The 56456-nt window shown below is 71.6% G+C and carries 53 protein-coding genes (1 of these 53 running past the window's edge); 31 read left to right on the top strand and 22 right to left on the bottom strand.

Translation table 11 applies throughout. The annotated features are described in order from the left end of the window. A protein-coding gene (locus tag AB0J46_RS38025; protein WP_364339244.1) for a family 78 glycoside hydrolase catalytic domain crosses the window boundary here: on the bottom strand, positions 1-2465 show its 5' portion. It extends 241 nt beyond the left edge of the window; only the first 2465 of its 2706 coding nucleotides appear in the window; it begins with the start codon at positions 2463-2465; the stop codon falls past the left edge of the window. Further along, positions 2462-3715 carry an MFS transporter gene (locus tag AB0J46_RS38020; RefSeq protein WP_364339242.1) on the bottom strand — a complete coding sequence of 418 codons (1254 nt, stop codon included), beginning with the start codon at positions 3713-3715 and terminating at the stop codon, positions 2462-2464. The genes AB0J46_RS38025 and AB0J46_RS38020 overlap by 4 nt, the downstream gene beginning before the upstream one ends. Before the next feature lie 126 nt (positions 3716-3841). On the opposite strand from AB0J46_RS38020, the gene AB0J46_RS38015 reads away from it, so the two are divergent. Then, positions 3842-4924 (top strand): LacI family DNA-binding transcriptional regulator, encoded by a 1083-nt coding sequence (locus AB0J46_RS38015; RefSeq protein ID WP_364339240.1) that lies wholly within the window; start codon positions 3842-3844, stop codon positions 4922-4924. Between the two features lie 165 nt (positions 4925-5089). Here the strand turns inward: AB0J46_RS38015 and AB0J46_RS38010 are convergent, their stop codons facing one another. Next, positions 5090-6067 carry a DUF5937 family protein gene (locus AB0J46_RS38010; protein ID WP_364339237.1) on the bottom strand — a complete coding sequence of 326 codons (978 nt, stop codon included), beginning with the start codon at positions 6065-6067 and terminating at the stop codon, positions 5090-5092. A 56-nt stretch (positions 6068-6123) separates the two neighbouring features. Between AB0J46_RS38010 and AB0J46_RS38005 the strand changes: the two genes are divergently transcribed. Next, positions 6124-7329 (top strand): MFS transporter, encoded by a 1206-nt coding sequence (locus AB0J46_RS38005; protein WP_364339235.1) that lies wholly within the window; start codon positions 6124-6126, stop codon positions 7327-7329. A 15-nt stretch (positions 7330-7344) separates the two neighbouring features. On the opposite strand, the gene AB0J46_RS38000 is transcribed toward AB0J46_RS38005, so the two are convergent. The 3 genes from AB0J46_RS38000 to AB0J46_RS37990 form a co-directional block, all read right to left on the bottom strand. Further along, positions 7345-7950, bottom strand: coding sequence for an ester cyclase (locus AB0J46_RS38000; RefSeq protein ID WP_364339233.1), 606 nt, complete (start codon positions 7948-7950; stop codon positions 7345-7347). A 94-nt stretch (positions 7951-8044) separates the two neighbouring features. Beyond that, positions 8045-8827 carry an SDR family oxidoreductase gene (locus AB0J46_RS37995; RefSeq protein ID WP_364339231.1) on the bottom strand — a complete coding sequence of 261 codons (783 nt, stop codon included), beginning with the start codon at positions 8825-8827 and terminating at the stop codon, positions 8045-8047. Positions 8828-8876: 49 nt separating this feature from the next. Then, positions 8877-9602: an SDR family oxidoreductase gene (locus tag AB0J46_RS37990; protein ID WP_364339229.1), complete on the bottom strand. Its 726-nt coding sequence runs from the start codon at positions 9600-9602 to the stop codon at positions 8877-8879. Positions 9603-9732: 130 nt separating this feature from the next. Between AB0J46_RS37990 and AB0J46_RS37985 the strand changes: the two genes are divergently transcribed. Further along, positions 9733-10689 carry a LysR family transcriptional regulator gene (locus tag AB0J46_RS37985; RefSeq protein WP_364339227.1) on the top strand — a complete coding sequence of 319 codons (957 nt, stop codon included), beginning with the start codon at positions 9733-9735 and terminating at the stop codon, positions 10687-10689. 65 nt (positions 10690-10754) lie between these two features. On the opposite strand, the gene AB0J46_RS37980 is transcribed toward AB0J46_RS37985, so the two are convergent. From AB0J46_RS37980 to AB0J46_RS37970, 3 genes are all read right to left on the bottom strand, one after another. Further along, a complete protein-coding gene (locus tag AB0J46_RS37980) occupies positions 10755-13850 on the bottom strand; it encodes a BTAD domain-containing putative transcriptional regulator (RefSeq protein WP_364339225.1) in 3096 nt (1031 codons plus the stop codon). Positions 13851-13987: 137 nt separating this feature from the next. Beyond that, the gene (locus AB0J46_RS37975; protein ID WP_364339222.1) at positions 13988-14518 is read right to left on the bottom strand and encodes a nucleotide disphospho-sugar-binding domain-containing protein; all 531 of its coding nucleotides are present in this window, start codon (positions 14516-14518) and stop codon (positions 13988-13990) included. Positions 14519-14529: 11 nt separating this feature from the next. Then, positions 14530-15627: an epoxide hydrolase family protein gene (locus AB0J46_RS37970; RefSeq protein WP_364339220.1), complete on the bottom strand. Its 1098-nt coding sequence runs from the start codon at positions 15625-15627 to the stop codon at positions 14530-14532. Between the two features lie 200 nt (positions 15628-15827). On the opposite strand from AB0J46_RS37970, the gene AB0J46_RS37965 reads away from it, so the two are divergent. From AB0J46_RS37965 to AB0J46_RS37955, 3 genes are all read left to right on the top strand, one after another. Next, positions 15828-16217, top strand: a complete 390-nt coding sequence (locus AB0J46_RS37965) for a RidA family protein (protein ID WP_364339218.1) — start codon at positions 15828-15830, stop codon at positions 16215-16217. Next, positions 16214-16834, top strand: coding sequence for a DsbA family oxidoreductase (locus tag AB0J46_RS37960; protein ID WP_364339216.1), 621 nt, complete (start codon positions 16214-16216; stop codon positions 16832-16834). The genes AB0J46_RS37965 and AB0J46_RS37960 overlap by 4 nt, the downstream gene beginning before the upstream one ends. A 119-nt stretch (positions 16835-16953) precedes the next feature. Further along, positions 16954-18096: an NADH:flavin oxidoreductase gene (locus AB0J46_RS37955; protein WP_364339214.1), complete on the top strand. Its 1143-nt coding sequence runs from the start codon at positions 16954-16956 to the stop codon at positions 18094-18096. A gap of 36 nt (positions 18097-18132) precedes the next feature. Here the strand turns inward: AB0J46_RS37955 and AB0J46_RS37950 are convergent, their stop codons facing one another. The 6 genes from AB0J46_RS37950 to AB0J46_RS37925 form a co-directional block, all read right to left on the bottom strand. Beyond that, complete coding sequence (locus tag AB0J46_RS37950; RefSeq protein WP_364339212.1) at positions 18133-18423, bottom strand: CGNR zinc finger domain-containing protein; 291 nt, start codon at positions 18421-18423, stop codon at positions 18133-18135. 135 nt (positions 18424-18558) lie between these two features. Then, positions 18559-22848, bottom strand: a complete 4290-nt coding sequence (locus tag AB0J46_RS37945; RefSeq protein WP_364339210.1) for a fibronectin type III domain-containing protein — start codon at positions 22846-22848, stop codon at positions 18559-18561. Next, the gene (locus AB0J46_RS37940) at positions 22845-25058 is read right to left on the bottom strand and encodes a geranylgeranyl reductase family protein (RefSeq protein WP_364339208.1); all 2214 of its coding nucleotides are present in this window, start codon (positions 25056-25058) and stop codon (positions 22845-22847) included. The genes AB0J46_RS37945 and AB0J46_RS37940 overlap by 4 nt, the downstream gene beginning before the upstream one ends. Positions 25059-25061: 3 nt before the next feature. After that, complete coding sequence (locus AB0J46_RS37935; protein WP_364339205.1) at positions 25062-25640, bottom strand: hypothetical protein; 579 nt, start codon at positions 25638-25640, stop codon at positions 25062-25064. A 31-nt stretch (positions 25641-25671) separates the two neighbouring features. Next, complete coding sequence (locus AB0J46_RS37930; protein WP_364339203.1) at positions 25672-26679, bottom strand: polyprenyl synthetase family protein; 1008 nt, start codon at positions 26677-26679, stop codon at positions 25672-25674. Further along, positions 26672-28174: a hypothetical protein gene (locus AB0J46_RS37925; RefSeq protein ID WP_364339201.1), complete on the bottom strand. Its 1503-nt coding sequence runs from the start codon at positions 28172-28174 to the stop codon at positions 26672-26674. The genes AB0J46_RS37930 and AB0J46_RS37925 overlap by 8 nt, the downstream gene beginning before the upstream one ends. Before the next feature lie 344 nt (positions 28175-28518). Between AB0J46_RS37925 and AB0J46_RS37920 the strand changes: the two genes are divergently transcribed. The 8 genes from AB0J46_RS37920 to AB0J46_RS37885 all read left to right on the top strand — a co-directional run bounded on the left by AB0J46_RS37920 (position 28519) and on the right by AB0J46_RS37885 (position 35438). Then, positions 28519-29175, top strand: a complete 657-nt coding sequence (locus AB0J46_RS37920) for a hypothetical protein (RefSeq protein WP_364339199.1) — start codon at positions 28519-28521, stop codon at positions 29173-29175. Between the two features lie 168 nt (positions 29176-29343). Further along, positions 29344-30357, top strand: coding sequence for a hypothetical protein (locus AB0J46_RS37915; protein WP_364339197.1), 1014 nt, complete (start codon positions 29344-29346; stop codon positions 30355-30357). 8 nt (positions 30358-30365) lie between these two features. Continuing rightward, entirely contained in the window at positions 30366-31631 is a 1266-nt protein-coding gene (locus AB0J46_RS37910; RefSeq protein ID WP_364339195.1) for a histidine kinase, read from the top strand. Further along, positions 31628-32278 carry a response regulator transcription factor gene (locus tag AB0J46_RS37905; RefSeq protein WP_364339193.1) on the top strand — a complete coding sequence of 217 codons (651 nt, stop codon included), beginning with the start codon at positions 31628-31630 and terminating at the stop codon, positions 32276-32278. The genes AB0J46_RS37910 and AB0J46_RS37905 overlap by 4 nt, the downstream gene beginning before the upstream one ends. 192 nt (positions 32279-32470) lie before the next feature. Further along, entirely contained in the window at positions 32471-33394 is a 924-nt protein-coding gene (locus tag AB0J46_RS37900) for an aminoglycoside phosphotransferase family protein (protein WP_364339191.1), read from the top strand. A 189-nt stretch (positions 33395-33583) separates the two neighbouring features. Further along, the gene (locus AB0J46_RS37895) at positions 33584-34813 is read left to right on the top strand and encodes a hypothetical protein (RefSeq protein WP_364339189.1); all 1230 of its coding nucleotides are present in this window, start codon (positions 33584-33586) and stop codon (positions 34811-34813) included. Continuing rightward, on the top strand, positions 34810-35223 hold the full coding sequence (locus AB0J46_RS37890) for a hypothetical protein (RefSeq protein WP_364339187.1): 414 nt from the start codon (positions 34810-34812) through the stop codon (positions 35221-35223). Before AB0J46_RS37895 ends, AB0J46_RS37890 begins: the two co-directional genes overlap by 4 nt. Next, positions 35220-35438: a cold shock domain-containing protein gene (locus AB0J46_RS37885; RefSeq protein WP_364339185.1), complete on the top strand. Its 219-nt coding sequence runs from the start codon at positions 35220-35222 to the stop codon at positions 35436-35438. The genes AB0J46_RS37890 and AB0J46_RS37885 overlap by 4 nt, the downstream gene beginning before the upstream one ends. Positions 35439-35567: 129 nt before the next feature. On the opposite strand, the gene AB0J46_RS37880 is transcribed toward AB0J46_RS37885, so the two are convergent. Together AB0J46_RS37880 and AB0J46_RS37875 are read right to left on the bottom strand one after the other, a co-directional pair. Next, positions 35568-35891, bottom strand: coding sequence for a hypothetical protein (locus AB0J46_RS37880; protein ID WP_364339183.1), 324 nt, complete (start codon positions 35889-35891; stop codon positions 35568-35570). 469 nt (positions 35892-36360) lie between these two features. Continuing rightward, positions 36361-36690 carry a hypothetical protein gene (locus tag AB0J46_RS37875; RefSeq protein WP_364339181.1) on the bottom strand — a complete coding sequence of 110 codons (330 nt, stop codon included), beginning with the start codon at positions 36688-36690 and terminating at the stop codon, positions 36361-36363. Positions 36691-36996: 306 nt separating this feature from the next. Between AB0J46_RS37875 and AB0J46_RS37870 the strand changes: the two genes are divergently transcribed. Together AB0J46_RS37870 and AB0J46_RS37865 are read left to right on the top strand one after the other, a co-directional pair. Continuing rightward, positions 36997-39765: a hypothetical protein gene (locus tag AB0J46_RS37870; RefSeq protein ID WP_364339179.1), complete on the top strand. Its 2769-nt coding sequence runs from the start codon at positions 36997-36999 to the stop codon at positions 39763-39765. A gap of 191 nt (positions 39766-39956) precedes the next feature. Next, entirely contained in the window at positions 39957-40979 is a 1023-nt protein-coding gene (locus AB0J46_RS37865) for a right-handed parallel beta-helix repeat-containing protein (protein WP_364339177.1), read from the top strand. 135 nt (positions 40980-41114) lie between these two features. Here the strand turns inward: AB0J46_RS37865 and AB0J46_RS37860 are convergent, their stop codons facing one another. Both AB0J46_RS37860 and AB0J46_RS37855 read right to left on the bottom strand, forming a co-directional pair. Then, entirely contained in the window at positions 41115-41471 is a 357-nt protein-coding gene (locus AB0J46_RS37860; RefSeq protein WP_364339175.1) for a DUF4440 domain-containing protein, read from the bottom strand. After that, entirely contained in the window at positions 41468-42313 is an 846-nt protein-coding gene (locus tag AB0J46_RS37855; protein ID WP_364339173.1) for an NmrA family NAD(P)-binding protein, read from the bottom strand. Before AB0J46_RS37855 ends, AB0J46_RS37860 begins: the two co-directional genes overlap by 4 nt. A 71-nt stretch (positions 42314-42384) precedes the next feature. Between AB0J46_RS37855 and AB0J46_RS37850 the strand changes: the two genes are divergently transcribed. Further along, positions 42385-43401, top strand: a complete 1017-nt coding sequence (locus tag AB0J46_RS37850) for an AraC family transcriptional regulator (RefSeq protein ID WP_364339171.1) — start codon at positions 42385-42387, stop codon at positions 43399-43401. A 33-nt stretch (positions 43402-43434) separates the two neighbouring features. Further along, the gene (locus tag AB0J46_RS37845; RefSeq protein WP_364339169.1) at positions 43435-44037 is read left to right on the top strand and encodes a hypothetical protein; all 603 of its coding nucleotides are present in this window, start codon (positions 43435-43437) and stop codon (positions 44035-44037) included. A gap of 83 nt (positions 44038-44120) precedes the next feature. Here AB0J46_RS37845 and AB0J46_RS37840 read toward each other — a convergent pair whose 3' ends face one another. Then, entirely contained in the window at positions 44121-44711 is a 591-nt protein-coding gene (locus AB0J46_RS37840) for a TetR/AcrR family transcriptional regulator (RefSeq protein ID WP_364339167.1), read from the bottom strand. A gap of 50 nt (positions 44712-44761) precedes the next feature. Here AB0J46_RS37840 and AB0J46_RS37835 point away from each other — a divergent pair, with 50 nt between their 5' ends. From AB0J46_RS37835 to AB0J46_RS37825, 3 genes are all read left to right on the top strand, one after another. Continuing rightward, a complete protein-coding gene (locus tag AB0J46_RS37835; RefSeq protein WP_364339165.1) occupies positions 44762-45196 on the top strand; it encodes a dihydrofolate reductase family protein in 435 nt (144 codons plus the stop codon). A 254-nt stretch (positions 45197-45450) separates the two neighbouring features. Then, positions 45451-45723: a hypothetical protein gene (locus AB0J46_RS37830; protein WP_364339164.1), complete on the top strand. Its 273-nt coding sequence runs from the start codon at positions 45451-45453 to the stop codon at positions 45721-45723. 30 nt (positions 45724-45753) lie between these two features. Beyond that, the gene (locus AB0J46_RS37825; protein ID WP_364339162.1) at positions 45754-45963 is read left to right on the top strand and encodes a DUF4287 domain-containing protein; all 210 of its coding nucleotides are present in this window, start codon (positions 45754-45756) and stop codon (positions 45961-45963) included. Positions 45964-46153: 190 nt separating this feature from the next. Here the strand turns inward: AB0J46_RS37825 and AB0J46_RS37820 are convergent, their stop codons facing one another. Further along, on the bottom strand, positions 46154-47602 hold the full coding sequence (locus AB0J46_RS37820; protein ID WP_364339160.1) for a HAMP domain-containing sensor histidine kinase: 1449 nt from the start codon (positions 47600-47602) through the stop codon (positions 46154-46156). Beyond that, entirely contained in the window at positions 47599-48330 is a 732-nt protein-coding gene (locus tag AB0J46_RS37815; protein ID WP_364339159.1) for a response regulator transcription factor, read from the bottom strand. The genes AB0J46_RS37820 and AB0J46_RS37815 overlap by 4 nt, the downstream gene beginning before the upstream one ends. A 158-nt stretch (positions 48331-48488) precedes the next feature. Here AB0J46_RS37815 and AB0J46_RS37810 point away from each other — a divergent pair, with 158 nt between their 5' ends. From AB0J46_RS37810 to AB0J46_RS37765, 10 genes are all read left to right on the top strand, one after another. Further along, the gene (locus AB0J46_RS37810; RefSeq protein WP_364339157.1) at positions 48489-49868 is read left to right on the top strand and encodes a ferredoxin reductase family protein; all 1380 of its coding nucleotides are present in this window, start codon (positions 48489-48491) and stop codon (positions 49866-49868) included. A 9-nt stretch (positions 49869-49877) separates the two neighbouring features. Next, positions 49878-50453 carry an FMN-binding protein gene (locus tag AB0J46_RS37805; protein ID WP_364339155.1) on the top strand — a complete coding sequence of 192 codons (576 nt, stop codon included), beginning with the start codon at positions 49878-49880 and terminating at the stop codon, positions 50451-50453. Next, positions 50453-51241: an FAD:protein FMN transferase gene (locus tag AB0J46_RS37800; RefSeq protein ID WP_364339313.1), complete on the top strand. Its 789-nt coding sequence runs from the start codon at positions 50453-50455 to the stop codon at positions 51239-51241. Before AB0J46_RS37805 ends, AB0J46_RS37800 begins: the two co-directional genes overlap by 1 nt. Before the next feature lie 52 nt (positions 51242-51293). After that, complete coding sequence (locus tag AB0J46_RS37795) at positions 51294-51653, top strand: cupin domain-containing protein (protein WP_364339153.1); 360 nt, start codon at positions 51294-51296, stop codon at positions 51651-51653. Continuing rightward, positions 51650-52507, top strand: a complete 858-nt coding sequence (locus AB0J46_RS37790) for an aldo/keto reductase (protein WP_364339151.1) — start codon at positions 51650-51652, stop codon at positions 52505-52507. The genes AB0J46_RS37795 and AB0J46_RS37790 overlap by 4 nt, the downstream gene beginning before the upstream one ends. 573 nt (positions 52508-53080) lie before the next feature. Next, the gene (locus AB0J46_RS37785; RefSeq protein WP_364339148.1) at positions 53081-53416 is read left to right on the top strand and encodes a metalloregulator ArsR/SmtB family transcription factor; all 336 of its coding nucleotides are present in this window, start codon (positions 53081-53083) and stop codon (positions 53414-53416) included. A gap of 9 nt (positions 53417-53425) precedes the next feature. Continuing rightward, entirely contained in the window at positions 53426-54406 is a 981-nt protein-coding gene (locus AB0J46_RS37780) for a GNAT family N-acetyltransferase (RefSeq protein WP_364339146.1), read from the top strand. 163 nt (positions 54407-54569) lie between these two features. Further along, on the top strand, positions 54570-54911 hold the full coding sequence (locus AB0J46_RS37775; RefSeq protein ID WP_229824702.1) for a metalloregulator ArsR/SmtB family transcription factor: 342 nt from the start codon (positions 54570-54572) through the stop codon (positions 54909-54911). 11 nt (positions 54912-54922) lie between these two features. Next, the gene (gene arsB, locus AB0J46_RS37770; protein ID WP_364339144.1) at positions 54923-55999 is read left to right on the top strand and encodes an ACR3 family arsenite efflux transporter; all 1077 of its coding nucleotides are present in this window, start codon (positions 54923-54925) and stop codon (positions 55997-55999) included. Beyond that, positions 55992-56396 (top strand): arsenate reductase ArsC, encoded by a 405-nt coding sequence (locus tag AB0J46_RS37765; RefSeq protein ID WP_364339142.1) that lies wholly within the window; start codon positions 55992-55994, stop codon positions 56394-56396. The genes arsB and AB0J46_RS37765 overlap by 8 nt, the downstream gene beginning before the upstream one ends. The last annotated feature ends 60 nt before the right edge of the window (positions 56397-56456 follow it).

The raw sequence follows: 56456 nt of genomic DNA, 5'->3' as shown, positions 1-56456 counted from the left end.
TTCCACTGATGACGGCCGGGGCCGGTCCGGAACGGTTCGCGCCCCGGCAGGTGCACGATCGCCTCGGTCCCCGGCGGGACCCGCGCTTCAAGGATGAGGGTGCCGCCACTGATCCGCCACGCCACGCCCGCATCGCCGTACGGAGTCTCCAGATCGGCCTCCGCCCAGGTCAGCCCATGTCCCGGCAGCGGGCGGACCTCGATCTGCCGGTAGCCGGGGGCGGCGGGCGCGAGGCCGGCCACCCGCCGGTGCAGCCAGTCGGCGACCGCGCCCAGCGCATAGTGGTTGAACGAGGTCATCTGGCCGGGGTTGATCGAGCCGTCGGGCAGCATGCTGTCCCAGCGTTCCCAGATCGTCGTCGCCCCCATCGTCACCGGGTAGAGCCACGACGGGCAGGAGCGTTCCAGGAGCAGCCGGAACGCCAGGTGCGGGTATCCCGCCTCGGTGAGCGCGTCCGTGATCAGCGGTGTGCCGACGAATCCGGTCGCCACCCGGAAGCCGTTGCCTCGCACCAGGTCGGCCAGTCTCGTTCCAGCCGCCTCCCGCTGCTCCGGCGTCGGCAGCAGGTCCCAGTGCAGGGCCATCGCATAGGCCGTGGGGGTGTCGCTGACCATCAGCCCGCGCTCCGTGACGTAGGCAGCCACGAACGCGCGCCTCACCTGCGCCGCCAGGTCTCGGTGGCGTCGCGCGTCGTCGGTCAGGCCGAGCACGGTGGCGGCCCTGGCCAGCAGGTCGGTGCTGCGGATGTAGTGCGCGGTGGCGACCAGGTCCTTGTCCGTGCGGGAGTCGCCGGGCGCGTCCGGCGGGGCGGCCGGGTCCAGCCAGTCGCCGAACTGGAACCGGCCGGCCCACAGGCCGTCCTCCCCCGCGAAGGCGCGCAGCCGTTCCACCCACGCCCGCATGCTCGGATACTGCTCGCGCAGCACCTCGGCGTCGCCGTAACGCTCGTAGAGCGTCCACGGCACGATCGTGGCCGCATCGCCCCACGCGGCGGCAGCGGGAAGGATGTTGTGGTGGACGTTCGGCACCACGAACGGCACGCAGCCGTCCTCGAACTGCTCCGCCGCCAGATCCCGCAGCCACGAGGACAGGAAGGACGAGCAGTCGGCCAGGAAGGCGGCCGCGGGCGCGAAGACCTGGATGTCGCCCGTCCAGCCGAGCCGCTCGTCCCGCTGGGGGCAGTCGGTCGGCACGTCGAGGAAGTTGCCACGCATGCTGCGCACCACGTTGTCATGGAGCTGCTGCACGTCGGGATCGGAGCAGCGGAAATGCCCGGTGGGGCGCAGGTCGGAACTGAGGACGACCGCTTCGACCGACTCGATCTCCTCAGGAGCCACGCCACGCAGCCCCGCGTACCTGAAGCCGTGGAAGGTCAGCGACGGCTCCAGCACCTCGGTCCGTCCACCGGCCAGCACGTAGCGGTCGGTGGCTTGGGCACTGCGCAGGGGTCGGATGCCCAGTTCACCGTCCTCCAGCACTTCGGCGTGCCGGACGACGACCTCCTGCCCGGCACGTCCGCGCACGCGCAGCCGTACCCAGCCCACCAGGTTCTCCCCGAAATCCACCAGCAGCTCCCCCGACGGGGCCGCGTACCGCCTGCCGCCCGGCACTGCGGCGACCGGCCGAACCGGCGGAGAGTCGCCGGGGAAGAGCTGGTCGAGCGGCTCGTCGAGCACCTCCACCGGTTCGCCCGGTCCGCGCCCGATCCGCAGGTCGGTGGTCTGCCCGTCGTAGAGGTCGTCAGCGAGGACGCCCGTGGTGTGCGCCCGCCAGCTCTCGTCGGTCACCACCAGGTGCGTGCTGCCGTCGGCGCACTCGATCTCCAGTTGCGCCAGCAGCGCGAGCCGGTCGCCGTACAGGGCTCGCTCGCCGCGCGAGTAGAGCCTGCCGCGGTACCAGCCGTTGCCGAGCAGCGCGGTGACCTCGTTCTCGCCCGGCCTGAGCAGGGCCGTCACGTCGTGGGTGCGGTAACGCAGCCGCCGGCCGTAACTGGTCCAGCCGGGCGCCAGTTCCTCGTCGGTGACGCGCTCGCCGTTGATCCGCGTCACGTGCAGCCCGAGCGCGGTGACATGCAGGCGGGCGCGGGTCACCGCCGCGGGCAGCTTCACGGTACGGCTCAGCAGCGGCGCGGCGGTGAGCACCCCGCCGAGGGTCCGCGGCGAGACGAAGCGCGCGCTCCAGTCCCCGGCGCCGAAGAGCGGCGTCTCGAAGGCCAGCGGCCGGCTCCAGTCGCCCCAGCGGCCCCGGCTGCCGACGCTGACGCGCAGCGCTCCGGCGGCGCGGGAGTCCAGTGGGGCGAACGGCCATCGCACGCCGAGCTGGTCGGCGCCCTCCGCCGTGTGGACGACGGGTCGCCCGCCGGCGAGGGTGAGCTCGATGCGGTAGGCGTCGAACGGCTCGGTGGTCCGCCAGGACAGACGCGGTCGCCGCGCCGGCATGCCGTGCAGCCGCAGGTCGACGCTCACCGGACCGCCACGGGATCGACGGCGGCCGACATGCGGCGGCGCAGCGGGAAGATCCACGTCCACGCGATCAGGGCGGCGATGAGCACGGCGGCGAGCAGCACCACCATCAGCGCCTGGGGGCTGGTGTCGGCGATCACCGGGGTGACCAGCGCGAAGCCCGCCGCCACGAAGCGGGTGAAGGCTATGGCGACGCCTTGCGCGGTGCCTCTGATCAGGGTGGGGAAGAACTCCTGCGACCACACCTTGAAGATGACCTCGCCGGCGAAGCTCGCGCCGATCGTGATGGCGAACTTCAGGATGATCAGCGTCACCGTGTTCAGCCCCACGATCAGCGGGATCGCCGTCCCGACCGCCATGATCGCGACACCGATCGTGTAGAGCAGCATCCGGGCGGGCCCGTCCACGTACTTCATGAAGATCAGGATGGTGAGGAATCCGAGCGGATAGGCCAGCATCCCCACGAGGGTGGCCGTCGACACCTGCGCCCCGGCCACTTCGGTGAACAGGAACGTCTGGAACTGGCCGAACGTGTTGGCGACCAGGTTGCCGACGGCGTAGAAGAGGCCGAGCCCGACGACGGCGCCGAGCAGCGGCCTGGACGTCAGCACGCGCCAGGAGTCGCCGCGCACGCCCTCGGCCGGACCGGTCTGCTGCCGGTCGCGCTCGCGTACCCACTCCTCCGACTCACGCAGCCTCCGGCGCAGCACGAGCACCACCAAGGCCACGACGATCACGTGCAGGTAGATGATCCGCGCGCCGATCGCTCCGGTCCCTGAGACCAGGAACGCGATGAGGTAGGCAGCGAATCCGCCACAACTCCAGAGCACCTGCGAGAAGGCGACAAGCCTGGCACGCCGGCCTTCCGGCGCCTCCTCGGCCACCAGCGCCAAGGAGGTCGGGATGTCGGCGCCCATCGCCAGACCCGTGACGGCCACACCGACGAAGATCATCCACGGCTGGACGGCGAAGGCCAGCAACAGGAGACCGGCGACGAAGACGACCAGGTCGTAGGTGAACACCCTGCGCCTGCCCAGCAGATCCCCGAGCCGTCCGCCGAACACGGCTCCAAGGGCCAGGCCCAGCGTCAGGACGGACGACGCCGTGCCGATCATCCACGGGCTCAGCCCGAGCTGCTGCTTGTACAGAACCAGCGCGGTGCCGGTCCCCACGATGGTGGCCGCGTCCATGTAGGAGGCCATGCCGCCGAGCGCGGCCGTTCTCCAGGCACGCCTGGCCGTCGTCTCTGTCATCTGCGTCGATACCTCGTGTAGGGGGTTCCACGGCCCGCACGCCGCTGGTCCGCGTTGTGTGAAGCGACTATTGTGGATCGATCTACATTTTTCAAGAGGGAAGTTCCGGACCGCTATGTTGCTGACATGAGTTCCTCGCGCCCCACGATCTCCGACGTCGCCGCCGCGGCAGGGGTGTCACGGGCTGCCGTGTCGAAGGTCCTGCGCGACGCCTACGGCGTGAGCCCGCGCATGCGCGAACGCGTCGAGCGGGCCATCGCCGAGCTCGGCTACCGCCCCCGGGAAGCCGCCCGCGCCATGCGCACCGCCACCCGCACCATCGGGGTGGCCGTCCCCTTGCTGCGCGGCCAGTTCTTCGCCGACATCCTCGACGGCGTCTACGAGGAGCTGGACACCGGCCCTTACCGGATGCTCGTCTCCCCCTTCGACCACGAAACCAGCGAGCGAAACCCCGGCATGGAGTCGCTGTGGGACCGCGAGGTGGAGGCGGTCATCGTCGTCTCGCCGAAGGTGCGCGCGTCCTGGCTCGACTCCTTCGCCCAGCGGCTGCCGACGGTGGTGGTGGCCAGGCACGACGCGAGCGACCATTACGACCGCGTCGTCAACGACGACCGAGCAGGCGCGGCCCTGGCCGTCGAGCATTTGGCGACGCTGGGGCACCGGCGGATCACTCACCTCTCGCACAACGTCTCCGGGCCCGGCATGCTGAGCCCGCACGCCGTACGCGAGTCCGGCTACCGCGAGGCGATGCGACGGCTGGGGCTCGACGCGTACCTGTCGGTGGCGACCTGCGGTGGCAGCGAGGCCGAGACCTACCGGGCCACGGCGGCGCTGCTCGACCGGGGGGATCCGCCGACCGCGCTGTTCGTCGGGTCCGACCAGGGAGCCTTCGGGAGCCTGCGGGCGCTGTCGGAGCATGGGCTGCGCGTGCCCGATGACGTCTCCGTCGTCGGCTACGACGACACCCAGTTCGCCTCGCACCCGCGCTTCTCGCTCACCACCGTCGCCCAGTACGGCACCGCCATGGGCCGCGTCGCGGCCGACCTGGCACTGGAGCGGATCAACGGGCGCACGGAGGCGCGGGAGTGGGTGTCACAGCCGGCGTTGATCGAGCGCGAGTCCACGGGACCCGTACGTCGCGGTGGGCGGCAGGCAGTGGGACCGGCGGGCGATGATCTGGCAGGCGAGAACGGCCGGTTTTGCGGCTGATGGCGTCGTTCGTGAACGGCGACTCCGAGTCGATCGCCACCTACCGCCGCCGCTGACCGGCGCCTTCGCGGTCAGCGTGACGCCGCCGCGGGCGGTCCTCACTAGGGTCGCCATGCAGCGCATGGTTCTCCGCAGGAGGACGGAGAGTGCCTGAGCGCGCCCTGCTCAATCCCCTTCACGGCGGAGTCCCGAACCGGTGACCAGGGCGTCGCCGAGTTCGGAGCGCAGGTAGAGGACCGAGCGGCCGTGGCGGGCGCTGGCGAGCAGGCCGGCGGCGCGGAGGGTGCGAAGGTGCTGGTTGACGGCCGAGGGGGTGACGCCCAGGCGGCCGGCGAGCTCGGTCGAGGAGGCGGGGGCTTCGAGCGTGGTGAGCAGCCCTGCCCGGGTGGCGCCCAGAAGGTCGGTGAGCACCGCCGGGGAGGTATGGGGCTCGGACTGCCAGAGCGTGCCGGCGCCGCGGGTGCCGTACATGACCAAAGGGGGCTCCGACGGCGAGATGGGGGTCGTGGGGGCCCGGCTGAAGAGGGTCGGGACCAGGGTGAGGCCCTCGCCGCTGGTGGCGCGCCGGTAGCGGGCGTCGCTGATCAGCCGCATGCGGACGACCCCGTCCTTCAGCTGGACGCGTTCGTTGAGGTCGGCGAACATCGCCGCCAGGCCGTGTGCCGAGATGACCTGGCCCCGGTGGACCACGTCGGCCTGCAGGACCGCCCGCATCCTGGGCCACCACGGCGCGAAGCAGGTGCGCCAGTAGTCGCGCAGCGCGTCCAGGATGCGGGCCGACGGGTCGCCGCGCAACGGCTCGGGGAGCCGGGGGTGGATGGAGCGCAGGTCGTCGAGCACGCGGCCGGCGGGCACGCGGGCCAGGGCGGCGAACTCGTCGTCGATGCGGGTGAGCGGCGCGTGGGGGCGGGGCGACAGGTAGTCCGGCGTCCACATGTCGTCGTTGGTGAGCGCGCGCAGCAGGGGCACGTCCAGCGTGGAGCGGACCTGCTCGGTGCGGCGTAGCCAGGGCAGGTGCACCGGGTAGCGCCCGGGGTCGCGGAACGTGCGCAACGACAGCGTGAGCTCGTTGAGGGGCGAGATGGCGAAACGGACGTCCGCGACGTCCATCCCTGCGAGCTCGTACTCGATCAGCCCCGCCATGAAGCCATACGCTACATCAATTGGCGACAAAGGCCCTATCACGGGATAAAGGCCCCGTGATCCAGACGTTCTTCCCCAGCGACCGCGTCGCCCGCTCGCTGACCCTCAGCACGATGGCGTTCGCGCTCTCCAGCGGCGTCTTCTACACCGTCAGCACGCTGTACTTCACGCTCGTCATCGGGCTCGGCGTGCAGACGGTGGGTCTCGGGCTGGGCATCGCGGGCGGCACCGGGGTGCTGGCCTCGTACGCGGGAGGGTGGCTGGCCGACCGGGTCGGCGCGCACCGCGTCCAGACGGTGGCGACCGGGCTCAACGGGCTCGCACTGCTCGCCTACACGTTCGTCTCCGACGCCGTCGTGTTCACCCTGATCGCCTGCATGGCGGTGATCATGCGTTCGGTGGGGTCCGCCTCCAAGCAGGCGATGCTGGCCCGGTGGTACCCCGGCCCGGAGCGGGTCGAGATCCGGGCCCGGATGCGGGTGGTCACGAACGTCTTCATCGGCCTGGGCACGGGCGCCGCCGCGGCGGCGCTGCTGATCGGCACCGCGGCGGCCTACCGGGTGGCGATGGTCGCCGCCGGGGTCCTGCTGCTGGCGGCGACCGTGCCGCTGGCCGGGCTCGGGCGTCAGGTGCCGGAGCCGGCCGCCAGGATGACCGCCGTCAGGCAGCGCGCGGCCTCCGGCGGGCCCTCGCCGCTCAGGGACCGCAGGTATGTCGCGAGCGTGGTGTGCAACGCGGTGGTGGCCATGCAGTTCGGCCTGCTGACCGTCGGCGTGCCGCTCTGGGTCGCCACCACCGACGCGCCCACCGCCATCGTGTCCGTCCTGCTCGTCCTCAATACCGTGGTCGTCGCCGCGCTCCAGGTGCGCGCCTCACGGGGCACCGACGACGTGCGCCAGGCCGGGCTCACGGTCAGGCGCGCCTCGTGGCTGCTCGCCCTGGCCTGCGGTCTGTACGCCCTGGCCGCCTACGGGAACGTGATCGTCGCCTGCGTCCTGTTCCTGCTGGCCGCCTTCGCCCACACCATGGGAGAGATCCTGGGCGAGGCGGGCGGCTGGGGCCTGGCCTTCGAACTGGCCGACCCGCGCAGCGCGGGCGCCTACCAGGGACTCAGCCAGACCGGCTACGCGCTGGCCGCCATGGTCTCGCCGATCCTCGTCACCACCGCCGTCGAACACCGTACGGCGGGCTGGCTCGCCCTGGCCGCGCTCTTCGTCCTGGCCGGCACGGGCGCCGCCGCGGTGGCCAGGCACGCCGCGTAGGGCTCAGGCGAGGTGTCAGCCGTTGACTCCGAGCTGGCTCAGCAGCGTCGCGTTGTCCTCGATGTGCCAGTCCTCGATGATCTTGTCGGTGCCGACGTGCTGGATGTCGATGGCGTTGAAGTCGACGCTCTGGCCCTTGCCTCGGACGCCGTTGAAGACGCCGGTGAAGTGGCCGCGGAAGACCAGCCGGGCGGTGATCTTGTCACCGGTGACCAGCAGGTCGGCCAGCTCGCAGGTCAGGTCCGGCACGGCGGCACGGAAGTTCTTCGAGGCGAAGACCGGGCCGGTCGGGCCCTGCGGCCGGCCGGCCGGCAGGGTGTCGTCCTTGAACCGCGGGCTGACCGCGGCGTCCAGGTACTTCTGCTCGCCGGTGTTCCAGAACGTGTACAGCTTCTGGGCCAGGTGGACCTCCTGGGCCGCGCGCCTGTCGCCGATCGAGCGGTCCACGGTGATCGCCTTGGGCTGGACCAGGTCGGCTGAGTGGTCGATCAGGCGCTGGGGCCAGGCGTACGGGCCCTGCCGGTGACTGTCGTCGTGCGCATGGGCGGCCGTGACGACGCCGCCCGCGAGGCTCGCCGCCACCGCGACGACGGCGATGCGGACAAGGGTGCGTGAACGCATGAGCGGTACTCCTCGGATCAGCCGGCACGCTCGGCGCGTGCCGGGATGGCCGTCCGGTCCCTTCGACCGGGCGGAAGAACGGGGTGATGACGGGTCAGATCTGACGCAGTGCGCCGCCGTCCACGGCCCACTCGGCACCGGTGACCTGGCCCGCGAGCGGCGAGAGCAGATAGGCGATCACCCGGGCCACGTCCTCGGGCTGGCCGAGCCGGGCGCTGGGCAGCCGGCGCACCTCGCGGACGAAGTGGTCGACGGCCGCCTCCGGCGCGAGGCCGAACTGGGCGCCGAGCTGCTCGGCGAACCCGCCGGGGGCGTCCCACAGCCGGGTGCGGGTGGGGCCGGGGGCGACGACGTTGGAGCGCACCCGGCGTGAGCCGAACTCGCCCGCCAGGGTCTTGGACAGCGACAGCAGAGCCGTCTTGGCGGCGGCGTAGTCCACCAGCGGCACGTCCGGCAGGCGAGCGGCCTCGCTGCTGACATGGACCAGCGAACCGCCGTGCTTCAGCAGGGCAGGCAGTGCGGCGCGGGTCATGCGGACGACCGAGTGGAAGTTGAGGTCGAACGCCGTCCGCCACTGCTCGTCGGTCACCTCCAGGAAGCCGCCGCGCGATTCGAGGCCGCCGACGTTGTTGACCAGGCCGTCCAGGCGTCCGTGATGGGCCAGTACCTCGGCCACGACCTGCGCGGGCGCGCGCGGATCGGTCACGTCGGCGGCGACGGCGCTCACCCGGGCTCCGAGTCGCTCGATGCCCTCCGTCCCGCGGGCCGTGCCGACCACGAAGGCGCCTTCGTCGGCGAGGGTGCGTACGGTGGCCGCGCCGATGCCGGCGGAGGCTCCGGTGACCAGGAAGACCTTGCCTTCCAGATGAAGATCCATCAACTGCTCCAGATGTCAGTCGGGTCGGGACGATTCGGCGGGCCGGCGGTCAGGCGAGGCGCCCGCCGCCGTCGACATGCAGCACGGTGCCGGTGACGTAGGGGTTGTCGATGGCGTAGAGAACGGCCTTGATCAGGTCCTCGGGGGTGCCCACCCGGCGGGCCGGGTTGCGTTCGGCCACCCCGCGCAGGAACGCCGCCTTGTCGGCGCCCATGCCGTCCCAGGCGCCGGTGTCGACGATGCCGGGGGAGACAGCGTTCACCCGGACCGGCGCGATCTCCACCGCCAGCGCCCGCACCAGGAAGGCCAGCGCGCCGTTGGTGGTGGCCATCACCGTGCGCGCGGGCGCCGGACGCCAGGCGACCACACCGGAGAAGAAGGTGAACGAGCCGTGCTCGGACACCTGCCCCGCCAGGTGCTTGGCCAGCAGCAGCGGCCCGATCACCTTGGCCGAGAACGCTCGCTGCACGTCGGCCGCTTGGAGGTCCTTCAGCGGGCCGTTGGCCGGCGCCGCGGCGGTGGAGACCAGATGGTCGAACCGGCCGAGACGTGCGGCGAAGTCGGCGATCGACCGCTCGTCGCAGAGGTCGAGCACGCGCACCTCGGCGGGCCCGGACAGCTCGCCGGCCGTCCACTCCAGCTTGCGGAGATCCGGTCCGGCCAGCACGACGGCGGCGCCGGCCGCTGACGCGGCCTTGGCCAGCGCGCGCCCGGTGTGCGAACCCGCGCCCACCACGACGAGCCGTTGTCCCTTCAAGCGTGTGTCATCGGACATGGGAGAACTCCTTCGAACAGTCGGGGATCAGCCGCCCGACCTCGCCGGTGGCGGCCACGTCCACGACTCTGGCTCACCCACCCGCCATGAGTCCAAGGCTTGTTTTCTACCGGATCGATAAACTGTGCTCATGGCGATGGCGACGCTCCGGCAGCTCGAATACCTGGTCACCGTGGTGGACCTCGGCTCCTTCACCCGCGCGGCCGAGCACCTGCACGTCACCCAGCCCGCGCTCTCCCACCAGATGCGGGCGCTGGAGACCGCGGTCGGCGGCCCGCTGCTCGAACGGCTCCCTCGCGCGGTACGCCTGACGCCGATGGGCAGGGCGGTGCTGCCGCACGCCCGCGCCGCGCTGGCCGAGGCCGAGCGCCTGCACAGGGTGGCGCGGCGCACGGCCGGACTGGAGGAGGGCGAGGTGGAGGTGGCCGCCATCTACTCGGTCAGCCTGGGCATCCTGCCGCCCGTCCTGCGGGCCTGGCGCGGCCGGCACCCCGGCGTACGGATCCGGCTGCGCGAGTACCCGCACGCCGACCGGCTCCAGGCCGCCATGGCCGCCGGCCGCGCCGACCTCGCCGTCGGCCCCGTGCCCGCCGGTTGGGAGGGACCGATCCGCGAACTCGGCGTCGAGGAGTTCGGGATCGTCCTGCCCGCCGACGACCCACTGGCCGGCAGCCCCACCGGCAGGGTCGCCCTCAGCGCTCTCGCCGACCGCGCCTGGGTCCACTACGCCCCCGACAACGGTCTCGCTGATCTGCTCGATAAGGTCTGCGCCCAAGCGGGCTTCCAGCCGCAGGCGGCGATCCGCGCCGAGCAGACCTCCGCCGCTCCGCTCCTCGCGGCCGCCGGTCTCGGTCCGGCCCTGGTTCCGGCCAACATCATCCCGCCCCACTTCGACGGCGTCCTGCTCCGCCCCGACCCACCGGTCCGCCGCGCCCTCGCCGCCTACACCCGCACCCGTCCCGACGCCATCACCGTGGCCTTCGCCGACCTCCTCGCCCAGCAGGCGCGCGTCAACCCGGCGTGCTTCCCGGCGACCGCCGTCTCCCAGGAGCGAGCGGCCGCCGACGCGCCGTCGAATCCGCTCTGATCAACGTGGCGTCGGAGGTCCCGCGCCGTTCGGCCTCCCAGCGCGACCCCGCACCTCGCGCCGCATCACCGCCGGGTACGGTGCCCGTCCCCCTCGCGGGGTGCCGGCCGTGGCTCCCCTTCGAGGTCGGCCAAGAGCGACAGCGCCAGGTCCTCCAGCAGGCGGTAGCCCGTCGAGGACGCCTGGTCCAGCGCCTGACGGGCGTACTGGAGCGCGCGGTCGTGCATGCCCAGGCCGGCATGCGCGCGGGCGAGGCCGAGCAGCGGCCTTACCTGCAGACGCCGCATGCCCGCCGTGACGGCGTAGGTGAGCGCTTGCTGGTGGGCGTCCAGGGCCTCGCCGTGATGTCCGGTCATCGCCCGGACGGTGCCGAGCACGTGCATGGCGCTGCACATGGCATAGACGTGGCGCGCTCCTTCCGCACGCTCACCGGCCAGCAGCGCAGCCTCAAGGGCGAGATCGAGACGGCCGCGGTCACGGTGGATCTCCGCCAGCGTGGCCAGGCTCTTGGACTCGGGCACGTGCAGGTCGCGTGCGCGGTCGTGGCGGAGTGCCTCGGTGGCGAGGTCCAGTGCCTCGTCCAGGTCTCCGCTGAGGCGCCGGACGGTGGCGAGCTCGTTGAGGGAGTGGCTCAGCTCGCTGTCGCGCAGGTTGCGGTGGAGGGCGAGGGCGTCGCGCAGGTGTCGTTCCGCTGCCTCCAGGTCGCCGTATTCCAGGTGGACGGCGCCCAGGTTGCCCGTGGCGCGGGCCTCGCCGTAGGTGTCGCCGATCTCACGGTTGAGCTCCACGGACCTGACGAGATGGTCGATGGCCTGGCCCAGCTCGCCCTGGTCGTGGCAGGCGGCGGCGGCGTTGTTGTGCGCGGCGGCGGCGCCGGCGGACCAGTCCGCGCGCTCGCTGTGCCGGACGGCCAGCTCGCAGGCGGCTCGGGCGGTGGAATAGGCGGCGCGGCACAGGGCGGCCGTGCCCGCACTGAGGTGCGCCGCCGCCAGGCCGAGCGGGTCGTCCTCGACGGTGGCCGCGTGCACCGCGGCGTCGGAGACCGCCACGATGTCGGCCAGGCTGGTGGCGGTGTGGTGGACGAAGTGGCCGCGCAGGGCGTCGGCGATCAGCCAGGCGTGTCGCCTGGGTCCGCTGATCGGAGGCCGGCGGGCGGCGGGGGCGAGGGAGGCGGCGTCGGCGGCGTGCAGGGTGAAGGCGACGAGGTTGGCCTGTTCGGCGCTGAGCCAGGCCATCGCCTCGGCGCGGGGCCTGAGCCCGGATGTGACGGGGAGCGGCAGGCGGGTGATCGAGGGATAGGCGCTCTCGGCCGCCGCGACGGCCTCGGCCAGGTACCGGTCGCCGAGGCGTTCGAGGGCCTGGACGCCGGTCGCGGGGTCGTCGTCGCGGAGCGTGAGCTCTCCGGCGTACTGGCGGAGCAGGTCGTGGCAGGTGTACCGGTACGGCCGGTGCTCCTCGATCAGGTGGGCGGCGGCGAGGCGGTCCAGGAGCTGTTCGGCCTCGGCGGTCTCGACGTCGGCCAGGCAGGCGGCGGCCGGCGCGGTGATGTCCGGCCCTCGGATCAGCCCCAGCAGCCTGAACAGGCGCCGCTCGGCCTCGGGCAGTCCCGCGTACGACAGCTCGAAGGCCGCCCGGACCGCCACGTCGCCGTCGATCCGCAGCAGGTCCAGCCCTCGCGCGGACAGCGCGGCGGCGTACTCGCCCAGCGACCTGCGCGGCCGCGTCGCCAGCGTGGCGGCGGCCACGCGCAGGGCCAGCGGGAGTCGGCCGCACAGCCGGACGATCTGCTCGGCCGCCTCCGGCTCGGCGGACAGCCGCTGATCTCCGACCATGGAGGCCAGCAGCCGGACGCTGTTGTCCCGGTCGAGCACGCCGAGCGACAGATCTCGGGCGCCGTGGGAGACGGCCAGCCCGGCGAGCGCGTTGCGGCTGGTGACGAGGACCAGGCAACCGGGAGCGCCGGGTAACAGGGGGCGTACCTGCTCGGCCGTGCGCGCGTCGTCGAGCAGCACGAGCATCCGCCGGCCCGACAGGCGCGAGCGGTACAGGGAGGCCGCCGCCTCCTGCTCTTCGGGGATGCGCTCGGGAGGCACCCCCAGCGAGCCGAGCATCCGGACGAGTGCCTCCATCGGCGGCATGGGCGGCCGGGGCGCGTGCCCGCGCAGGTCGACGTAGAGCTGGCCGTCGGGGAACTCCTCGGCCACGAGATGGCTGAACCGTACGGCCAGGGCGGTCTTGCCCGCGCCGGCCGCGCCGGTGACGGTCGTGACGGAGGGGGTGCCCGCAGCGCAGGCGTGCCGGCGCAGCAGGGCCAGATCGCGTTCGCGTCCCACGAAGCCGGTCACGTCGGCGGGCAGTTCGGCGGGCGCCTGCCTGGCTTCGTCGCGTCCGGGGAAGGGCTCGAGGTCGAGGTCGGGGGCGTCGGCGAGGATGGCCGCCTCCAGCCGGCGCAGCTCGGGCCCGGGGTCGAGGCCGAGTTCGTCCGCCAGCAGGGCACGCCCCTGCCGGTACACCTCCAGCGCGTCGGACCGCCGTCCGGAGCCGTGCAACGCCGTCATGAGCAGCCCCCGCAGCCGCTCTCTCAGCGGATGTTCGGCGAGCAGCTCCGACAGCTCGCCGACCACGTCGCGGTGGCGGCCGAGGGCGAGGTCGAGTTCGGCCCGCTCTTCGAGGACGGCCAGGCGCAGTTCCTCCCATCGCCCGGCGAAGGCCGCCAGCTCCTCCAGTTCCAGGTCGCCGAGCACCGGGCCGCGCCACAGAGCCAGGGCCTGGCCCAGAAGGTCGGCGGCCTCGGCCTGCCGTCCCGCCTGAGCCGCCTGCCGGCCCCGTTCGATGCACTGCTCCGCGAGCTGGGTGTCCACCAGGCCGCCGGCCAGCCGATAGCCGGACCCTTCGGTCCTGATGATCTCCGACTCGGCGCCCGCCCTGCGTAAGGCCTTGCGTAAGGCCGCCACCGCGATCATGACCTGGTTGCGGACGGTCGCCGGCGGGTTATGGCCCCAGGCGGTGGCCAGCCGGTCGATGCTGAGCACCTGACCGTGGCCGGCCGCCAGCATGGCCAGCACCTGCCGGGCCCGCGAACCCCCCAGCCGCACCGGCCGCTCGCCGACCGTCGCCTCAAGCCGGCCCAGAATGTTGAACCGTACGTGGTCTGCCCCCATGTGATCACGATAGCGAGGGCGGTCGCCACACGTCGTCGGTGCGGTGGGCGAGCAGGCCCAGCGGGGCGGCTGCGAGCGGTGACGGGCGCCGATGGCCGCCGCCCTGGTCGGGGTGGCGGCCATCGTGGTGTTGGGGGTCAGTGGGGCCGGTGGGCGAGCTCGTTCACCGCCTCGACGACGGGTGCCGCGCCGTCCTCTGCCGAGACGTGGGCCGAGAGGGCCTGGGCCCGCTGCCGGTATGCCGGGTCGGTGGCTGCGGTGGTGAGCGCGGCGGCCAGCCGTGCGGGCGTCAGGCGGCGAAACGGGATGGCGGCCGGGGCCACGCCGAGCGCCGTCAGCCTGGACGCCCAGAACGGCTGGTCGTTCATGACCGGCACGGCCACGGTGGGCACTCCCGCCCGCACCCCGCTCGCGGTGGTACCGGCGCCGCAGTGGTGGGCGACGGCAGCCAGCTGGGGGAACAGCCAGTCGTGCGGCACGTCGCCGATCGCCAGCACATCGTCGGAGACGGGTCCCCGCAGGCCGGTCTGCAACACGCCGCGCAACCCCGCTTCCAGCTCGCCCTGTACGCGGCCCGCCAGGGCTGGATCTGACCCGCCCGTCGAACGCACTCGTGCCCTGAGCACCTGCAGGTCGCCCGGGCGCGAGCAGGGCGGGCGTCGAGTCACCCGACTCCGGTTCAGGTCAGGGGGCGGAAGAAGGTTCGGAGCTGGTCTGCCAGGTAGTCCGGTTCTTCGTGGGCCATGAAGTGTCCGCCGCGGTCGGGGCGGGCGAAATGTCGCAGGTTGGGAAAGGCGCGTTCGGCCAGGCTGCGGGGGAAGCCTGCCATCAGGGGCTCGTGGCTCAGGGTGATCGCGGTCGGCACGGTGATCGGCGGGCGGGGCCCGGTGTGCGGATGGTCGTAGTAGGGACGGAAGGAGGAACCGATGCTGCCGGTGGCCCAGTAGAGGGTGGCCACGGTGAGCAGGTCGTCGGCCTCCCACCGGGTCTTGAGGTCTCCCCCGCAGTCGCTCCAGTCGCGGTACTTGTCGGCGATCCAGGCCAACAGCCCTGCCGGTGAGTCCGTCAGCGCCGCGGCGATGGTGTCCGGGCGGGTTCCCATGATCGCGCTGTAGCCGCCGTCCTGGGCGTCGTAGGCCTGTTCGGCCTCCAGGTAGATCCGCTCGTCCGGGTTCACGGCCGAGGAGTCGATGCCGGCGGTGAGGCTGCCGGAGGTCATGTGGATCCCGACCACGCTGGCCGGGAACAGGGCGCCGAGCCATTGGGTGACGCTGCCGCCGATGTCCCCGCCGAACGCGCCGTAGCGCCGGTAGCCGAGGGTCGTGGTCATCAGGTGCTGCCAGGTCTCGGCGATCCGCTGACCGGTGAAAGGCCCGCGGGGTGCTTCGGAGTACCCGAAACCCGGCAGTGAGGGGATGACCACGTCGAAGTCGGCGGCCAGCCGGTCGGCCACTGCCAGCATCTCCACGAAGCAGCTCGGCCACCCATGGGTGAGCACCAGCGGCAACGCGCCGCGTCGCGGAGACCTGACGTGGACGAAATGCACCCGCCGGCCATCGATGTCGGCCAGGTACTGCGAGTACTTGTTCAGCCCGGCTTCGACCCGGCGCCAGTCGAAGCCGTCCGCCCAGTGCTCCACCAGGGCACGCAGGTCCGCGGGGTCGGCCCCCGCGGTCCATCGCGTGCGGTCCGAGGCTGTGGTGAACCGGGTACGCGACAGGCGTACTCGCAGGTCAGCGAGCACGTGCTCCGGTACGTCGAGATGAAAGGGTCGCATGCTCCGGCAATCGTCAGGTGGTGCGGCGAGCTACGTCTGTCGAGCGACCTGATTCTGTCAGTGCTTCGCGACACGAGCCATCAGCTCACCCGCGGCGACCACCTCGACGACCGCCTCCGCCTCTCAGGACTTGACAAGAATATATATGTACATGCAACATCTCCTTGCACGTACAAAGTATGCACATACAAGGAGATGTCATGAAGCGTGAGCGCGTGAGCACCACCCCCGACTGGTACGAGCCCTATGCGATCTCGCAGGCGATCAAGGTGAACGGGTTGGTGTTCGCCTCGGGCCAGGCAGGCTTCGACGAGAACGGCGTCACCGTCAGCGACGACTTCGAGGCCCAGGCCCGGCAGGCGTTCGCCAACCTCGACCGGGTGCTGAAGGAAGCCGGATCCAGCCTCACCGACGCGGTCAAGGTGACCATCCTCGTCACCGACCTGGAGCCCAACCTGGACACCATCATCAGGCTGCGCAGGGAGTTCTTCACGGAGCCCTACCCCGCCGACACCCTGATCCAGGTCTCCCGGCTGGCCCAGGCCGACTGGCAGATCGAGGTCGACGCGACCGCGGTGGCGCGTTCATGAAGATCCAGATCTGGTCCGACTACGTCTGCCCGTTCTGCCTGCTGGCCAAGGGGCCGATCCAGGAGGCCGTCGCCGGACGTGACGTCGAGGTCGAGTGGATGCCGTTCGAGCTGCGCCCCGAACCCGTTCCGACTCTGGAACCCGAGGGCGCCTACCTCCAGGACATCTGGAAGCACACGATCCACCCGATGGCGGAGCGGATGGGCGTCGACATCCACCTGCCGGACGTCTCGCCCCAGCCGTACACACGGCTGGCCTTCGAGGGCTACCAGTACGCCAGGGAGCACGGTGACGCCGAGTCCTACAACGACCGGCTGCTGCGGGCGTTCTTCGAGGACGGCCTCGACATCGGCGACCTGGACGTGCTCACGGACCTGGCCGCCGGGCTGGGCCTCGACGCGGCGGAGTTCCGCGCCGCCCTCCTCGACGGCCGCTACGGCGAGACGCACCGGGCCGCGCTCCGGCAGGCGCACGAACTGCGGATCCGCTCGGTCCCGACGATCATCATCGACGGCGCTCACCGGATCGAGGGCGTCCCTCGGGCCGGCGCGCTCCGCGAGCTCCTCGACAAGCTCGCGGAGCCCGTGCAGACCTCATGCGGCGTGGAGGGCTGCTGAGGGAGGTGGCGGACGCGCACGCGCCCTCGCCACCGTGCGCGATCCGCAACAGACCTTCGACGCATCAGCCGCCGTGCGCGCTCCGCAACAGAGCTTCGACCCATCAAGGGAGTACATCCATGACGAACCACCACGCGCTGCGGCCCGTCCGGGTCGGCGGTCTCGACCTGCCCAACCGGTTCGCCGTCGCACCGATGACCCGGGTGTCCGCCGCCCCCGACGGCACGCCGACCCGCGAGATGGCCGAATACTACGAGCGGTACGCGCAGGGCGGATTCGGGCTGGTGATCACGGAAGGCACCTATACCGACACCGTCAACAGTCAGGGTTACCTCAATCAGCCGGGCATCGTCTCCGCCACGCACGTGGCGGCCTGGCGTGAGATCACCGGCAAGGTGCGGGCCGCCGGGAGCCGCATCGTGCTCCAGCTCATGCACGCCGGCGCGCTGTCGCAGGGAAACCCGTATCGCGCCGACACGGTGGGGCCGTCCGCCGTGCGGCCGCGTGCCGAGATGTTGCCCGAGTACGGCGGGTCCGGAAGCTGGCCCACGCCCCGGGAGATGACCGGCGCCGACATCGAGGCGGCGATCGGCGGCTTCGTGGCCTCGGCCGTCCGGGCCCGGGACGCCGGCTTCGACGGGGTCGAACTTCATGGAGCCAACGGCTACCTGCTGGACCAGTTCCTCACCGACTACACCAACCGCCGCGCCGACTCCTACGGCGGCCCGGTCGCGAACCGGATCCGGCTGACGGCCGAGGTGGTGGCCGCGATCCGGGCCGAGCTCGGCGCTGACTTCTGCGTCGGCGTACGGCTGTCGCAGGGCAAGGTCAACGACTTCGTCCACCGCTGGCCTGGCGGCGCGGCCGACGCGCGGATCATCTTCGCCGCGCTGGCGGCGGCGGGTGCCACGTACCTGCACATCGCCAGCGAGGGACGCGACTGGATCGAGACCGCCCGGCTGGACGGCGGCGTCACGATCACGAGTCTGGCTCGCCAGGTGAGCGGTCTTCCGGTCATCGCCAACGGCGGCATGCACGATCTCTCGCAGGCGGCCCAGGTGCTGTCCGGCGGCCATGCCGACCTGCTGTCCATCGGCCGGGGCGCGCTGGCCAACCCGGATCTCCCCCGTCGCGTGTCGCGGAGCCTGCCGCTGGAGACGTACGACCGTCGCATGCTGGAACCCATGGCGACGCTGAGCAACGCGCGACAGCGACTCCAGAGCATGCACCGCGGCGTGAGCCGCGTGCGTCATCCCGCCTAGGATCGACGCTCTGCCGCCCGGTTGATCCCGCAGTGGTCAGGGCCCGGGCAGCTCTTGGGCGGTCGTGGCGTTGTGGCGCTGGTAGTGGCGTGCGGCCCGGGCGCGGTTACCGCATGACGGCTTGCACCACTCCTGCCGCCCGTGGCTCTTGACGAAGTAGCGTACGCAGCGCGGCGCGTTGCAGGCCCGCAACCGCTCACGCTGCGGACCGCTCAGGAACTCGATGGCGGCCCGCGCCAGCGCTGCGATCAACTTTCCGCGTCGTGCTCCAGGCATGACCCACACGTACGCGGTCACCGCGTTCCTCCTGGCGATCCTGCCCGTCATCGCCACTCCGGGCGCCAGCCTGACCCTGCTCGTCCAGCGAGTCACGGCCGGTGGTCACGGTGTGGCTGCTGACCTGGACGGTCCTGGTTCGCCAAGGGGCGCGCGGCCGGCTGCGGGCCGGCCGCGCGCCCTCGGTCAGTTCGTCGGCGTGACGGAGCCGCCGGACGACGACGGCGGGCTCATCGCGACGTCGGTGATCGCGTACACGATCACGTTGTACGCCTGCCCCGCCCGCAACCCCTGGACGACGGCGCTCGTCCGGTCCGCTGGCACGTACGTGGTCCGGCTCGGCGGCGAGGTGATCAGCGCGTACCGGCGGACGGGCAGCCCGCCGAGCACCCGGGGCGGGTCCCACGTGACGGTCGCGGAGGCCGCCCCGGCCGTGGCCGCCACGTTGAGCGGCGGCCCCAGCATGCCGAGCGCCGGCGGGGACGCCTCCAGCCAGCACTGCGCGAACACCAGCGCCGACACCGTACGGCCGGAGGTCGTGGCGGTGATCTCGGCGACGCCGGGCCGGTCGGCGACGTACTTGCCGGCCGCGTCGATGGCGCCCGGCCCGGCGGTGACCTTCCAGGTGACCGGCGCGGTGGGCAGGCCGAAGAACGTCACCTTGAAGTAGACCGGCTTGCCGACCTCGACGTCCGCGCGGGGCGGGTCCACGGCGATCCCGGTGAACCCGCCGCCGGCGTCGCGGGTCTTCCAGGACTGGTCGACGAGCCGGTCGAAGCGGGTCTCCCCGCCGCCCAGCCACGTGCTCGCGCGCAGATACGCGTCCACCCGGATCCCCAGCCACTCCTCCCACCAGGGGTTCTTGGTCGTGTCCGCCTTCCACTCCACGGTGGGGCCGACCCCGACGCCGGGGCCGCCGCCCTCGTAGAAGATGAGGGTGAACTCCGCGAGCAACGCGATCTTGGCGTTGGCGTTGCCGGTGATGGTGATCGAGCCGCCGTTGCTCGCCGGCGACCTGTCGATGGGCTCGGCGTGCACGCCGGTGTCGTCGCGCATGATGTGGGCGCCCACCTGCCTGGCGTACTTCAGCCCCGCCGAGACCTCCCCGCTGATGTGGCTCTGGAGGCTGGTCGAGATGTTGAAGGTGGGGTTCATGACGACGGGGACCGGCCCGGCCCACACGACCTTGCGGCCGAGGCTGATCGCGGGCAGCCGCTTGAAGTAGTCGGCGTCGGCGCCGTTGCCGAGCCGGACCCGCGTGTCGGCGCCGTAGGCGAGGCTCAGGTAGGTGTCGAAGTACACCTTGCCCTGCGTCATCCACAGTTTGAGGTCCATGTGCGGCGTCAGGACGAAGGTGGCCTCGAACCGGCCGCCCTTGCCCTGCGGGTTGGACCGCGGATCGGTGCCGACCGCGATCTCGACCACGAGGCTGCCGTTCCTGATGCCGGCCGAGACGCCCTTGACCGACACCTTGGCCTGCGCCGCGCCCTCGGCCAGGGTCTTGCCCTTGATCGTCGGCCCGCGCAGCCGCACCCCCGGCGCGTCCTGCTGGAGCCTGGCCAGGTCGCCGGCGTCCATGCCGGCGCTGACGGCCACGGCGCCGTCGGCCAGCGCCTCACCTGCCGTCGCGGGTTTGGTGGCCACCCGGAACAGCCCGTTCTGCGTGCCCGTGGAGACGACCCTCCTGAACAGCCCGTCGGGGACCTTGGCCGTCGGCAGGACGACCACGATCGCGTTCGCCGCCAGGCCGGTCACCTGGGCCGGAGGCTGCTCGAACGACAGGGTGCCGTCCGCGGCCGAGGTGCGCAGGGTGTCGAGGGAGGCGTCCGAGAGCACGACCGGGGTGCTCTGCACCGTCACCTTGGGCACGATCGCGGGGGTGCGGGCGCTCGGCGCGCCGCTCCCGTGGGTGTTGGCCGCCTTGACCGTGAAGCCGTAGGACAGGGCGGGGTCGAGGCCGGTCATCGTCGCGGTGGTGCCGGTGGACGTCACCGTCCTGCCGCCGGGGTCGGCCGTGACGGTGTAGCCGGTGACCGGGGCGGTGCCGACGTCGGCGGGGGCCGTCCAGGTCAGGGCCACGGTCCCGGCGCCGGTGGCGGCGGCCTGCGCCTCCGTGGGAGCCGCGGGGACGCGGGCCGCCTGCGGGACGACGCCCGCCTGCTGGGCCGCCTCGCTCGTCCCCGCCGCGTTCCTGGCGACGACCCGCACGGTGTAGGAGGTGCCGTTGGTCAGGCCGGTGAGCGAGGCCACCGTCGTGCCGGCGGCGACGTCGAGGGTTCGCCCGCCGGGGTCGAGCGTCACCGTGTAGCCGGTGATGGGCGAGCCGCCGTCCTGGGGGGCCACCCACTGCGCGTCGATCCGCCCGTCCAGGGGGACGGCCAGCAGCGCGGCGGGCAGGAACGGCACGGACGCGGGCTCGGGCGCGATCAGCGGCGAGGCCCGCGAGGACGTGCTCCCGACGACGTTGACCGCGGTCACGGTGAAGGCGTACGGCGAGCCGTTCGTCAGCCCGGTCACCACGGCCTCGTACTCGTCGGGCCCCGTGGTGACGCTCTTCCCGCCCGGACTGGCGGTGACCACGTACGAGGTGATCTTCCCGTTGCCGGGGTCGGGCGGGCTCCAGGTGACGCGGACCGCGCCGTCGCGTGGCAGCAGGTCGGTGATGAGCGGCGCGCCCGGCGAGGTGGGCGCCGCCGGGGCGGTCACCGGCGACGGCGCCGAGGACGGCCCTGCGCCGATGACGTTGGTGGCGGTGACGGCGAAGGTGTAGAGCTGGCCGTCGGTCAGCCCCTTGACGGTGACCTCGGTCTGGCCCCACCACGCCTTGGCCGTCTCGCCGCCGGGCGAGGTGACGACCTTGTACTCGGTGATGTCCGCCCCGCCGTCGTCGGTGGGCGGCTGCCAGGAGACGTGCACGGACCCGAACTCCGGCGCGGTGACGATCTTGATCGGCGCGCCGGGCAGTCTGCCCTGGACCGGGGTGACGGCCGCCGACGCCGCCGAGGCCGGGCCGGTGCCGACGGCGTTGGCCGCGGTGACCGTGAAGGTGTAGGCCGTGCCGTTGGACAGGCCCGTCACGTTGGCGGTCGTGGCCCCCGCGGTCGTGACCGTCCTGCCGCCGGGCGTGACGGTCACGGTGTAGCCGGTGATCGGGGTGCCGCCGTCGGAGGCGGGCGGCTGCCACGACACCCGCACCGCCTGGTGCCTGGCCACCCCGGTGACCGCAGTGGGCGCGCCGGGCTTGCCGGGGCCGGTGAAGTAGGCGAAGACGTCGATCTGGACGGTGGCCTTGGTCGTGCTGTTGTTGTAGACGATCACCTTGCCGTCCGCGCCGAGCTTGGCCGCGACGAACGCGGTGCCGGTCACGCCCTTCTCGTACCAGGCGGCGACCCCGCCGGCGTTCGCCTCGCCGGAGGCGTAGACCTGCAGCGCGTTGCAGCAGGAGGCGTCGGCCCCCTTGACCGTGAGGGACAGGCCCACCGACCACACGCCGGAGGCGGGCACGCCGCCCTTCCCGAGCGGCGCGAGCGTGTACGCGGCCCCGGCGTTGATGGCGACGTTGGCCGCGATCCTGGCCGGCTGCAGGGGCCGCAACGTGGCGCCGGCCGCCGTGGCGCTGGGCGCGACGAAGTAGCCCGCGAGGTCCACCATGACCTTGGCCACGCCCGAACCGGTGTTGGTGATGGTGACCGAGCCGTCGGCGCCGAGCCCGGAGATCACGTAGTTGTGCAGCTCGGCGGCGGTGCCGTAGTCGAGGTTGACCTCGGCGGGCTTGGCCGTGCCCGTCGGGAACACCGTGAGCTTGCCCGTGGTCGAGCCGCCCGCGGCCGACAGGGTGAGGGCGACGTGGGAGATCGTGCCGCGGGCGATCCCCGCCTCGCGCAAGGGATAGACGGTCAGGGAGCCGTTGGCCGCGATCGTGGTGTCGGCGACCTCGTCGGGCGACACCGCGACGAAGACGCTGCCCGCCGCCGCGCCGGCCGCGGTGAGGGTGTAGCCGTAGACGTCGGCGTAGAGCCGTACGGTGACCGCGCCCTTGTTGGCGATCCTGACGTTGCCGTCCGTGCCCGTCTTGACGGTGAGCAGGTTGTGGACGTACAGGTCCGAGCGGTAGGTGAGCGCGGTCACCGCGGGCTCGGCCGCACCGGAGGGGAAGGTGACCAGCGAGCCGGCGCCGCCCGTGCCCTTGGCGGCCACGCTGAGCGCCACGGAGGCCACGCCGGTCGCGGGCACGCCCGCCACTCCGGCCACCTTGACCGTGGCGGTGGCTCCGGCCGCGACGTCGAGCGCACTGGCCACGCGCCCGCGCACGGGGTAGAACTGGCCGGGCTGCGGCGCGTCCGGGGCCGCGCTCGCGGCGGCCGGCGCCCCCGCCGCGACCGTGGCGCCCGCGGTGGCCGGGGGCGCGGACAGGAGTGTCGCCAGCAGGAGTAACGACAGGACGGCGGACAGCCACGGGCGGGCAGGACGGTTCATGAACGGGCCCCCAGGTCAGGCCGGGCGGTGCGGAGCAGGTGGTCGGCGATGGCGTGCAGGGAGGTCCGGGCGGGGCCCTCGGGCACGCCGGGCAGGCTCTGCTGGGCCTGCCGGCAGAGCTCGCGGATCCAGACGGCCGTCTGCTTGAGCGCGGTCGTCCGTCCGACCAGGGCGGTCAGTTCGGCGGCGCGTTCGGGCCGGGAGGAGCCCTCAAGGCGGATCTCGCCGCCCAGCTCGGCCAGCGCCAGCCGGAAGGGGACGCTCGACAGCCCGGCGTCGTGGTCGTCGAGGTCGGCCAGGGCGTCGCGGCCGAGCCGGTCGAGGCCGCCGGACAGCCGCCGCAGGTCGTCGGCGAGCTGGGCCGCCGCTCCGATCGCGCGGCCGTACCCGCTCAGGGCCTCGCCCGCCGCGCCGGGGGCGCCGGCGGTGGCCGCCCCGATGTCGCAGGCCGCGGCGCACAGCGCCGCCGTGCCCGACGCGGCCGACAGGTCCAGCCAGGCGCGCGGATCCGAAGGCCCGGCGGCGCGGGCGGCGGCGAGTTCGGCCATGCGGCCGTGGCTGGCGTCCTCGATGGCGCGGGCGAGCCGCGCGGTGAGCCGGACGTCCTGGGTGGCGCACAGTTCGAGCGCCCGCGCCAGGAAGAGGTCGGTGGTGAGGACGGCGAACATGGTGCCCCAGTTCTGGCGGGGGACGCGCGTCCCGCCGGGCGGGGTGACGTCCACGCTGGCCTGGGCGATCGCGGCCAGCGCGGCCAGGTCGGTGGCCGCGGCGAGCGCGACCGGCGGCCGGTCCTGCCCGTACGCCGCCGCGGCCAGCAGGACGAGCAGCGCCGGCCGCGGCGCCATGAGGTATTCCTCCGACAGCAGGGCGGGCAGCCGGTCCAGGAACGGCCAGTCCTTGCGCACGGTGTCGGCGAGGATCTCCCCCACCTCCACCAGCGGCGCGGCCAGCCGCAGCCCCGGGTCGAGGCAGTGGCGGATGTCGTCGAGCGCGCCGGGCGCCGTGGTCTCGAACCCTGCGGTGTGGTCGGGCGCCAGCATGGCCCGCCGGGCCAGCGCGAACACGGGCCGGTCGGAGTCGAAGGTGTCCTCCAGCACCCGCCAGGCCAGCCGGTGCCGGTTGACGGCGTGCCGCCCGGTCTCCAGGTGGCCGCTGAACCGGCGGGTGAGCGTGGCCGCGTACTCCGACAGGTCCTCGGCCGGGCCGCCCGCCAGGCGCGCGTCGACCACCTCGGCGGCGATCTTCCCCGACTCCAGGGCGAAGCTGATGCCCTCGCCGGTGCCCGGGTTGACCATGCCCGCCGCGTCCCCGGCCAGCACCAGGCCGGGGCTCCACGACCGGGCGGGCGTGAAGCCGAAGAACAGGGGCGCGCCCTTCGGCGGGCCCTCCTGCCGCGCGTCGGCGAACCACGGCACGGTGGCCCGCAGCTCGGCCACGAAGCGGTCGAACAGGTCGTCGAGCCGGACCCCCGGATGCTTCTCCGCCACCCCCGCCCCGACGTTGGCGCGGCCAGGGCCGAGCGGGATGATCCACCCGTACGCCGGCAGCCGGGAATGGGTGGCGGGGTTGTCGAGCGGCATGTGGAAGCTCAGCGTGTCCTCCAGGACGGGCGCCCCGGAGAAGTACGTGCGCATCGCGTACCCCAGCCGGCCCCGGGCGGTCTCCACCAGCCCGGACTGGCGGGCCAGCTTCGAGGTGCTGCCGTCGGCCGCCACCACCACCCGCCCGCGGACGGTCTCCCGGCCCCCTGCGGTCACGGCCTCGACGCCGCGCACCACGCCGTCCTCGCTGACCAGGCCGCGCACGTGCACGCGGGGCCGGAAGACGGCGCCCGCCGCCACCGCCCTGCGCACCAGCACGTCGTCGAGCAGCGACCGGGGGACGACGATCCCGTACCGGCCGCCGGACGGGTCCTCCCGGCCGTACCGGAACGCCCTGGTGCTGCGTTCACCGGCCGGGCCCATGGAGACCTCGAGGCCGCCGATGCCGAAGGCGCCCGGCAGGTCGCCGAGCACGTCCATCTCCCGCAGCAGCTCGACCCCCGCCCTGTTGACGGCGTCGCCGCAGCTCTTGTCCCGGGGGAAGGCCGTACGTTCCAGCAGCACCACCCGCCGTCCCCGCCGGGCGAGATGGAAGGCCGCGGCGGCGCCGGCCGGGCCCGCCCCGACGACGACCGCGTCCCACTCCGTGCCGTTCCCGGTCCCGTCCACGCCTCAGCCCTTGGGAGCGGGGCAGACGGCGGCGCCCCCGCCGGAGCGGGTCTCCGGCTCCTGGCGGGCGGCGGACTGGGCGGGCAGCGCGCGGATCGTCCTGGCGTACAGGCGGCCGGCCATCGCGGCGTTGCCGGGACCGCTGCCGGCCGCCTCGCTGAGACCGGCGACGGCCAGCCCGATGGCGGCGGTGATCCGGCTCTCCTGGGGGCCGGCGAGCTGTTCGGCGAGGAGGGCGAGCCGGTCGCGGGCGCCCAGCGAGGAGAAGTCCCCAGGCAGGTCGAGCACGGCGTCGAGGGCGGCGTCGATCTCCACCCGCCCGGCGGGGTCCGCCGCGGCGTACCACTCCTTGATCCGGCGGCCGGCCGCCCGGGGGTCGCCGGCGGTGCGCAGCCCGGCCATCGTCTCGGCCAGGGCCGAGAAGCCCGCCTGACGGGCCTGGCTCATCGTGCCGCTCCCGGTCACGTCCGCCGCCCCCGCGGCCGCGCCCGTCACGCCCAGCATCGTGCTCCCGCCGCCGAGCGCGATGCCGGCCGTCCTGATGAAGCCCCGCCGGCTGGGGCTGTGGGGTGGTCGATCCATGGACTCGGCTCCTTCGTACGGGCACATGTCGTCAGTACGGCCGCATGACGACGTAGCGGGCCAGGCGCGCCAGCGAGTCCTTCGGGTCCCCGGCGGGGAGACCGGCGAGGTGGGTCACGGCCTGGTGCGCGTAGTCGTGGGCGATGGCGGACGCGCCGCTGATCCCGCCCGACGCGGCGATCCTGGCGCACGCCTCCTCCTGCTCGGCCGGGCCGAGGTCGTCGCGGCGCAGCAGTTCCCGTAGCCGGTCGCTGTCCGGGCCGCTCTGGTGCAGCGAGATCAGGACGGGCAGGCCGTACACGCCTTCGCGCAGGTCGGTGCCGGGCCGCTTGCCGAGGGCCGACTGCGGCGCGATGACGTCGAGGGTGTCGTCGGCGGCCTGGAAGGCCAGGCCGAGCGCCCTGCCGTAGTGGCCGAGCGCGTCCACGTCCTGGGGCGGCGCGCCCGCGAGGTGGGCTCCGGCGCGGCAGGAGAGCTCGAACAGGGCGGCGGTCTTGCGTGCCGCGATCTCGGCGTAGGAGTCGAGGCGGTGGTCGAGGTTGTAGGTGTTCTCCGCCTCCTGCATCTGGCCCAGCGCCAGGGCCAGCATCGACCGGCCGGCCCAGGCGGTGACCACCTCGTCCACCTCGGTGAGCAGCCGGATGGCCCGCGCGAACGCGAACGTCCCGGCGGTGACCGCCTCGGCGTCGCCGCGCAGGACGTTGACCGTGGGCGCCCCCCTGCGGGTCTCGGCGCGGTCCATGACGTCGTCGTGGTAGAGCGAGGCGACGTGCAGCAGCTCGACGGCGGCGGCCACGCGCAGCAGGTCCTCCCGTGCGGCGCCGGGCCCGAACGCGGCGGCCAGGAAGAGCAGGGCGGGGCGGACCCGCTTGCCGCCGCCGCCCACCAGGTGGGCGGCGGCGCGGGCCAGGTGCGGGTCGTGCGACCGCACGGCGTCGTCCAGTACGGCGTCCAGGCCGGTCAGCAGGTCGGCGGCGGGCTCGTGGGTGAGCCAGCGGCCGATCTCGATGCTCCCCGAGACGCCCGGCCGGTCAGCCATCGGGGTCCAGCAGCGATCCCGTGCCGGCCGCGATCTGCTTGAGCTTCTCCAGCAGGTTGGGGTCGTCCAGCAGGTTGATCAGCTGCCGGCCGGTCATGCCGACGACGCCGCGCTCGCGCACCAGCGCGATCGTCTGCTCGGCCGCGGCCGCCTCGTCGGGCAGCATGAACTTGCGGGCCCTGGCCAGGGACTCCTCGGCGTCGTGCAGGAACTGCTCGCTGACCCTGATGTCGTCGCGGTCGGGGTTCATCAGGACGAGCTTCATGTCGCCGCCGTGCTGGGAGTACAGGGCCTGGGCGAAGGCCCGGTCGCTGTCGGGCACCTGCGGCTTGACCTCGCCGGAGCGGACCATGGCGGTCCGCTCGTTCAGGTAGAGGGTCTCGATCAGCCAGCGGCCGACCAGCGTGGTGGCGAGGTACTTGTCGCGGGCGTAGGAGATCGACATCCATTCCTGGGTGAACGGCACGCCGGTCAGGTCCTCGGCGGTGGCCAGGAAGGGGCAGACGAAGGAGAGGAACGTGCCGCCGGAGCCGCCCCGGCACACCACCGATCCCGAGTCGCCTCCCTGGCTCATGGCGGTGGTGATGATCTGCCCGTCGAAGGTCGCCACGCCGGCGTCGTACCTGACCCGGGCGATCTCGTCGATGGCCGTGACGCGTCCGGTGGTGTACTCGGTCGTCCGGCCGGTCTTCTGGACCGCCGCGCCGTCGGGCCGGACGTCCTCCTCCGTCAGCACGGACCGGGCGGCCGGGCCGTGGATCATCTCGATGCCGAGCCGGGAGGTCACCTCGTTGATCGGGTTGAGGATCGTGTGGGTTGTGCCCCCGGCGAACAGCAGGCCGACCGCGGGCTGGGCGACCGTGGGCCTGGTCATGTCGCCCTTCATGTCGTCGAAGACGACGCAGTTGTCGTCGAGCTGCGCGATCGCCGCGTCGATGCGGTTGTAGGAGCCGTCGAAGCGCAGGGTCTCGAACCGGGTGAGGGTGGCGATCCTGTTGCTCGTCGAGATCGGCATGTCGTACGGGCCCGGCTGGTAGATCGGGTCGCCGGCCAGCGCGTCGTTCTCCGCCGCCAGCACGTGGTTGTTCGACAGGATGGCGATCTTCTCCCCGTCGCGCAGGTCCTTGACCAGGCAGCCGAGGGTGCCGGCGGTGATCTTGGGATGGCCGACGCTGATGCCGCCCATCGCCGGGCGCTCCCGGGCGCTGAAGGCGTAGGCGTAGAAGTAGCCGGACTCCACCACGTCGGTCTCAATGGTCGAGCCCGCGACGTCGACGCTCCTCGGCAGGACGCGGCTGGGCGCCAGCTGGTTCGCGGGCGTCTTGCGGATGACGTGGACGATGCACGAGGGCGTGTCCTGCACCTCGCCGCCGCGCGTCGGCGGGCCGAAGCCGATGCCCACGACGTTGGGGTCGTCGCGGAATCGCGCCCAGAGCTGGTCACGGGCCTGGCGAACCAGAGGCCGCGCCCTTCGCCATTCCTCGGGTCCGGCCATCGGGCTCCCTGTGCTGGGTGATCTTGTACGTGGCCGCCAGGATCGGCAGAAACGGTCGGCAAGTCAAGGGGCCAGTAAAGACCGAATCCCGGTTTCGGTTGCCTTTCGATGGTTTCGGTCTTCACCTTATCGGGCCTTATGTCCCTTTTCGGGAGGTAAGGGCTGGACGATCCCATTAAAGGTGAGAACTTTTCGCATTACCTTGGGTGAGTAAAGGTGTGCGAAAATGGACGCAATTGGCCAGAAGTGGCCAATCTCCGTGCAACCGTTGACGCGTCCGGCCGCCGCATGATCATCTCGCAGGGGCAGTCCAGCCCTCGTCGAAAGGTTCTCGGGAGCCCCGCATGACCAAGGTGTTCCAGCACTTCACGCCCCCCAGAACCGCCTTCGCGGCCGTCGTCGCCGGCCTCGCCATGACCATGACGCTGAGCTCGGCCGCGGTCGAGTTCGAGGCCCAGGCCCAGGCGCCCACCTGGACCGTCCCGATGAGCGGCATCGCGACCGGAACCGGCGAGATCACGGCCAGGGTCGTCCAGAGCGGCTGGTTCATGACCTGCAGGACCGTCGAGGCCAAGGTCAGCGCCCGCCGCGGCACGGGCCTGCCCGGCGCGGGCGTCATCTCCATCACCGGCATCTCCTTCGCTCCCGTGGGCGCCACCTGCGCGGGCCCGCTGGGCGCCACCCTGGACGTCACGGCCGACGTCCTGCCGCTGAAGTTCGACGCGACGGCGTTCGACCCCGGCACCGGCAAGGTCGCGGGCCGGGTGTCCGGTGTCAGCGTGGGCGTGGAGAGCAGCGACGGCTGCGTCCTGACCGCGACCGGGCAGGCCGACGCCACCTACGACAACGCCAGCGGCGCGATCCTCCTGGAGGACCGCGACCATCTGCGCATCGCGACCGTCAACCCCCGCTGCGTCGGGGACGGGCTCAAGGTGGGCGACAACGTCATCGTCGAGGGACGGTTCGACCTGGCCCCCCGCGGCGTCATCACCAGCCCGTGACCCGCTCCCGCTGACCCACGGTACGGGCCTTCCAGCCTGGGCGTCCCGCGCTCGCAGACGGGCGGTCGAGGGTCATCCTCAGGGACGACGCCGTCGCGACCTCCGGAGGACCCGGCCGAGACCCGGTGACGATGTGCGGGACGCCCTCGCGGCAGCAGATTGGGCCGGGTGAACACCTCTCCCCCACGGAACCGTCCCACCATCGTGCCGACCGTGATCGTCGCGGTCTGGTCGGTGAGCTATCTGCCTTTGAGCCTGCTCTGGGCTCTCGGAGGGCCCGCGTATCCCTTCGACGCCGGCCGTACGGGTCCGGGCGACACCCTGCTCGACCCTCTTCCGGCGGCAGCCGGCGGGGCCGTGCTCGCGGTGTCGGCGCTGGTGGCCGGCGTCGTCGCCGTGCTCGCCGGCAGAGGACCGCTCAACCGGGTCCCCGCCGCCGTGGCCGTCGCGGTCGGCGCCGGCCTGGCGGTGCTCCTGCCTGACGTGCGCATCATGATGACCGCTGGATATCTGCCGGTGATGCTGGTCGCCGCGCTCGCCGGCCAGGCCGAGTTCTCGATGATCGCCACCATGCTCACGTGGCCGAGCGTCAACCTGCTCATCCTGATGGCGGCCGGCGTCAGCCTGATGCTCCTGGGGACGCGCACGCTGATCGCAGGGACCGGGCGGCCAGGTGGCGCCGCCCGCGCGCTACGGGTCGGGCAGTACGCGACCGCCGTCGCGGTCGCCGTCCCCGTCGTCTACGCCGTCACCCGCTTCGGCTGGCTGCTGGGCGTGCCTGTCGGGATCAGCGACCAGTTCCTGGCCCACATCGCCGAGATCACCCCGATCGGCGCCGGTCTCAGCACGCTCGGTCTCATCGGTGCGGGCCTGACCTTCGGCTTGGTCCGGCCGTGGGGCGAGATCTGGCCGCGCTGGGTGCCGTTCCTGCGCGGACGTGCGATTCCGGCGAGGCTCCCGGCCTGCTCGGCTCTGGCCGTCTCCCTCCCCGTCACCTCCGCCGGACTGATGTACGTCCGCAAGAAGCTCACCGGCGAGCAGGTCGGCCCCGCGGGGGCGAACACCGAACCGGGGGCCTGGCTGCCGGAGATGTTGTGGCCGCTGTGGGGTGCGGCTCTGGCGGTGGCCGCGCTGGCGTACCTCTCCCGCCGCCGGCACCTCGTCCACGCACGGCGACCATAATGGTGGGCGTGCGAGAGTCCCCGTCATCCGCCGATGCCGCGGTGGGCTCGTTTCTCGACCGGCATCAGCTGAGCACCGACGCCCTGCTCGCGGTCCTGATCTTCCTGCCGCTCGGCCTGGTCTCGTTGAGCCTGCTCCGGGCCTCGGACAGTCCTCTGTCGCTCCGCCTGCTCGCGGGTCTCGGCCTGCTGGTGCTGCACGGGTGCGTCGTTCCGCGTCGGCTGCGCCCGCTGGTGGCGTACGGCCTGGCCGCCGCGGCAATGCTGCTGCTGGTGGCACTACCGCCGCTGCATGACCCGGGCGGCGCCTACTATCCGGCGGTGCTGCTGCCGAGCACGCTGGTCTTCGGGCTGCTGCTCTACACGGCCTGCGGCCGGCTCGGCCTGCTGCCCAGCCTGGCCTGCCTGGGTGTCGCCCTGACGGGTGTGGCCCTGGTCCTGGCGCGTCTGTGGAATCCGGCCTCATGGGGCGGCTCGTCGGGCTCCTACGAGCTGGTCGCGTGGCGGATCGGGCTGTCGGTCGGCCTGGTCGCCGCAGCGGCGTGCCTGTGGTCGCTGGGCCGCCTCAGCCGGATCCGGGTGTTGTTCCTGTCCGAGCTCAGAGCGAAGGCCGAGCGCGCGGAGGCCGACCGTGCGCGGGAGCGGCAGGAGGCGGCGCGGGCGGAGCGCGACCGCATCAGCCGCGAGATGCACGACGTGGTGTCCCACTCGCTCGCCGTCATGGTCAGCCAGGCCGAAGGTGGCAGGCTGTCCGACCTCGGCTCGCCCGGGGCGGAGGTGTTCGCCACCATCGCCGGGGTCGGGCGCGAGGCCCTGCGCGACATGCGCGGGCTCCTGGGCGTGCTGCGCGCCGACGGCGGCACCACTCCGCAACCGGGCCTCGGCGATCTCTCCGACCTGCTCGACCAGGTACGTGACACAGGCGTCCGGCTCGCCGTAGAGGAGGTCGGGGACGCCCGGCCGCTGCGCCCCGCCGTCGACCTGACCGCCTATCGTGTCATCCAAGAGGGACTGACCAACGTGATCAAACACGCGGGGGCGACGGCCGCCGCCGGCATGACGCTGACCTGGCGCGCGGACAGGCTGCACATCACCATCACGAACGACGGCGCCGGGCCGCCCGCCGGGGAGGCCGGCGTCGGGCTGACCGGGATGCGCGAACGTCTCAGCATGGTGGGAGGCACCCTGGAGGCCGGCAGACGCTCCGGCGCCGGCTTCGAACTGTCGGCCACCCTGCCTTACGAGCCGAGGAGTCTCCCATCATCCGGATCATGATCGTCGACGATCAGGAGCTGCTGCGCAACGGCCTGGCCATGGTCGTCAGGTCCCAGCCCGACATGGAGGTGGCCGCCGAGGCCGCTGACGGCCTGGCGGCCCTGTCGGCGCTGTCGGCGCTGGAGTCGCGGCGCGTCGACGTGGTGGTGATGGACATCCGCATGCCCCGGATGGACGGTGTCATCGCCACCAGGGAGATCCAGCGGCTGGACGACCCGCCGAAGGTGCTGGTGCTGACCACGTTCGATCTCGACGAGCACGCCCTGGCCGCGCTGCGCGCCGGTGCGAGCGGGTTCATGCTGAAGGACGCGCCAGGCGAGGAGATCATCGCTGCGATCCGGCACGTGCACCGGGGTGACTCGATCATCGCGCCCGCCACGACCCGCCGGCTCATCGGGCGGCTCGTCGCGAAGGCCGACACCGACCCGGACGCCGTGCTCAAGGTGCTCACCGAGCGTGAGCGTGAAGTCTTCCTCAGCCTGGCCGGAGGCGCGTCCAACGCCGAGATCGGGGGCGAGTTGTTCTTGTCGGAGACCACGGTCAAGACCCACGTGGGGCGCATTCTGACGAAGCTCGGGCTGCGCGACCGGGTCCAGGCGGTGGTATTGGCGTACGAATCCGGCGTCGTCACTCCGGGCGAGCGTTAGGCGCCGCCACCTCGGCCCCTTCCCGCTGCCGCGCGCCCTCCCGAGCAGGCCGGCTGTCGGCAGGGGGACGACCACGGCTTCGGGGGCCGCCATGCGCGGCCCCGCTGACCTGGTCACGACGCATCAGACACCCGGCCGGCCCAAGGGCCTGCGCCGCACACATCGACCCCAGCAGGAAGAGGCGCCGAACACATGAAGGACACCGAGATCCCGCGGGCGGTGGCCGCGGCCGTCGACACGGCCGCCGAGTACGGCCTGGGCGCCGACGACGCCACTGTGCTGCACAACTCCAACCGGATCGCCGTCCGGCTGCGGCCCAGCGGCACCCTCGCCCGGGTCGCGCCTCTCGCGCACCGCCTCGACTTCGAGGTCGAGCTCGCCCGGCGCCTCGCCGAAACCCACAGCCCGGTGGCGGGTCCCGATCCGAGGACCGAGCCGCGCGTCCATGTCCGCGACGGCTTCGCCATCACCCTCTGGACCTACCACGAGCCCACCGCCGCACCCGAGGACCACCCGCCCGCCGCCTACGCCGACGCCCTGGCCCGCCTGCACGCCGGCCTGCGCCGCATCAACCTCGCCGCCCCGCACTTCACCGCACCGCACACCGGCCTGCGCCGCGTTGACCACGCCGCACCGCACTTCACCGCACCGCACTTCACCGACCGCGTCGCCGACGCCCTCCAGGTGGTCGAGGACCCCGCCGTCAGCCCGGACCTCGGCGCCGCGGAACGCGCCCTGCTGACCGGCACCCTCCACGGAATCAGCCGCGCGATCCTGGACCGCGGCCCGCGGCAACAGCTCCTGCACGGCGAACCGCACCCCGGCAACCTGCTCGCCACCGCGGACGGACCGCTCTTCATCGACCTGGAGACCGCCTGCCACGGACCCGTCGAGTTCGACCTCGCCCATGCTCCGGAGGACGTCGCCGCGCACTACCCGGGCGCCGACTCCGCGCTGCTCGCCGACTGCCGGATCCTCAGCCTCGCCCTCGCGGTCTCCTGGCGTTGGGACCGCGACGACCAGCTCCCCGACGGGCGCAGAAGAGGCCGGGAGTGGCTCGCCCAGCTGCGGGCCGACCTCGACCGCCGGGAGCACGCCGCCGGTGGCGGCCACTGAGCAGCGGCCCTGCCGTCCCGGGGCCCGCTTCTGCCGCGCACCGGCGGGACCCGTCACACGGACGTGCGGTGAGGCCGCCGGCGGAGCATCTTCGCTGCTGCATGGCGTCCATACGAAGACATCGCCTGGGTCGACTTCGGCCGGGCTCCCCGCGTCGTACCTGTTGTGGATCTTGCCAGGCTCCGGGGGTTGCGTATCGCGGCCGCGGCCATCACCCTGTTGTTCACCCTCGGCGTCTTCGACCAACTGAAGACACCCGCCCTGCCGATGCCGGCACGAGCTGCCGCCTCGGTCGAGGAGATCGCCGACCGGCTGCACGAGTACCTCGACGACGACGTCACCTACGCTCCCTACGTCACCCTCCCGAGCACCCCCTTTCTGGCGTGGTGCTGGCCGGAGAGCATTGAGACTCGGATGCCGCCGGAGGGCGTGCCCGCCTACAGCGCCAAGCTGCTGCTCCCGGAACTGGACGAGCCGCTGGAGGTGCGGTTCTGGATCACCTCCCCGGAGGCCGCGATCCGCGCGGTCGCGACGGCCCGCCGTGGCACCGCCGAGTGCGTCCGCTCCGGCGATGACGTGCTCAAGGACGTGACCGACCTCGACCAGTGGGGGTGGCGTGGCGTGCAGGCCCTGGTCACCACGGATTCCTGGACGGAGCACGGCGACCCGGGTGCCCAGGCGACGATCGTGGCCGCTCGGCGCGGGCTGCTGGCGGAGGTGACATGGGCCTGGCCGTTCGAGATGGACGGCGAGCCTGACCCGCATGTACTGCTCCAGGGCACTGCGTCGGCCACGTCCGCGCTGGCAGCCGTTGGCGGCGCCCCTGCCAGGTCCGCGCCCGCTCCCGCCACGCGGTCGGCCTCGGCCACGATGGCCGCGGCCCTGCCTCCTGCCTCTGCGTACGGGAAGGAGATGGTGTCGTGGCCGGTCCCAGGGAGCGCGCCAGGCTCGCATGAGCTGGTCTGCGCGGACCCCTTTCATGAGCAGAACGCCTACGACGGAGCGCCCGCCGTCACCCGTCGCCTGATCGGCGAGGTGTCAGTCCGCGAGGACGTGCTGTTCCTGCCCGATGAGCAGAGCGCCGAACAGGCACGTACCGGGCTGCTCAGCTGGGATGGCTCATGCCTCTCCGACGAGGGTGAACAGTCCTACAGCATCGATCCCCGACTCGAACCCTTCACCAGCGGCCCCTGGACGGGCGAGATCAGGACCTTCGCCGTGCAGCACGCCGACCCGTCGCGTCGGCCCAAGGGCGCCGACCGCCACTCGATTGCTCATGTCGCCGTGGGTGTGCGCCATGGCACCACCATGGTCTACCTCCGCTGGCAGGGACCGGCAGGAACCGACCCGGCCGCTGCCCTGCGCACCGGCCACGCCGCGATCATGCACACACTCGGCCGGCTGCCCGTCGGCGGTTGAGCTTCTCGATCACCGGGTGGTCGAGGCCGGCCACCGGCCATCCGGCGGCCGTGGTGTTCGAACATTACGGCGACGGCCATCGCATCACGTCTGCGACCTGCGGAAACGCGGAACCTGTGTTGGCCGAGGTGATCGGTGATCTCGCCTTCCAGGGCCGACTCCAGCACCCGCTTGGTCGGCTGCTGCCGCAGGCCACGCTCACCGGTCAGCTGCAGCCTCTCACTACGGGCCGGGTCACGAGCATCGAGATCAGCTGCTCGTCCGTCATCGAGCGGTCCGGCGGTCTCGGACATCAAGCGTCTGTTTCTCTCGATCGTCGGATCCGCCGTTGGTTCTCCACCCGAGCGACCTTGAGCCGCCTCGAAACCCAGTGGTCGTTCCAGAGAGGGACAGCGAGAATACGATCATGACTAGAGGCACGGTGAAGTTCTTCCTGGCCGAGAAGGGTTGGGGAGCGATCTCCTCCCCCGACCTTCCGGCAGATCGTGATGCGTTCGTGCACTTCAGCGATATCGCGGCGAGTGGCTATCGCGTTCTGGAGGCAGGTGACGAGGTCGAGTTCGACGTCGTCGAACGGTCACAGGACAGCTTCGATTACGTGGCCGAGAACGTCCGCGTGCTGTAGAGGAGGACAAGAGGAGACGGCCGCCGCCGGCTTATCGGTCTGATGGGGCCACCGAGAGCGAACCGCAATTGTCCTCGTCCGCCTCACGTGAGGCGGACGAGGACAATCGGTATATGTCGATTCTGCCCCTCACCCTGGAAGCCTCATCAACAGCACCGAGATGACGCAGCCCAGCACTACCGAGCAGATCCGCAACGTTCGCGACTTGACCGGCAGGGCGGCAGATACTATTGCAGGGATATAAGCGAAGCAGAGCAGGAGCCGTACTACCGTCAGTGCGTCTTCGTCGACCCGTTCTGGAGTCATGTCATCCCATGCATAATCGTATACAGGGATGAGCTCACTCAGCGCTGCGAGAAGCAGCGTCGCCACGAACAACAGCGTCCAGAGCGTTCGCCAAACAACTGGTGGAGCTTCCTTTTCGGGCAGTCGCTCTTTGATGGCCTCATTCAACGAGCCGCTCCTTACGTGATGCTGCGCAACCATAGTACGCTCTTCACATTCCCACTGGTCCACGCCCCCGACCGGCGTGCAGATCGGCGAGATCCAGCAGCCAGGAAGTGAGTTGTCCGAAGAGCGCGAGCCGCACCTTTCGGCGTCCTGGCAGTCGGGCGACGAACGCGGCGGTGTCGATGAATCCCGCGTCTCCGCCGACCTCGTTGAAAGCGACTCCCCCAGTACCTGGCCGGGGCTTCCCCGGCATGCCGCCGCCGTATTGAATACGTCTTTGCATGCCTGGCCCCGGCCCCCTGAATGCGGTTACGTTTCTGCAGCTGCCCGATGCATTGCGGTCCGGCCGTCGTGGTCAGAGGCGAGACGTTGGCGTAGGTGCAGCGGTTCGGCCTGCCCCCGGGGGCGGGCCAGGCGACAGGCCGGCCCCCGGTGGCGAACGAGTCGCGCTCTCAGTGCCTGGTGCGCGGACTCAGCAGGGCTTCATCCCTCTGACGCCCGCCCAGCCCGCGATGACCCGCGTCCTTGAAACGGTCCCTCCGCCGGGAATGGTGAGACACGGCTCATCCGTGGTTCCGGCGATATCCAGCTTGCGCTTGACCGTGTAGGCGTGGCAGTTGCGGATCGTGTAGTAGACGATCTTCAGGGGGCCGCCGGGCACGTCGCCCGTCGTGTAGCTGAGACCGCACGGCGCTGTGGCGGCAGCCTCGGCAGAGGCGGATGCCGTCATCGTGAGGCTGCCGGCGAGAACCGCCGCCGCGAACGAAGCGGCGGCCCATCTGACGTTCCTTGTGCTCTGCATGGTGATTCTCCCTTTGTGTTCCCAAGCGGTCGGCAGGTTCGCCGACGGCCGAGCGCGTCAATCGCCCGGGGTCGCACTATTGGCCGACCGCCGTGATCGGCGTCCCGGAAAGGAGATCATCGCTTGACTCGAACCGTAAAGCCCTTCCGCCGGAAAGGGCGCAAATGCAAATGGCAACGCCCGCGACCTGCCCCAACACAATTGCATTGCACATGCAATTGTGCTGGCGGAGCAGCGGCCGGACGCTTCCGCCGGAAAGCGGCGCCGCACCGGGACGCGATACGGTGGAGATGGAAATGCCCTGACTTGCCCACCGAGAACCAGGAGGTCGAACAAGGCATGGTCGGAACTAATCGGACACCGAGCGAGGAAGATGACGCCATCGCCGAGTTCTTCGGCCGCTTCTTCGGGTACGTGCAGGAGGCGGCCCGACGCTCCGAGCATGCAAATCGGCGGCAGGCCCACCGTGAGGGCGGCGGGAAGCCATTGGACATCGACCTGGCCAAGGCGCTGGAGCTGAGTGCCTCCACCATTGGACACTGGCGCAAAGAGCGGCATTTCCCGCGCCAGACATTGATCTCCTCCGTGCTCGTCCGGGCAGGACTGGAAGTCCGCCACCCCGAGCACGCCGCCTTCCTCGACCTTGCGCGCCGCGCTCATCATGCGTGGACAATGCGCGAAGCGGCCACCGGCGGCTCGGTGAAAACCGTGCTCGCCGAATCCAGGGTGTCCGACACCGTCGATGTCCCCATTCGCAGCACGGGCGGCCGCGGCATCTTTGCGCCAATGGCTGCCGGTGGAAATGAAACGGCGGACACCGCACGTGATATGAAGAAGAAGTCCGAACCCGGCCCGCCGGAGGAAAGGTGTCCGGAGATGGCTGCGTCTCCCCCTGATCTCGCTCAGGAACGATGTCGCCCGGGTCCGGACGACGTTGCTCTGTCAAGGATCGCGCCTGAGGGCGAGGATCGCGTCCGGCTGGCCAGGGCGGCCAACGCGCTGGCGAGAAGGCTGCGGGTGCAGTGGGAGGACGAGGCGGCCGATCGCGGACTGGACAACCCGCCGCCGATCCCCCCGCGCTGGGTGAGAACCTCCCGGCCCGTCGCCAGCCGGTTGCGCGTGGCTCTGGACGACCCGCAGCGGCCCCGCTTCATGCCGCTGTCCGGCGTCCAGCAGGCAACGGCGCAGGCGGTCGAGGGCGGCGGGCTCGCCGGGTTGTTCGACCTGTACGCGGGGCTGGGCTCCGGCCGCATCGTCGTCATGGGTCACCACGGCACCGGCAAGAGCGCGACAGCCATCCTGTTACTGCTGGAGGCGCTGGATCACCGGGTCCGCCTGACCCTCCAGCAGGCCATGAGCACGCCGGTTCCGGTGCTGCTGAACGCCTGCGACTGGGATCCCCGGCGCCACGGTCTCAGTGACTGGTTCGCCCGGCAACTCGCCACCGCCTACGACTTCCTCACCTCCCCCGAATACGGCCCGGACGCAGCGGGCGAACTGGTCCGCCACGGCATGGTCTCGCTCCTCCTGGACGGCTTCGACGAGATGGACCAGCCTCGCCAGATCGAGGCGTTGCACCACATCAATCGGCAGCGCCGTTCCTTCCGGCTCCTGCTGCTGGCCCGCACCGACGACTTCAGCACCGCCGTACAGGCGAGGACCAGTCCGCTGCACGGCGCCGCGGCGGTGGAGCTCCTGCCGGTCGCAGGTGAGCAAGCGATCAGATATCTGCAGGACCACCAGCCCGACCGGCTTGCCGATGACGACTCCATGAGCCGACTGATCGACCGTCTCCGGCAGCACCCCGACGACCCGGTCAGCCAGGCACTGGACACGCCACTGACCCTCACCCTCCTGCGGGAGGACCCGCACGCCGCCGCCGACCTGCTCCGGCCAGGCCGCTTCAGCACGCGCGAGCAGGCCGAGGACTTCCTGCTCGATCGCGTCGTTCCCGCCACCTACCCGCCACACCGGTCCGGCCCTTCAGCGGAGCAGGCTCGAAGGTGGCTCGGCTTTCTGGCCACCCGGATGGGCCGCGGCGACCTGGCATGGTGGCAGATGCACCACTGGGCACCGATGTGGGAGCGCTGCCTGATCAACGCCCTTGCCGGAATGCTGTTGATGAGCGGAATCGGCGCCTTGGTGTTCGGCCCGATCGGGCGGTACACGGTCGCCGGTGACACCGGAACGGCGTTCGGCGTGTGGTACGGCGCCCTCATGGGCGGGGGTTTCGGGTTACTGGCCGGCCTGGTCTCCGAACTGCGCGATCCCCGCTCCGGCTGGGCGGACAAGCTCAGCGCCGCCTTCGGCGGACGGCCCGCCCGGCTGCCGCGCCGATGGCCTCGCCCGGCGTTCAACACCGCAGCCGGACTGGCGATCTTCGTGGTGGTGACCATGGCGGTGGGCAACCAGAGCACCTACCCGTACGGCCTGGCCGCCGGGATCGTCGCGGCGGCCGTCGCCGGGCACGCGGCCACCCGCATCCGCTCCACGTCCGGCACCGGCTCCTGGTGGAGCAGGCTGCGTCCGGGTGGCGTCGATCTGCTGGCCGCCGCGGCCATCGGGGGGCCGATCGGGCTGGCCTACGGCTTGAGCAAGACGCCGCCGCACGGAACGTTCGCCGGGCTGATCGCCGCCTTCGGGTTCGGGCTCATGGTCAGCGTGGCCCGCCCGATCGCCGACATCGACACCCCGCCCACTCCCCTCATGCGCTGGCGCCTGGACCGCCGGCGCGCCCTGCTGGTGGCGTGCAGCGCCGCGATCCCCATCAGCATGGCGCTGGGCTTCCAGAACGGCCGTGCCCACGGCCTGCCGGCCGGGATCGTCACCGCCGCCGGGTTCGGCATCATGATCACCCTTGGTTCCATCGCGGCGATCTCCGACGTCTGGCGCACCGGCCTGCTCTTCGCCCAGCTCCGCATGCGGAGGCTGTTTCCGCTGCGTGGGATGCGGTTCCTCGAAGACGCCCACCGACGTCATGTGCTGCGCACCGCCGGAGCCAGATACCAGTTCAAGCACGACCGGCTCCGAGCCACCCTCGCCAACGGCTGCCGACGGTCCGATCCGCCGCGCTGACGTAGGTCGGCGCACAGTACGACCCCCGCTCGCGGTGATCCCACTCAACGGCACACGGTGTGATGCGTTACGTCTGCGGCGGCCACAGTTTTCCCACTCGCCGGTCGCGATCGAGTGGCTCCCCCGCATGGATCATCTCGCGCCTGCTTCTGATCACGACCCCCTGTTCCATGGACCGACAGGAGATCATCATGCCCGGAGCACCCAAGGTGGCGATCGCGCGCGGAGCGGCCGCGTGCCTGCTCCTCTTATCGGCCACCCTGATGTCGGCGAACCCCGCGGGAGCGACCACTTCGGCGGTGGCCTGCGGTGACGTCCTGACCACCAGCACCACGCTCACCGCCGACCTGACCTGTCCGGGCGGCGCCCTGACCATCGGGGCCGACAACGTCGACCTGGACCTCAACGGCCACACGATCACCGGCTCGGGCACCGGCAACGGGCTGATGGTCGCCGGCCGGACGGGCACCACGCTCCGCAACGGCACGATCACCGGCTTCACCTACGGGATCTACGGCGGCTACGGCGGCACCGTCCTCACCGCCACCGACGTACGGCTGCTCTCCCCCGTCGACGTCTGGCCGGGCACGGTCACCTTCACCGGCACCCGCGGGGACGCCTGCCTGCTGTCCGGCATCAGGCTGGTCGACGGGCTGCTCACGGCCGACCGGTGCTCGGTGACCGGGCAGACCGTCCTGGTGCGCAGCTCCGGCTCGACGATCCGCAACAGCGCCCTGACCGGCGGGTCCCTGTACGTCAGCGCCACAGACCGGAGCGTCTTCACCGGCAACGTCTTCGACGCCTTCCCCATGGGCCTGTCGGACGAGAGCCGCCGCAACCTCGTGCGGGGGAACGTCTTCACGAACTCGCCCACCGCGGGCATCGGCGCGGGCGAGACCTTCCTGCCGCAGGACGCGAACACCATCGAGTACAACGTGTTCACGGGCAACGACATCGGCCTGCACTCCCGCTCCATGCTGAAGCACCTCATCGTTCACAAGATCGTGTTCAACGGCAACAGAACCGTCGGCCTCCTCGCGGAGAACTCGTACGGGAGCAACCGGGCCGGCCCTGATCCCGTCTCCGACAACGTGTTCGTCGGCACCGGCAATGCCGGCTATCTGATCTGGGCGCCTCCGGGCACGGTCGCCGACGGCGGCGGCAACCAAGGACCCTGCGGCCCCTCCCCCAACCCCGACCTGACCTGCTGGTGAGGCCCTCGGCTGGCTGGCGACCGTCACGCCGCCTTCGGTGGAAGTCGGTGGAGCGGCTGAGCTCCTCCCAGGCGTCGAAGTCGTCCTGAACGCGTCGGCGCCCGCCACGAGCACGACTCGAACCTGCACCGGACATCACGGGAGCCAGGTCTCGTGCAGGTGCAGCCACGTGGCGGACTGGAGGACCACGGTGGACTGCCGGGTCCGATCCGGCTGGACCTCCTGGTAGGTGGCCGCCACGAGCGCGCCGTCGGAGGCGATGATCCGTACGTCGCGGATCTCGATGGTCAGCTCTGGCGCCCTGCCGTGGAGCGTCTCGACCTCGGCGAGGACCTGGTCGCGGGTGAGCGTCCGGCCGTCGGGGGTGATGAGCGTGAAGCCGGGGGCGTGGGCGTCGGCGAAGCGGGCGAACTCCTCCCGCGCGGCGGCGCCGGTCAGCCAGCGTTCGATGACCTCGTGGTGACGGACGATCTCCGCCTCGACGCCGTTCACCGGTTCGCCCAGGGTTGGGCGGCGATCCAGGTGCGTAGCGGCGTCAGCCGGAGACCCAGCAGCTCGGCCACCGCGGGGTCGGCCGCGAACAGGTCGCGGTCGGCGGCGGCCCAGCGGTAGGTGGCCGCCACCGCGGCGGCCGTCGGCGCGCCCAGCGCCATCGTCAGGCCCGACTCGAACTCGGCCGGATCCTGCGCGGCGTAACGGGCCCCGAAGGCGGCCGCCAGCTCGTCGCCGGTCACCGCGTCGGGCCCGCCGAGCCTCAGCACGGCTCCCTCCAGATCGTCACGCACGAGCGCGGCGTGCGTGGCGGCGGCCAGGTCGTCGTGCGAAAGCCAGGGCACCGGCAGGTCGGCGGGCAGCGGGTAGCGCAGCACGCCCTCGGCCGCCAGCGGCCCCGTCACCCACGGCGCGGCCAGGTTGTCGAGGTAGACCGGCGGGCACAGCACCACGACGGGCAGCCCGGCCGACCGCAGCGTCCGCACCGCCCACCGGCGCGTCTCGAAGGCCGCCACCTGCGTGGCGGCCTCGGGCAGCCGGTTGGCGGTGTTGAACACCAGCCGCCGCACCCCGGCCGCCAGCGCGGCGTCGCGCACATGATGGACGTGGGCGGCCACCGTGTCCGGCTCGTAGACCATGGGCAGCGTCACCGAGGCGTGCGTCACCCCGGCGAAGGCCGCCTTCACCGCCTCGGCGTCGCCGAGGTCGCCGGCGAGCGGCTCCACTCCGTGCGGCACTCGGCCGCTCCTGGTCAGGCCGCGCACCGTGTGCCCCTCGGCGACGAGCCGCCGCGCGACCGCGCCGCCCTGGGCGCCTGCCGCGCCGATCACAAGAAAGGTCATGCCGGACAGCCTCTATCGAGTCGGCGATACGCTCTATAAAGCGAAATATCGGTTTATTTAAGGATCGTCCGGTGGATGGTGACCTGCTGAGCGCTCTGCTGGCCCCGCTGCGGCTGGAGGGCGTCTTCCACAGCCGCTGGCAGGCCGGGTCGCCCTGGGGCGTCGCGGGCGAGGCCGAGGACTGCGCGCTGCTGCACTACGTGCACGAGGGCACGTGCGCCGTCGAGTTGCCCGGCGCAGAGCCCGTCCTGCTGCGCGCCGGGGACCTGGCCGTCTTCCCGCACGGCAGCGCCCACCGGCTGGGCGACCGGCCGGGGCGTCCCGCCGTGCCGCTCGCGGCTGTGCTGCCCGAGCGGCCGCAGGGCGGCGTGCGCACCGTCGAGCTGGGCGGGCCCGGCGAGCGGACCGTCCTGCTGTGCGGCGGGCTCCACTACGAACGGGCCGCCGGCTCGCCGATCTACCGGGCGCTGCCGCCCGTCCTGGTGCTCGACCGGGCCACGCTGGAAGGTCACGGGCTGCTCGGAGGCACCCTCGGACGGCTGGCCGGCGAATGGGACCTGGCCGAACCCGGCGCGACGCTGGTCGCGCTGCGCGCCTTCGAGCTGGTCTTCGTGCTGGCGTTGCGGGCGGCGCTGGGCGCGATGGCCGAGGGCTCGCCGGTCCTGCGGGCGTTGCGTCACCCGGCGATCGGGGCGGCGCTGCACGCCGTACAGACGAGGTTCGCCGAGCCCTGGACGGTCGAGTCGCTGGCGGCCCAGGCCGGGATGTCGCGCTCAGCGTTCGCGGCGACCTTCCGCGAACTGGTCGGCGAGGCGCCGATCCGGCACCTGACCGCCCGCCGCATGCAGGAGGCCGCACGCCTGCTGAGCGAGACCACGCTTCCCCACAGCCGGATCGGCGAACGCGTCGGCTACCACTCGGCGGTCGGCTTCCACCTGGCCTTCCGCCAGCAGTACGGGACCACCCCCGGCGACTACCGCCGCCGCTGGACGCAGGACACCGCACCCGGGACAGGAGACGTGACGCGGAACCCGGCCGGGCCCCCGCCCCGGAAGCAGCGTCCGCCGACGAGGAAACGGGCTCAGTAACGGCGGTGCGGCCTCCCGCTACACTCTGCGCGCATGCGCCTCAGGATGATCTTCATGTTGCTCCTGGTCTACGCCGTCACGGCGGCGCCCTTGTTCCTGCCCGGTGAGCTGCGCGTGGTCATCCAGCCGGCCACGACAGACGCGGCCGAGGTGTACTACGAGCCCGTCTCGCCCGTGATGCTCAGGTCCTACGAGGGCATCGAGCCCTTCAACCGAGCGCAATCACTGGCGGAGCAGCGGGCCGAGGCGCATCCGGACGACCTTGCTCCGCCGTACATCGCCCATGGCGGACCGTACCGGCTCGTCGCCCCCTACGTCACGGCGCGAGGACGCGCGCTGGCCGCTGCGGTGCTCTCGGGGACGTACTGGTCCGAGGGGAGACAGGTCAGGTACGACATCGTGCCGGAGGTGCGCCGGGTGACGAACAGTCAAGCGGCGCTGAGCCGCGTGTTCGACGCGGATGAGCTGCAGGACGAGCCCGCCGTCCTTTCGGGGTGGATCGACGAGGAGGCCAACCGGGTCGTCGTCGAGACGAACACCCTCGACCAGGATCTGCGCCACAGACTCGCAGAGCGATACAAGGGGGTCGTCGCGGTGAAGTGGGATCCGTTCAGGCAGCGGGCGGTGCTTCGGTAAGAAATGCCGGCTCTTGCCGAACTCGACCCGAGGACGTGGCCCGGGTCATCGCGTGGACGGCGGCGCCCTGCGCCAGATCTGAACTACTTGGCGTCCGGTCGCAGGCCCTTTTCGATGAGGTCGATCAGGTCGTGCACGGCTGGATCGGCGAGTTCGTCGGGGAGTCCGCGCAGGGGGCCGTCGATGAGCAGGACCGCCAGGCCGTGGACGCACGACCAGACCAGGAACTCGGCTCCTGGGCGGCGTTGGGGGGACATCAGGCCGCAGGAGACCAGGTCGTCCAGGGCGGCGCCGAGCAGTTGGAACGGCGTCAGGCCGCCCTGTCCGGCGGAGGCGGGGACCTGGGCCCGGGTCATGTCGTCGGGGACATAGAAGGTGACGCGGAACAGGCCGGGTTCGGTGCGGGCGAAGCGCAGGTAGCCGGTGCCGACGGCGCGGAAGCGGGCCAGGGCGGTCCGGGCCGGGTCGCCGGTCGGATCGAGGGCGGCGAGGTCCGCCTCCATGGCGTGGGCGAGTTCGGCCATGGCTCGGAGTGAGACCGCCTGCACCAGGGCGTCGCGGTTGGGGAAGTGCCGGTAGGCGGCGTTGGGGGCGACCCCGGCCTGCCGGGTGACCTCGCGCAGGGTGACCGCGTCCGGGCCTCCGGCGCGGGCCAGTTCGGTGCCCACCTCCACGAGCGCCTGATGCAGGTTGCCGTGGCGGTACCTGGTCAGGAGTTCGTGAAATGAACCGGAAGGTCGTAGCTGGGCTGTTCGTCTCGCTGGACGGCGTGGTGGAGGCGCCGGAGCGGTGGCACTTCCCGTACCTGAGCGAGGAGATGGCCGAGGCGATCAACGGCATCGCCAAGGTCGTGGCCTCCACGCCCCTGACCCAGGTCACCTGGAACAACTCCACCTTGATCGAGGGGGACCCGGTCGCGGCGGTCAAGGAACTCAAGGGCCGGCCCGGCGGCACCATCACGTTGTCGGGCAGCATCAGCCTGGTCCGCGCCCTGCTGGCAGCCGGTCTGCTGGACGAACTGCGGCTCCTGGTGCACCCACTGGTCGTCGGCACCGGCATGCGCCTGTTCCCCGAGGGAGCCCCGCCGGTCCCGCTGGAGCTGAGCCGGTCGGTCACCTTCACCAACGGCGTCCTCGACCTGACCTACCGGCCTGCCTGATCCCCCTTTCGATTCACCCCCACCGACCGAGAACGGAACCCTCATGAACGACGTCCAGACCAAGGCCGAGACCAAGACGCTCCAGGTGCCCGGTGCGCGTCTGCACTACGAGGTGCGGGGATCAGGGCCGCTCCTGCTGATGATCCCCGGCGCCCCCGCCGACGCCGGAACGCTGGCCGGACTGGCAGCCATGCTGGCCGACCGCTACACCGTGGTCACCTACGACCAGCGCGGCCCCGGAAGCGCTGGAGGCGATGGGCCGCATCCAGGGCAACCTCGACTACTTCCTGGGCCACGTCCTGCTGCCCGTGCTGCGCTTCGAGCCGGACGTCGCCGCGCTGAGCGCCGGTTCCGTTCCGATCTCCGTCGGTGTCGGGGCCGCCTCCGGCGACGGCGTCCCCGCCCTGTCGGCCAAGGCGCTGGCCGACCGGCTCGGCACTGTGCCGCTGGTGTTCCCCGGCGACCATCAGGGCCTGGCGACGGACCCTCTGACCAGCGCCGACATCATCCGCACGGCACTGGCCTGACCCTCATCAGCAGAAACGGAGCTTCAGAACATGACCGCACCGGCCAAGGGCAACCCCGCCAGCTACTTCCCCTCGATCGAGACCAGGTACGGACGTCCCGTCCAGGACTGGATCGACCTCATCAACACCTCGCCCCTGACCAAGCACATGGAACTGGTCGCCTGGCTCAAGACCGAGCACGGCCTTGGCCACGGCCACGCCAACGCCCTGGTCGCCCACACCCTCGCCGGCCGCGCGTAGGCAGGCGGACGGCTCGGCGCCCATGAACGCCGCACGCCAATCACGAAATCGACGGGTGGGAACTCATCGATGGGACGCTGCGACGCCTGTGAGGGCCAGGTCGCAGTAGGGACGGAAGGAGGAACCGACGCTGCTGGTGGCCCAGTAGAGGGTGGCCACGGTGAGCAAGTCGTCGGCCTCGCTCGACCGTCTAATGCGGTCCGGCCTCAGAACGGCTCGCGGCGGCGGGGAGAGTCACGCGGAAGGCGGTACGGCCTGGCCGGCTCCGGATGGACACGGCTCCCCCATGGGCGAGGGTCACGGCCTTGACGATGGCCAGCCCGAGCCCGCTGCCGCCCACGGCACGCGAGCGGCCCTTGTCTGCGCGGACGAACCGTTCGAACAGTTCCTGCTGGATCTCCTCGGGGATGCCCGGCCCGTCGTCGGTCACGGTCAGCTCCACCTCCTCTGACAGGACGCGCACGGATACCGTCACCGTGGTGCCCCGAGGAGTGTGGAGGGCGGCGTTGCTGAGCAGGTTCACCACCACCTGGTACAGACGCGCGGCGTCGCCGATCACGGTCACCGGGTCTTCCGGCAGTTCCAGTCGCCAGAGGTGGTCGGGGGCCGAGACTCGGGCGTCGCCGGTCGCGTCAATCACCGCGCGGGTCAGATCCACCTCCTCGCGGGCCAGCGACCGTCCCGCGTCGATCCTGGCGAGCAACAGCAGGTCGTCGACGAGCGTGCCCATCCGTGCCGACTCGGCCTCGATCCGCTCCAAGGAGTGCCCCACCGCGACCGGCAACTCGGCGGCATGACGGCGAGCCAGCTCCGTGTGAGCCCGAATGGTGGCCAGGGGGGTTCGCAGTTCATGGCCGGCGTCGGCGGCAAAGGTCCGCATCCGCTGCTCGCTGGCGTGCCGCCGGGTGAGCGCGTCGGCCACGTGCCCGAGCATCCGGTTGAAGGCCTCGCTCAGCCGGCCGATCTCCGTACGCTGGTCCTCAACCGGCACGCGGTCGGGCAGCGCCACCTCACCGCTGGACAACGGAAGCGTGCTGACCCGCTGCGCCGTGGCAGCCATCCGCTGCAGCGGCCGCAGGGACAGCCGCACCCACAGCGCGCCCGCCGTCCCCGCCGCGGCCATCACCACGGCGAACACCACCAACTCAGCCAAGATCAGCCGGTGCACCGTGGCCTCGACTCCCTCCATCGGGAGCCCGTCGATGAGCACGTCGCCGTCCTTGCCCCGGGTCGCCATGACCCGGTAGTCGTCCAGCTCGGACAGCTCCACGGCATGGCCGCGCCCGTCCACCGGTACGGCGGCCAAGGCGGCGACGTCCTGGGCGGAGAGACTCGGCTCGGCGTCGTCCGCGCTGCGGGACCGGACCACGGCTGCGTTGATCACCTGGCCGTTCACCATGCGCACGCCAAGGGTGCCGATCGACTGACCACGGCTGTCGCCGCGCTCGCGCTCCTCCTCCCGGCGGTGCTCCAGTGTGACGGCGAACCGGCCGGCCGCCATGGACAACTGCTGGTCCAGCCGGTCCACCAGGAAGCGCTCCAGCTCGATCGAGGTGCCCACGCCGATCGTGGCGCAGGCCAGCGCGAGCAGGACCAGCACTCCGGCCATCAGCCGGCCGCGGAGGGTATGCGGTCTCATGATGGCTTGAGCACGTAACCCACGCCCCGCACCGTGTGGATCAGCGGCGTGCGCCCGGAGTCGATCTTCTTGCGCAGGTAGCTGATGTAGAGCTCCACCACGTGCGCCTGGCCGCCGAAGTCGTAGGACCAGACCTCGTCCAGGATCTGGGCCTTGCTGAGCACCCGGCGCGGATTACGCAGGAGGAGACGCAGCAGCTCGAACTCGGTCGGGGTGAGTTCCACCAGCTCCCCCGCGCGGGTCACCTCCCGGGCGTCCTCGTCCATGGTCAGGTCGCCGACGACCAGCCGGCTCCCCTCGGCGATCTGGGCCATGCCGGCTCGGCGCAGCAGGCCGCGCACCCGGGCGACGACCTCCGCGAGGCTGAACGGCTTGGTGACGTAATCGTCGCCGCCTGCCGTGATCCCGGCGATCCGGTCCTCCACCGCGTCCTTGGCGGTAAGGAACAGCACGCACACCTGCGGCGCGTCGGCCCGCAGGCGACGCAGCACCTCCAGGCCGTCCAGGTCGGGCAGCATGATGTCGAGCAGCACCGCGTCCGGCTGGAAGTCACGGGCCACGTTCACGGCGACGGCACCACCGCCCGCGGTGCGGACCTGCCAGCCCTCCTCGCGCAGCACGGTGCCGAGCACCTCGGCGAGGTCGGGTTCGTCCTCGACGACGAGCACGCGAACGGGCGCGCCGTCGGCGCGGCGCAGTTCGGGAAGTTCACGGGCGCTGGCTTGCATGGTGTCTATCAGGATCCCCCTGTCCGCTCTGCGGACCCTCAGTCTCACCTATGAGAACCCTCTGAACGGCTGGGATATGCCTCGTTCAGAGGGAACAGAGAAGTTCGGCTGGCAGTGTGCTCGCGATGGAGAAGGAACTCCGCCCAAGGGGGACGATCGTGAGCATCGCTTCGGCCGGACGAGTCGCGACCGGGGCAGGGACAGGGACAGGGCGGCGTGGAGCCGTCCGCGCCCGTCCCGCCGCCGTCCTGTCGGTCATCGCCGCAGGGGTGCCGGCCGTGCTGGGCCTGTGGTGGACCGGTACCCCACGTGTCGCCGGCCTCGGGGACTGGCTCAGCGGGGCCGGCCGGATCACCGGTTTGCTGGCCGCATACGGGATCGCCGTGCTGCTCGCGCTGATGGCCAGGATCCCGCCGCTGGAGCGCGGCGTGGGCTCCGATCGCCTCGCCCGCTGGCACGCGATGGGCGGTCGCTACGTGGTCGCACTGGCGACGGCCCACACGCTGCTGATCATCTGGGGCTACGCCGTGGCGGACGGCACCGACGTGGCGAGCGAGACGGTGACGCTGAACCTGTCGTACCCCGACGTGCTCGCGGCCACGGTGGCCGTACTGCTCCTGGTGGGCGTGGGCATCATCTCGGCACGCGCGATCCGGCCGCTCCTGCGCTACGAAACCTGGTTCCATCTGCACTTCTACACCTATCTGGCGGCATGGCTGGCCTTCGGGCATCAGTTGTCGACCGGCAGCGAGTTCGTCGGCTCGCCCGTCGCCCGCGCCGCCTGGTACGCCCTCTATCTCGGGGTCGCGGCCGTGCTCGCCTGGTACCGGTTCCTCACTCCGATCCGCCAGGCGCTGCGGCACCGGCTCAGGGTCGACCGGGTAGAGCCGGAGGCGCCGGGCGTCGTCTCCGTCCACCTCTCCGGCCGCCGCCTGGACAGGCTGAAGGCCGAGCCGGGTCAGTTCTTCCGATGGCGGTTCCTCACCAGGGATCTGTGGTGGTCAGCCAACCCGTACTCGCTGTCGGCCGTCCCCCAGCCCGACGAACTGCGCATCACCGTCAAGGACCTGGGAGACCAGAGCAGACGTCTCGCTCGCCTGCGACCGGGCACCTGGGTCGTCGCCGAAGGCCCCAGCGGCGCGTTCACCCCTGGCCGGCGACGCCGCGGGCGCAAGGTGCTGCTCGTGGCAGGCGGGGTCGGCATCACCCCGCTGCGTGCCCTGTTCGAGTCGATCCCCGCCGCGCCCGGCGATCTCACCCTCCTCTACCGCGCACGCAGCGAAGAGGATCTGGTGTTCCGTACGGAGCTGGAGGAGATCGCCGGCCGGCGTGAGGCGGCCCTGCACTATTGCGTCGGCCCGCGCGACCAGGTCGGAGATCCGTTCACGCCGGAGGTCCTGGCAAGGTTGGTGCCCGAGCTGGCGCGGCACGAGGTCTACGTGTGCGGCCCCACCGGGATGACCGGCGCGGCGGTATCCGCGCTGCGCGCCGCCGGAATACCGGATCGCCACATCCATCATGAGTCGTTCGAGTTCTGAGGAATCCCCATGCGCAGAGCGATGTTCGCCATCCTCGTCACCGCCGTCGGCCTGGTGCTGCTCCTGTCGTTCAAGCCGCACAAGCTCACCACGGTGGCGTCCCCGCCGTCCGCCGTCTCCCAGGCCACCGCCCCGCCGTCCAGCGCCGGCGAGCCTCCCGCCGGCCGCCGGCAGAAGGACGTGGACGACGACAGCGAGGACGAGAACGGGAAGGCAGACAGCGCCTCGATTCCCCGGCAGGACGCCACCGTCCCGCAGGTCAGCGGCACCTGGACCGGGCCGGGCGCCGTCGCAGGCGCCACCGGCGGGGACAAGGTCATCACAGGTGACGTCGCCACCACTCGCTGGGGGCCCGTGCAGATCGAGCTCGTCCTGGCCGGCGGCAAGATGGCCGGCATCCGGGTGCTCCAGGCCCCCGACGGCAATCATCGCGACATCGCCATCAACAGCCAGGCGCTGCCGACGCTCAATGACGAGGCGCTGGCCGCAGGATCGGCCCAGATCGACGCTGTCTCCGGGGCCACGTACACCAGCGAGGGCTACGTCCAATCCTTGCAGAGCGCCCTGGACCGGGCCGGGCTGTGATGCGACACGTCGAGCACGTCATGGGCACGGTCTTCTCCTTCGACCTCCGCCCCCCGTTCGGCGACGGGCGGCACGCCGTCGCCGAGGCCGTCGCCTGGTTGCACCAGGTGGACGCCGTCTTCTCGACCTACCGCGCGGACAGCCCCGTCAGCCGCCTGGGCGCAGGCGAGATCGGCCTGGACGACTGCCCGCCGCAAGTGGCCGACGTCCTCGAACTGTGCGCGTCGGTGACGGAGGTGTCCGGCGGGTACTTCACCACCCGTCCCTCGGGCCACCTCGACCCGTCCGGTCTGGTCAAAGGATGGGCCATCGAGCAGGCGTCACGCATCCTCACCCGCTGCGGAGCCGTGAATCACTGCCTGAACGGCGGCGGAGACCTCCAGTGCGCGGGAAGACCCGCGCCCGACCGGCCGTGGCGGATCGCGGTCGCCCACCCCCTGCGCCCGGGGACGACCGCCACGGTGATCGCCGGAGACGACCTGGCCGTGGCGACCTCCGGCACGGCCGAACGCGGGCCGCACATCACCAACCCCCACACCGGCCGGCCCGCGCTGGACCTGGCTTCGATCACCCTCACCGGCACCGGCCTCACCATGATCGACGCCTACGCCACCGCCGCCTTCGCGATGGGCACGGCGGCCCGGGCCTGGATCGAAGGGCTCTCCGGCGTGGAAGGGTTCGCCGTCACTCCTACCGGCGCCACCTGGCACACCTCCGGCTTCCCGGACCTGACACCACCCATCATCGAGGAGGCCAAAGGGCCACCCCCACCGTTCCGGACCCGCTGATCGGACACCGCGCCCGGAGTGGCGTACGAATGAGGTTGGGAAGTAACAACGAGTGGCTGACATCCAGTTCGACCAGATCTTCCCGCTCGGAGAGCCCAACGACGCCTACGCGCGGCGCTTCATCGGCCAGAGCTACCTGGCCCCGCCGGCCGACGGCGGCGGGGACCAGATCCTGATGTGCACCGCCGGGTCGGGCTGGTACCAGGCCGAGGGCGAGGACCCGGTCAGCATGGAGCCGGGAACGGTGATCCGCGTCCCGGCCGGCACCAAGCATTGGCACGGGGCGACGGCCGACGCGTGGTTCTCCCACGTCGCCTTCATCACCCCTGGCGAGAACCTCGGCAACGAATGGCTCGAGCCCGTCACCGACGAGGAATACGGCTCGCCGCCGAAGAACGGAACGAGCGCATGACCATCCTGAACGAGACCTACACCCTGTCGAACGGCGTCCAGATCCCCAGGCTCGGCCTCGGCACCTGGTTCATCGACGACGACAAGGCAGCCGGGGCCGTCCGCGAGGCGGTCGGGATCGGCTACCGCAACATCGACACCGCGCAGGCCTACGGCAACGAGCGCGGCGTCGGCGAGGGCGTGCGCACGGCGGGCGTACCCCGCGACGAGCTGTTCGTGTCCACGAAGCTGGCCGCGGAGATCAAGGACCACGACCGGGCTGTCGCCGCGATCGACGGGTCGCTGGAGAAGCTCGGGCTCGACTACGTCGACCTGATGCTGATCCACAGTCCGCAGCCGTGGGACGACTTCCGCGGCGACGACTACGCCGAGGGCAACCGGCAGGCCTGGCGCGCGCTCGAGGAGGCGCACCAGGCGGGCAGGATCCGCTCGATCGGCGTCTCGAACTTCCTGCAGCGGGACCTGGAGATCATCCTGCGGGGCGCGACCGTCACACCGCACGTCAACCAGCTGCTGGTGCACGCCGGGAACACGCCCACCGAGCTCCTGGCGTACTGCGAGGACAGGCAGATCCTCGTCGAGGCCTACTCGCCCATCGCGCACGGCGAGATCCTGAAGAACGCCGAGCTGGTGGCGATGGCGGAGAAGTACGGCGTCACCGTCCCGCAGCTGTGCATCCGCTACACGCTGCAGCTGGGCACCGTGTCCCTGCCCAAGACCTCCAACCCGGAGCACATGCGCTCCAACGCCGAGGTCGACTTCGAGATCTCCGAGGCGGACATGGACACCCTGAAGAACCTGCACGCCCAGGACTACGGCGACTCCAGCGTGTTCCCCGTCTACAGCGGTAGGTGACGTCCGCGTCAGGAAGAGGCCCCGACCAGTCAGCGCCGGCCGGGGCCTCTCGCCGCTCTCGCGCGGCCTGCGCCCCTCGGTTCGTCGTGGGCACCGGCTCCCTCCGGGGCCGCCACTCTCCGAAGGTCAGCTCCGCCGGCGCCTGCATCCGCGCCAAGGCTGTCCGCCTGCGCGGCGGTTCCACATGCGAGGACATCGCCTCGCCACCTGCCTGGATCGCGGCGAGCACCCCACGTCGGCCCGCGCAGCTCGAACTTGCCGCCCGAGGCGTCACCGGAAACGGCCTGATCGACCTCGGACCCGATGGCGTCCCCTCGACTCCCTGTCCGGCCCTGCTCAGATCCTCGTCCGTGCAGTGCGCCCGCAAGCCGTTGGGCCGGGCTGCCGTCCCTGATCAAGGCCGAGGTGTCGGCGTTGACCGAGCGCCGCCTGATCGTGGTGGGGGACGGCGTCGGGGACTCCAAGTCGCGACGGCAGGCGCGGCGAGCGGGTCGCGTCCAGCGAGCCGGTGTTCGCGGCGTGTGCCATGAGAGGCTTCCATGCTCGCCATAAATCGACTATCGTCGATGTTCGATGAACGAAACTGAGGGGCCTCTGCCGCGCGCCGAGGCCGAGCAGTATGCGAGCTGGTTCAAGGCCCTGGCCGACGCCACTCGGATCCAGATCGTGTCGCTGCTTGCGCGGAGGCGAGCGCCGATGAGCGTGGGCGAGATCGTGACCGCTTCCGGGGTAGGCCAGTCCACCGTCTCGCACCACCTGAAGATCCTGGCCGACGTGCGGTTCGTACTGGTCGACAAGCAAGGCACGTCCAGCCTGTACCGGATCAACGAAGCCTGCGTGAGCTGTTTCCCCACCGCCGCCGACGTGGTGATGGGCAACCCCGTGCCGGCCGCACCGGTCTGCGACTGAGGAGATCCCATGGCGCACGACGAGATCGTCGACCACTACTCCGCCCTGGCCCGCAACGCGCTCAGCGGGCAGCGCATCGCCGACCGCGACTCTGCCGCCTACGCCGAACAGGCGGGTGTCGCCAACATGCAGTTCCTGCACGGGACGATCGAAGCGATCCCGCCCGGCCACACGGTGGACGTGGTCATCTCCAACTGCGTGCTCAACCTGTCCGACGACAAGGCGGCGGTGCTGGCGGAGGCGTTCCGGGTGCTGCGACCGGGGGGCCGGTTCGGGATCAGCGACGTCGTCACCGCCCAGGTGCTCGACGAGCAGGCGCGGCAGCGGGACGGGCAGCGCATCGGCTGCGCCGCCGGATCGCTCACCGTGCAGGAGTACCGGGATCTGCTCGTCGCGGCCGGCTTCGTCGCCGTCACGATCACGCCGGCCGCCGATCACGGCGACGGGGTGCAGTCGGCCATCGTCCAGGCCGTCAAGCCCGTCATCGGGCCCGGCCTGGAGATCCGGCCGATGCGCGAGGGCGACGCCGCCGAGGTGCTGGCCATCTACCAGGCCGGGCTGGACACCGGCCAGGCCAGTTTCGAGACCACCGCGCCCAGCTGGGAGGGGTTCGCCGCGAGCCGGTTGCCGCAGCTGCGGTACGTGGCGACCGACAGCGACTCCGGCGAGGTGCTCGGCTGGGTGGCCGCCTCGGCGGTGTCGTCCCGCCCGGTCTACGCCGGAGTGGTCGAGCACAGCGTCTACGTCCACCCCGGCTGCCAGGCTCACGGCATCGGCCGGGCGCTGCTGGGGGCGTTCGTCGCCGCCGCCGAGGACGCCGGCGTCTGGACGATCCAGTCCGGCATCTTCCCCGAGAATGCCGCCAGCCTGGCCCTGCACCAGGGCCTCGGTTTCCGGGTGGTCGGCACCCGCGAACGCGTCGGCTGTCACCGCGGCCTCTGGCGGGACGTGCTGCTGATCGAGCGCCGCAGCACCTTGACCGGGGTCTGAGTCGCCGCTCGGGACGGCGGTTCGCGGACTACCGTTCGGCTGGAGCCGCGTTGCGCCCTTCGCCGTACGAGATCTCCCCCAAGCTCCGCCGGGCCCTTCCTGGCTTTGATATATGCCAATATAGAGAGGGATCGATTTCGACGCCTGTCTATACGGAGAAGATGTGGAACCTCTGGAGCTCTTGGAGTGCAGCCCGCCGCTGATGCGCGAGCCCCTGGACGCCGAACAGGCGGCCGGGGTGGCGCGGGTGTTCAAGGCGCTGGGCGACCCGGTACGGCTGCGCATCCTGTCCATCGTGGCCAGCCGCGCCGGCGGCGAGGTGTGCGTGTGCGACATCACCGGCGCGTTCGAGCTGTCCCAGCCGACCATCAGCCACCACCTGAAGGTGCTCAAGGAGGTCGGGCTGCTGACCTCGGAGCGGCGCGCCTCCTGGGTGTACTACCGGCTGGTGCCCGAGACGCTGGGCGAGCTGTCGGCCCTGCTCGACGTGCCCGCGACCGTCTGAGAAGCGGCGCGATGTCCTCTTCCACCGCACCTGCGCAGGGCGTCATCGCCGGCCTGTCCACGCTCGACCGGTTCCTGCCGGTGTGGATCATCGCGGCCATGGCCGCCGGACTGCTGCTCGGACGGCTCGTCCCGGGGCTGAACACCGCGCTGGACGCGGTGAAGATCGGCGACATCTCCCTGCCGATCGCCCTCGGACTGCTGCTGATGATGTACCCGGTGCTGGCCAAGGTCCGCTACGACCGTCTGGGCTCCGTCACCGGTGACCGCCGCCTGCTGCTCTCCTCGCTGGTGCTGAACTGGGTGCTCGGCCCGGCCGTCATGTTCGCGCTGGCCTGGACCTTCCTGCCCGACCTGCCCGAGTACCGCACCGGCCTGATCATCGTCGGGCTCGCCCGCTGCATCGCCATGGTCCTCATCTGGAACGACCTGGCCTGCGGCGACCGCGAGGCCGCCGCCGTGCTGGTGGCGCTCAACTCGGTCTTCCAGGTGGTCGCGTTCGGCGCGCTGGGCTGGTTCTACCTGCAGGTGCTGCCCGGCTGGCTCGGCCTCGCCCAGTCCGCACTTCAGGTCTCGGCCTGGGACATCGCCCAGTACGTGCTCATCTTCCTCGGCATCCCGCTGACCGCCGGATACCTGTCCCGCAAGCTCGGCGAACGCGCCCGCGGCCGGGACTGGTACGAAAGCCGCTTCCTGCCCCGCGTCGGCCCGCTGGCCCTGTACGGGCTGCTGTTCACCATCGTCATCCTGTTCGCCCTGCAAGGCGGCACCATCACCGCCCAGCCCGGCGACGTCGCGCGCATCGCGCTGCCGCTGCTGGCCTACTTCGCGCTCATGTGGGGCGGGTCGTTCCTGGCCGGCAAGCTGATCGGCCTGGGCTACGAGCGCTCCACCACCCTGGCCTTCACCGCCGCCGGCAACAACTTCGAGCTGGCCATCGCGGTCGCGGTCGGCGTCTTCGGCGTCACCTCCGGCCAGGCGCTGGCCGGAGTGGTCGGCCCGCTCATCGAGGTTCCCGTCCTGGTCGCCCTGGTCTACGTCAGCCTGGCCGGCCGCCGCCTGTTCACCAAGGAGCCCAAGCATGCCTGACAAGCCCAGCGTCCTGTTCGTGTGCGTGCACAACGCCGGACGCTCCCAGATGGCCGCCGGCTGGCTCACCCACCTGGCAGGCGACCGCGTCGAGGTCCGCTCGGCCGGTTCCGCCCCGGCCGACCAGGTCAACCCGGTCGCCGTCGAGGCCATGGCCGAGGTCGGCATCGACATCACCACCGCCCGCCCCAAGGTCCTGTCCGTCGACGCGGTCCAAGCCTCCGACGTGGTCATCACCATGGGCTGCGGCGACGCCTGCCCGATCTTCCCCGGCAAGCGGTACGAGGACTGGAAGCTCGACGACCCAGCCGGACAGGGCATCGACGCCGTCCGAGCAATCCGCGACGACATCCGCTGCCAAGTGGAGAAGTTGCTCGGCGGGTTGCTGCCTGGCTGACTCGGATTCGCTCGTTCTGGCGGGCGAAGGCGGCCACGAACTGGATGTGGGTGTGGGCAT

This window comes from Nonomuraea sp. NPDC049758 (genome assembly GCF_040674635.1).
Taxonomy (GTDB): Bacteria; Actinomycetota; Actinomycetes; order Streptosporangiales; family Streptosporangiaceae; genus Nonomuraea.
This window is presented reverse-complemented; position numbering and strand designations above follow the sequence as displayed.

Coding starts and splice junctions, on each gene's coding strand:
- AB0J46_RS37830 (WP_364339164.1), top strand. CDS start 45,451: ATGGGCCGCATCCAGGGCAACCTCGACTACTTCCTGGGCCACGTCCTG.
- AB0J46_RS37820 (WP_364339160.1), bottom strand. CDS start 47,602: ATGAGACCGCATACCCTCCGCGGCCGGCTGATGGCCGGAGTGCTGGTC.
- AB0J46_RS37855 (WP_364339173.1), bottom strand. CDS start 42,313: ATGACCTTTCTTGTGATCGGCGCGGCAGGCGCCCAGGGCGGCGCGGTC.
- AB0J46_RS37985 (WP_364339227.1), top strand. CDS start 9,733: ATGGCGATGGCGACGCTCCGGCAGCTCGAATACCTGGTCACCGTGGTG.
- AB0J46_RS37920 (WP_364339199.1), top strand. CDS start 28,519: ATGACCAAGGTGTTCCAGCACTTCACGCCCCCCAGAACCGCCTTCGCG.
- AB0J46_RS37790 (WP_364339151.1), top strand. CDS start 51,650: ATGACCATCCTGAACGAGACCTACACCCTGTCGAACGGCGTCCAGATC.
- AB0J46_RS37765 (WP_364339142.1), top strand. CDS start 55,992: ATGCCTGACAAGCCCAGCGTCCTGTTCGTGTGCGTGCACAACGCCGGA.
- AB0J46_RS37785 (WP_364339148.1), top strand. CDS start 53,081: ATGAACGAAACTGAGGGGCCTCTGCCGCGCGCCGAGGCCGAGCAGTAT.
- AB0J46_RS37980 (WP_364339225.1), bottom strand. CDS start 13,850: ATGGGGGCAGACCACGTACGGTTCAACATTCTGGGCCGGCTTGAGGCG.
- AB0J46_RS37905 (WP_364339193.1), top strand. CDS start 31,628: ATGATCGTCGACGATCAGGAGCTGCTGCGCAACGGCCTGGCCATGGTC.
- AB0J46_RS37875 (WP_364339181.1), bottom strand. CDS start 36,690: ATGCAGAGCACAAGGAACGTCAGATGGGCCGCCGCTTCGTTCGCGGCG.
- AB0J46_RS37815 (WP_364339159.1), bottom strand. CDS start 48,330: ATGCAAGCCAGCGCCCGTGAACTTCCCGAACTGCGCCGCGCCGACGGC.
- AB0J46_RS38015 (WP_364339240.1), top strand. CDS start 3,842: ATGAGTTCCTCGCGCCCCACGATCTCCGACGTCGCCGCCGCGGCAGGG.
- AB0J46_RS37900 (WP_364339191.1), top strand. CDS start 32,471: ATGAAGGACACCGAGATCCCGCGGGCGGTGGCCGCGGCCGTCGACACG.
- AB0J46_RS38020 (WP_364339242.1), bottom strand. CDS start 3,715: ATGACAGAGACGACGGCCAGGCGTGCCTGGAGAACGGCCGCGCTCGGC.
- AB0J46_RS37995 (WP_364339231.1), bottom strand. CDS start 8,827: ATGGATCTTCATCTGGAAGGCAAGGTCTTCCTGGTCACCGGAGCCTCC.
- AB0J46_RS37930 (WP_364339203.1), bottom strand. CDS start 26,679: ATGGCTGACCGGCCGGGCGTCTCGGGGAGCATCGAGATCGGCCGCTGG.
- AB0J46_RS37835 (WP_364339165.1), top strand. CDS start 44,762: ATGAACCGGAAGGTCGTAGCTGGGCTGTTCGTCTCGCTGGACGGCGTG.
- AB0J46_RS37845 (WP_364339169.1), top strand. CDS start 43,435: ATGCGCCTCAGGATGATCTTCATGTTGCTCCTGGTCTACGCCGTCACG.
- AB0J46_RS37945 (WP_364339210.1), bottom strand. CDS start 22,848: ATGAACCGTCCTGCCCGCCCGTGGCTGTCCGCCGTCCTGTCGTTACTC.
- AB0J46_RS37950 (WP_364339212.1), bottom strand. CDS start 18,423: ATGACGGGCAGGATCGCCAGGAGGAACGCGGTGACCGCGTACGTGTGG.
- AB0J46_RS37970 (WP_364339220.1), bottom strand. CDS start 15,627: ATGCGACCCTTTCATCTCGACGTACCGGAGCACGTGCTCGCTGACCTG.
- AB0J46_RS37800 (WP_364339313.1), top strand. CDS start 50,453: ATGCGACACGTCGAGCACGTCATGGGCACGGTCTTCTCCTTCGACCTC.
- AB0J46_RS37990 (WP_364339229.1), bottom strand. CDS start 9,602: ATGTCCGATGACACACGCTTGAAGGGACAACGGCTCGTCGTGGTGGGC.
- AB0J46_RS37925 (WP_364339201.1), bottom strand. CDS start 28,174: ATGGCCGGACCCGAGGAATGGCGAAGGGCGCGGCCTCTGGTTCGCCAG.
- AB0J46_RS37825 (WP_364339162.1), top strand. CDS start 45,754: ATGACCGCACCGGCCAAGGGCAACCCCGCCAGCTACTTCCCCTCGATC.
- AB0J46_RS37955 (WP_364339214.1), top strand. CDS start 16,954: ATGACGAACCACCACGCGCTGCGGCCCGTCCGGGTCGGCGGTCTCGAC.
- AB0J46_RS38000 (WP_364339233.1), bottom strand. CDS start 7,950: ATGCGTTCACGCACCCTTGTCCGCATCGCCGTCGTCGCGGTGGCGGCG.
- AB0J46_RS38010 (WP_364339237.1), bottom strand. CDS start 6,067: ATGGCGGGGCTGATCGAGTACGAGCTCGCAGGGATGGACGTCGCGGAC.
- AB0J46_RS37865 (WP_364339177.1), top strand. CDS start 39,957: ATGCCCGGAGCACCCAAGGTGGCGATCGCGCGCGGAGCGGCCGCGTGC.
- AB0J46_RS37885 (WP_364339185.1), top strand. CDS start 35,220: ATGACTAGAGGCACGGTGAAGTTCTTCCTGGCCGAGAAGGGTTGGGGA.
- arsB (WP_364339144.1), top strand. CDS start 54,923: ATGTCCTCTTCCACCGCACCTGCGCAGGGCGTCATCGCCGGCCTGTCC.
- AB0J46_RS37780 (WP_364339146.1), top strand. CDS start 53,426: ATGGCGCACGACGAGATCGTCGACCACTACTCCGCCCTGGCCCGCAAC.
- AB0J46_RS37935 (WP_364339205.1), bottom strand. CDS start 25,640: ATGGATCGACCACCCCACAGCCCCAGCCGGCGGGGCTTCATCAGGACG.
- AB0J46_RS37805 (WP_364339155.1), top strand. CDS start 49,878: ATGCGCAGAGCGATGTTCGCCATCCTCGTCACCGCCGTCGGCCTGGTG.
- AB0J46_RS37965 (WP_364339218.1), top strand. CDS start 15,828: ATGAAGCGTGAGCGCGTGAGCACCACCCCCGACTGGTACGAGCCCTAT.
- AB0J46_RS37960 (WP_364339216.1), top strand. CDS start 16,214: ATGAAGATCCAGATCTGGTCCGACTACGTCTGCCCGTTCTGCCTGCTG.